This is a genomic window from Kocuria himachalensis (assembly GCF_054784195.1).
The window spans coordinates 150,616-205,070 of sequence record NZ_BAAGPL010000008.1; the positions used below are offsets into that span (position 1 = coordinate 150,616).

At 74.4% G+C, this 54,455-nt stretch carries 53 protein-coding genes and 2 pseudogenes (1 of these 55 running past the window's edge); 21 read left to right on the forward strand and 34 right to left on the reverse strand.

Annotated features, from left to right (window positions below; translation table 11 throughout):
• From ACYVM4_RS06290 to ACYVM4_RS06325, 8 genes and pseudogenes are all read right to left on the reverse strand, one after another.
• Positions 1 to 682: pseudogene (locus tag ACYVM4_RS06290) on the reverse strand (PfkB family carbohydrate kinase); the annotation flags it as partial.
• Positions 679 to 1,206, reverse strand: coding sequence for a D-sedoheptulose-7-phosphate isomerase (locus ACYVM4_RS06295; protein ID WP_460668037.1), 528 nt, complete (start codon positions 1,204 to 1,206; stop codon positions 679 to 681). The gene ACYVM4_RS06295 and the pseudogene ACYVM4_RS06290, both read right to left, overlap by 4 nt.
• 141 nt (positions 1,207 to 1,347) lie before the next feature.
• Positions 1,348 to 2,526: pseudogene (locus ACYVM4_RS06300) on the reverse strand (glycosyltransferase); the annotation flags it as partial.
• A complete protein-coding gene (locus tag ACYVM4_RS06305; protein ID WP_460667987.1) occupies positions 2,523 to 3,482 on the reverse strand; it encodes a glycosyltransferase in 960 nt (319 codons plus the stop codon). The gene ACYVM4_RS06305 and the pseudogene ACYVM4_RS06300, both read right to left, overlap by 4 nt.
• Complete coding sequence (locus ACYVM4_RS06310) at positions 3,470 to 4,573, reverse strand: glycosyltransferase family 9 protein (protein ID WP_460667988.1); 1,104 nt, start codon at positions 4,571 to 4,573, stop codon at positions 3,470 to 3,472. Before ACYVM4_RS06310 ends, ACYVM4_RS06305 begins: the two co-directional genes overlap by 13 nt.
• 2 nt (positions 4,574 to 4,575) lie before the next feature.
• Complete coding sequence (locus tag ACYVM4_RS06315; RefSeq protein WP_460667989.1) at positions 4,576 to 6,219, reverse strand: HAD-IIIA family hydrolase; 1,644 nt, start codon at positions 6,217 to 6,219, stop codon at positions 4,576 to 4,578.
• A complete protein-coding gene (locus ACYVM4_RS06320; RefSeq protein ID WP_460667990.1) occupies positions 6,216 to 7,853 on the reverse strand; it encodes a carbamoyltransferase family protein in 1,638 nt (545 codons plus the stop codon). Before ACYVM4_RS06320 ends, ACYVM4_RS06315 begins: the two co-directional genes overlap by 4 nt.
• 49 nt (positions 7,854 to 7,902) lie before the next feature.
• Positions 7,903 to 8,886, reverse strand: coding sequence for a polysaccharide pyruvyl transferase family protein (locus ACYVM4_RS06325; RefSeq protein WP_460667991.1), 984 nt, complete (start codon positions 8,884 to 8,886; stop codon positions 7,903 to 7,905).
• 177 nt (positions 8,887 to 9,063) lie between these two features.
• Between ACYVM4_RS06325 and ACYVM4_RS06330 the strand changes: the two genes are divergently transcribed.
• Complete coding sequence (locus ACYVM4_RS06330) at positions 9,064 to 9,423, forward strand: hypothetical protein (protein ID WP_460667992.1); 360 nt, start codon at positions 9,064 to 9,066, stop codon at positions 9,421 to 9,423.
• On the forward strand, positions 9,420 to 9,701 hold the full coding sequence (locus ACYVM4_RS06335; protein WP_460667993.1) for a hypothetical protein: 282 nt from the start codon (positions 9,420 to 9,422) through the stop codon (positions 9,699 to 9,701). The genes ACYVM4_RS06330 and ACYVM4_RS06335 overlap by 4 nt, the downstream gene beginning before the upstream one ends.
• On the opposite strand, the gene ACYVM4_RS06340 is transcribed toward ACYVM4_RS06335, so the two are convergent.
• A complete protein-coding gene (locus ACYVM4_RS06340; protein ID WP_460667994.1) occupies positions 9,631 to 10,491 on the reverse strand; it encodes a cytochrome c oxidase assembly protein in 861 nt (286 codons plus the stop codon). The genes ACYVM4_RS06335 and ACYVM4_RS06340 overlap by 71 nt on opposite strands.
• A complete protein-coding gene (locus ACYVM4_RS06345; RefSeq protein ID WP_460667995.1) occupies positions 10,488 to 10,946 on the reverse strand; it encodes a DUF2243 domain-containing protein in 459 nt (152 codons plus the stop codon). The genes ACYVM4_RS06340 and ACYVM4_RS06345 overlap by 4 nt, the downstream gene beginning before the upstream one ends.
• A gap of 149 nt (positions 10,947 to 11,095) precedes the next feature.
• Between ACYVM4_RS06345 and pepN the strand changes: the two genes are divergently transcribed.
• Entirely contained in the window at positions 11,096 to 13,720 is a 2,625-nt protein-coding gene (gene pepN, locus ACYVM4_RS06350; RefSeq protein ID WP_460667996.1) for an aminopeptidase N, read from the forward strand.
• A 124-nt stretch (positions 13,721 to 13,844) separates the two neighbouring features.
• Here pepN and ACYVM4_RS06355 read toward each other — a convergent pair whose 3' ends face one another.
• On the reverse strand, positions 13,845 to 14,048 hold the full coding sequence (locus tag ACYVM4_RS06355; protein WP_017834330.1) for a hypothetical protein: 204 nt from the start codon (positions 14,046 to 14,048) through the stop codon (positions 13,845 to 13,847).
• Between the two features lie 66 nt (positions 14,049 to 14,114).
• Entirely contained in the window at positions 14,115 to 15,539 is a 1,425-nt protein-coding gene (locus ACYVM4_RS06360) for a hypothetical protein (RefSeq protein WP_460667997.1), read from the reverse strand.
• A 192-nt stretch (positions 15,540 to 15,731) separates the two neighbouring features.
• Here ACYVM4_RS06360 and ACYVM4_RS06365 point away from each other — a divergent pair, with 192 nt between their 5' ends.
• The 3 genes from ACYVM4_RS06365 (at position 15,732) to ACYVM4_RS06375 (ending at position 19,444) form a co-directional block, all read left to right on the forward strand.
• Positions 15,732 to 16,883 carry a hypothetical protein gene (locus ACYVM4_RS06365; RefSeq protein WP_460667998.1) on the forward strand — a complete coding sequence of 384 codons (1,152 nt, stop codon included), beginning with the start codon at positions 15,732 to 15,734 and terminating at the stop codon, positions 16,881 to 16,883.
• Positions 16,880 to 18,562 (forward strand): ABC1 kinase family protein, encoded by a 1,683-nt coding sequence (locus ACYVM4_RS06370; RefSeq protein ID WP_368819795.1) that lies wholly within the window; start codon positions 16,880 to 16,882, stop codon positions 18,560 to 18,562. The genes ACYVM4_RS06365 and ACYVM4_RS06370 overlap by 4 nt, the downstream gene beginning before the upstream one ends.
• 174 nt (positions 18,563 to 18,736) lie before the next feature.
• Positions 18,737 to 19,444 carry an AfsR/SARP family transcriptional regulator gene (locus tag ACYVM4_RS06375; RefSeq protein WP_460667999.1) on the forward strand — a complete coding sequence of 236 codons (708 nt, stop codon included), beginning with the start codon at positions 18,737 to 18,739 and terminating at the stop codon, positions 19,442 to 19,444.
• A 106-nt stretch (positions 19,445 to 19,550) separates the two neighbouring features.
• Here ACYVM4_RS06375 and ACYVM4_RS06380 read toward each other — a convergent pair whose 3' ends face one another.
• Complete coding sequence (locus tag ACYVM4_RS06380; RefSeq protein ID WP_460668000.1) at positions 19,551 to 20,945, reverse strand: aldehyde dehydrogenase family protein; 1,395 nt, start codon at positions 20,943 to 20,945, stop codon at positions 19,551 to 19,553.
• A gap of 221 nt (positions 20,946 to 21,166) precedes the next feature.
• On the opposite strand from ACYVM4_RS06380, the gene ACYVM4_RS06385 reads away from it, so the two are divergent.
• The 3 genes from ACYVM4_RS06385 (at position 21,167) to ACYVM4_RS06395 (ending at position 23,768) form a co-directional block, all read left to right on the forward strand.
• Positions 21,167 to 21,868: an SDR family oxidoreductase gene (locus tag ACYVM4_RS06385; RefSeq protein ID WP_368819798.1), complete on the forward strand. Its 702-nt coding sequence runs from the start codon at positions 21,167 to 21,169 to the stop codon at positions 21,866 to 21,868.
• A gap of 182 nt (positions 21,869 to 22,050) precedes the next feature.
• Positions 22,051 to 22,725 carry a hypothetical protein gene (locus ACYVM4_RS06390; RefSeq protein WP_368819799.1) on the forward strand — a complete coding sequence of 225 codons (675 nt, stop codon included), beginning with the start codon at positions 22,051 to 22,053 and terminating at the stop codon, positions 22,723 to 22,725.
• Positions 22,726 to 22,829: 104 nt separating this feature from the next.
• Complete coding sequence (locus ACYVM4_RS06395) at positions 22,830 to 23,768, forward strand: oxygenase MpaB family protein (RefSeq protein WP_368819800.1); 939 nt, start codon at positions 22,830 to 22,832, stop codon at positions 23,766 to 23,768.
• A 13-nt stretch (positions 23,769 to 23,781) separates the two neighbouring features.
• Here the strand turns inward: ACYVM4_RS06395 and ACYVM4_RS06400 are convergent, their stop codons facing one another.
• From ACYVM4_RS06400 to ACYVM4_RS06450, 11 genes are all read right to left on the reverse strand, one after another.
• Positions 23,782 to 25,551, reverse strand: a complete 1,770-nt coding sequence (locus ACYVM4_RS06400; RefSeq protein WP_460668001.1) for a glycosyltransferase family 4 protein — start codon at positions 25,549 to 25,551, stop codon at positions 23,782 to 23,784.
• 101 nt (positions 25,552 to 25,652) lie between these two features.
• Positions 25,653 to 26,711: an LCP family protein gene (locus tag ACYVM4_RS06405; protein WP_460668002.1), complete on the reverse strand. Its 1,059-nt coding sequence runs from the start codon at positions 26,709 to 26,711 to the stop codon at positions 25,653 to 25,655.
• Between the two features lie 143 nt (positions 26,712 to 26,854).
• Positions 26,855 to 27,919 (reverse strand): lipoate--protein ligase family protein, encoded by a 1,065-nt coding sequence (locus ACYVM4_RS06410; RefSeq protein ID WP_368819804.1) that lies wholly within the window; start codon positions 27,917 to 27,919, stop codon positions 26,855 to 26,857.
• Between the two features lie 133 nt (positions 27,920 to 28,052).
• The gene (locus tag ACYVM4_RS06415) at positions 28,053 to 28,313 is read right to left on the reverse strand and encodes a type B 50S ribosomal protein L31 (RefSeq protein WP_368819805.1); all 261 of its coding nucleotides are present in this window, start codon (positions 28,311 to 28,313) and stop codon (positions 28,053 to 28,055) included.
• 227 nt (positions 28,314 to 28,540) lie between these two features.
• Positions 28,541 to 29,086 (reverse strand): AMIN-like domain-containing (lipo)protein, encoded by a 546-nt coding sequence (locus ACYVM4_RS06420; RefSeq protein ID WP_460668003.1) that lies wholly within the window; start codon positions 29,084 to 29,086, stop codon positions 28,541 to 28,543.
• 141 nt (positions 29,087 to 29,227) lie between these two features.
• Entirely contained in the window at positions 29,228 to 30,073 is an 846-nt protein-coding gene (locus ACYVM4_RS06425) for a TrmH family RNA methyltransferase (RefSeq protein ID WP_368819807.1), read from the reverse strand.
• Positions 30,074 to 30,174: 101 nt separating this feature from the next.
• Positions 30,175 to 31,044: a sulfite exporter TauE/SafE family protein gene (locus ACYVM4_RS06430; protein ID WP_460668004.1), complete on the reverse strand. Its 870-nt coding sequence runs from the start codon at positions 31,042 to 31,044 to the stop codon at positions 30,175 to 30,177.
• A gap of 9 nt (positions 31,045 to 31,053) precedes the next feature.
• On the reverse strand, positions 31,054 to 31,839 hold the full coding sequence (locus ACYVM4_RS06435; RefSeq protein ID WP_368819809.1) for an ABC transporter ATP-binding protein: 786 nt from the start codon (positions 31,837 to 31,839) through the stop codon (positions 31,054 to 31,056).
• A gap of 60 nt (positions 31,840 to 31,899) precedes the next feature.
• The gene (locus ACYVM4_RS06440) at positions 31,900 to 32,823 is read right to left on the reverse strand and encodes an enoyl-CoA hydratase/isomerase family protein (protein WP_460668005.1); all 924 of its coding nucleotides are present in this window, start codon (positions 32,821 to 32,823) and stop codon (positions 31,900 to 31,902) included.
• Complete coding sequence (locus ACYVM4_RS06445; RefSeq protein ID WP_368819911.1) at positions 32,820 to 34,091, reverse strand: CaiB/BaiF CoA transferase family protein; 1,272 nt, start codon at positions 34,089 to 34,091, stop codon at positions 32,820 to 32,822. The genes ACYVM4_RS06440 and ACYVM4_RS06445 overlap by 4 nt, the downstream gene beginning before the upstream one ends.
• Before the next feature lie 59 nt (positions 34,092 to 34,150).
• Positions 34,151 to 35,524: an SLC13 family permease gene (locus ACYVM4_RS06450; protein WP_368819811.1), complete on the reverse strand. Its 1,374-nt coding sequence runs from the start codon at positions 35,522 to 35,524 to the stop codon at positions 34,151 to 34,153.
• 224 nt (positions 35,525 to 35,748) lie between these two features.
• Between ACYVM4_RS06450 and ACYVM4_RS06455 the strand changes: the two genes are divergently transcribed.
• The 5 genes from ACYVM4_RS06455 (at position 35,749) to ACYVM4_RS06475 (ending at position 40,399) form a co-directional block, all read left to right on the forward strand.
• On the forward strand, positions 35,749 to 36,447 hold the full coding sequence (locus ACYVM4_RS06455; RefSeq protein WP_460668006.1) for a FadR/GntR family transcriptional regulator: 699 nt from the start codon (positions 35,749 to 35,751) through the stop codon (positions 36,445 to 36,447).
• A 58-nt stretch (positions 36,448 to 36,505) separates the two neighbouring features.
• Positions 36,506 to 37,435 carry a phosphoserine phosphatase SerB gene (serB, locus tag ACYVM4_RS06460; protein WP_368819813.1) on the forward strand — a complete coding sequence of 310 codons (930 nt, stop codon included), beginning with the start codon at positions 36,506 to 36,508 and terminating at the stop codon, positions 37,433 to 37,435.
• A gap of 125 nt (positions 37,436 to 37,560) precedes the next feature.
• Complete coding sequence (locus ACYVM4_RS06465; RefSeq protein ID WP_460668007.1) at positions 37,561 to 39,420, forward strand: sensor histidine kinase; 1,860 nt, start codon at positions 37,561 to 37,563, stop codon at positions 39,418 to 39,420.
• Positions 39,417 to 40,082 (forward strand): response regulator, encoded by a 666-nt coding sequence (locus ACYVM4_RS06470; protein ID WP_368819815.1) that lies wholly within the window; start codon positions 39,417 to 39,419, stop codon positions 40,080 to 40,082. Before ACYVM4_RS06465 ends, ACYVM4_RS06470 begins: the two co-directional genes overlap by 4 nt.
• A gap of 41 nt (positions 40,083 to 40,123) precedes the next feature.
• Positions 40,124 to 40,399: a helix-turn-helix domain-containing protein gene (locus ACYVM4_RS06475; RefSeq protein WP_368819816.1), complete on the forward strand. Its 276-nt coding sequence runs from the start codon at positions 40,124 to 40,126 to the stop codon at positions 40,397 to 40,399.
• A gap of 55 nt (positions 40,400 to 40,454) precedes the next feature.
• Here the strand turns inward: ACYVM4_RS06475 and ACYVM4_RS06480 are convergent, their stop codons facing one another.
• Positions 40,455 to 40,859 (reverse strand): hypothetical protein, encoded by a 405-nt coding sequence (locus ACYVM4_RS06480; RefSeq protein WP_368819817.1) that lies wholly within the window; start codon positions 40,857 to 40,859, stop codon positions 40,455 to 40,457.
• A gap of 38 nt (positions 40,860 to 40,897) precedes the next feature.
• On the opposite strand from ACYVM4_RS06480, the gene ACYVM4_RS06485 reads away from it, so the two are divergent.
• Positions 40,898 to 41,851, forward strand: a complete 954-nt coding sequence (locus ACYVM4_RS06485) for an amidohydrolase family protein (RefSeq protein WP_460668008.1) — start codon at positions 40,898 to 40,900, stop codon at positions 41,849 to 41,851.
• 39 nt (positions 41,852 to 41,890) lie between these two features.
• On the opposite strand, the gene ACYVM4_RS06490 is transcribed toward ACYVM4_RS06485, so the two are convergent.
• Both ACYVM4_RS06490 and ACYVM4_RS06495 read right to left on the reverse strand, forming a co-directional pair.
• Positions 41,891 to 43,315 carry an FAD-binding oxidoreductase gene (locus tag ACYVM4_RS06490; RefSeq protein WP_460668009.1) on the reverse strand — a complete coding sequence of 475 codons (1,425 nt, stop codon included), beginning with the start codon at positions 43,313 to 43,315 and terminating at the stop codon, positions 41,891 to 41,893.
• Between the two features lie 110 nt (positions 43,316 to 43,425).
• On the reverse strand, positions 43,426 to 43,980 hold the full coding sequence (locus ACYVM4_RS06495) for a dihydrofolate reductase family protein (RefSeq protein ID WP_368819820.1): 555 nt from the start codon (positions 43,978 to 43,980) through the stop codon (positions 43,426 to 43,428).
• Positions 43,981 to 44,086: 106 nt separating this feature from the next.
• Here ACYVM4_RS06495 and ACYVM4_RS06500 point away from each other — a divergent pair, with 106 nt between their 5' ends.
• Complete coding sequence (locus tag ACYVM4_RS06500) at positions 44,087 to 44,503, forward strand: VOC family protein (protein ID WP_368819821.1); 417 nt, start codon at positions 44,087 to 44,089, stop codon at positions 44,501 to 44,503.
• A 37-nt stretch (positions 44,504 to 44,540) separates the two neighbouring features.
• Positions 44,541 to 44,933 carry a VOC family protein gene (locus ACYVM4_RS06505; RefSeq protein WP_460668010.1) on the forward strand — a complete coding sequence of 131 codons (393 nt, stop codon included), beginning with the start codon at positions 44,541 to 44,543 and terminating at the stop codon, positions 44,931 to 44,933.
• Positions 44,934 to 44,987: 54 nt separating this feature from the next.
• Here the strand turns inward: ACYVM4_RS06505 and ACYVM4_RS06510 are convergent, their stop codons facing one another.
• The 4 genes from ACYVM4_RS06510 to ACYVM4_RS06525 all read right to left on the reverse strand — a co-directional run bounded on the left by ACYVM4_RS06510 (position 44,988) and on the right by ACYVM4_RS06525 (position 47,848).
• Positions 44,988 to 45,497, reverse strand: a complete 510-nt coding sequence (locus ACYVM4_RS06510; protein ID WP_368819824.1) for an SRPBCC family protein — start codon at positions 45,495 to 45,497, stop codon at positions 44,988 to 44,990.
• A gap of 106 nt (positions 45,498 to 45,603) precedes the next feature.
• The gene (locus tag ACYVM4_RS06515; RefSeq protein WP_460668011.1) at positions 45,604 to 46,170 is read right to left on the reverse strand and encodes a class I SAM-dependent methyltransferase; all 567 of its coding nucleotides are present in this window, start codon (positions 46,168 to 46,170) and stop codon (positions 45,604 to 45,606) included.
• A 145-nt stretch (positions 46,171 to 46,315) separates the two neighbouring features.
• Positions 46,316 to 47,074 carry an SDR family oxidoreductase gene (locus tag ACYVM4_RS06520; RefSeq protein ID WP_368819826.1) on the reverse strand — a complete coding sequence of 253 codons (759 nt, stop codon included), beginning with the start codon at positions 47,072 to 47,074 and terminating at the stop codon, positions 46,316 to 46,318.
• Between the two features lie 45 nt (positions 47,075 to 47,119).
• A complete protein-coding gene (locus ACYVM4_RS06525; RefSeq protein ID WP_368819827.1) occupies positions 47,120 to 47,848 on the reverse strand; it encodes a beta-ketoacyl-ACP reductase in 729 nt (242 codons plus the stop codon).
• 174 nt (positions 47,849 to 48,022) lie between these two features.
• Between ACYVM4_RS06525 and ACYVM4_RS06530 the strand changes: the two genes are divergently transcribed.
• The 3 genes from ACYVM4_RS06530 to ACYVM4_RS06540 are packed head-to-tail and all read left to right on the forward strand — an operon-like array spanning position 48,023 to position 49,819.
• Positions 48,023 to 48,517 (forward strand): DUF3099 domain-containing protein, encoded by a 495-nt coding sequence (locus ACYVM4_RS06530; protein ID WP_460668012.1) that lies wholly within the window; start codon positions 48,023 to 48,025, stop codon positions 48,515 to 48,517.
• A gap of 55 nt (positions 48,518 to 48,572) precedes the next feature.
• A complete protein-coding gene (locus ACYVM4_RS06535; protein WP_368819829.1) occupies positions 48,573 to 48,851 on the forward strand; it encodes a hypothetical protein in 279 nt (92 codons plus the stop codon).
• Positions 48,848 to 49,819, forward strand: coding sequence for an SURF1 family cytochrome oxidase biogenesis protein (locus ACYVM4_RS06540; RefSeq protein WP_460668013.1), 972 nt, complete (start codon positions 48,848 to 48,850; stop codon positions 49,817 to 49,819). Before ACYVM4_RS06535 ends, ACYVM4_RS06540 begins: the two co-directional genes overlap by 4 nt.
• A 36-nt stretch (positions 49,820 to 49,855) precedes the next feature.
• Here ACYVM4_RS06540 and mgtE read toward each other — a convergent pair whose 3' ends face one another.
• The 3 genes from mgtE to ACYVM4_RS06555 form a co-directional block, all read right to left on the reverse strand.
• Positions 49,856 to 51,193, reverse strand: a complete 1,338-nt coding sequence (gene mgtE, locus ACYVM4_RS06545; protein WP_460668014.1) for a magnesium transporter — start codon at positions 51,191 to 51,193, stop codon at positions 49,856 to 49,858.
• Positions 51,194 to 51,278: 85 nt separating this feature from the next.
• Complete coding sequence (gene abc-f / locus ACYVM4_RS06550) at positions 51,279 to 52,877, reverse strand: ribosomal protection-like ABC-F family protein (RefSeq protein ID WP_368819831.1); 1,599 nt, start codon at positions 52,875 to 52,877, stop codon at positions 51,279 to 51,281.
• 93 nt (positions 52,878 to 52,970) lie between these two features.
• Positions 52,971 to 53,681, reverse strand: a complete 711-nt coding sequence (locus ACYVM4_RS06555) for a histidine phosphatase family protein (protein WP_460668015.1) — start codon at positions 53,679 to 53,681, stop codon at positions 52,971 to 52,973.
• Positions 53,682 to 53,907: 226 nt separating this feature from the next.
• Here ACYVM4_RS06555 and ACYVM4_RS06560 point away from each other — a divergent pair, with 226 nt between their 5' ends.
• Positions 53,908 to 54,455 carry the 5' portion of a glucosyl-3-phosphoglycerate synthase gene (locus ACYVM4_RS06560; protein ID WP_460668016.1) on the forward strand. It continues 421 nt past the right edge of the window, so 548 of the gene's 969 nt are visible here — the first part of the coding sequence; its start codon is at positions 53,908 to 53,910; the stop codon falls past the right edge of the window.

Consider the following 54,455-nt stretch of genomic DNA (forward strand, 5'->3'; position numbering starts at 1 on the left):
CCGTGACGGCCACGCCGCGGGCGGCCCAGTGCCGGCGCAGCGCGCCCGCGAGGTCCCGGGCGGACCCGGGCGCGGCGGCCACGACGGCGGCCGCCGCCTCGGCGGCGTTCGGGGTGACGAGCGTGCACCCGGGCACCGGGGCGCCGCCGCGCGGGTGGGGGTCCCAGACGACCACGCCGGTGCGGGCGTGCTCCTCGAGCGCCGAGCGCACAGCGGGGTCGCGCGTGACGCCTCCCCCGTAGTCGGAGACCAGGACGGCGTCCGCCCCGGCCAGGACGGCGGCCACGCGCGCGGCGGTGACGCCGACCGGCGTACCGGGTCCGCCCTCGTCCACGCGCACGAGGGTCTGCCCCGAGCTGCGGATCCGGGTCTTGGTGCGCGTCCCGCCCTCGTGCCCCAGCCGTTCCAGGGCGACCTCGCCGAGCGCCCCGGCCAGCTCCCTGCCGGCGGCGTCGTCCGCGGCCGGGGCCAGGAGGGTCACGTCGACCGCCGCCGGGACGGCGCCGACGGACGGGGGCTCCGCGCACAGCAGCGCGGCGAGGCCGGCCCCGCCGGGGCTGGCGAACACGTCGTCGACGTCGACCACGGGGACCGGGGCGTCGGGGCTCAGGCGGGTGGAGGTGCCGGAGACGTCCCGGTCCAGCAGGGCGTCGCCCACCACGACGATGCGCGCGGCGCTCATGCGGCACCCGCCCGGACGGCCGTCCGGGTCGGCGTCCCGGTCCCGGCGGGCTCCGCGGGCCCGGCCGGTGCCAGCCGGGCGTCGACGGCGGCGCAGACGGCGTGCAGCAGCATGAGGTGGACCTCCTGGATCACCGAGGTGCTGGGCGCGGCGACGGTCAGGGACTCGTCCGCCCGCTCGGTCAGCGGATTGGGACCGGGGCCGGTGAGCGCCCAGACGTGCAGTCCGTGCTCCCGAGCCCGCTCGGCCGCGGCCAGGACGTTGGGGCTGCGCCCGCTGGTGGACAGCACGACGAGCACGTCGCCCGGACGCCCGTGCGCCTGGACCTGGCGGGCGAACACCTCCTCCACGCCGTAGTCGTTGACGATGGCGGTCAGGCTCGAGGTCTCCGCGGACAGGCACACGGCGGACAGCGGCCGCCGGTCGTCGACGAAACGGCCGACGAGCTCGGCGGTGAAGTGCTGGGCCTCCGCGGCGCTGCCCCCGTTGCCCACGGCGAGCACGCGCCCGCCGTCCGTGAGCATCCCGGCCAGGCGGGCGCCCCACCGGTCCACCACGTCGGCGTGCTGCGCGGCGTCGCGGGCGGCGACCGCCAGCTCGTCCAGGTGGGCGCCGAGCCAGCGCTCGGTGTGCCCGAGCAGCGGCGGGTGCTCCCGGCGGTGCCGGGCGACCACGCGGGCGTAGGCGCGCTCGGTCTCCTGGGCCACCTGCCGCCAGCCGAAGAGCCGCTCCACGCGCTCCCGCCCGGCGCGGCCCATGCGGGTCGCCAGCTCGGGGTCCTCCAGCAGGGTGCGCAGGGCGGCCGCGGTCCCGGCGACGTCCCGCGGGGGGACGTGCAGGCCGGTCACGCCGTCCTCGATGCTGTCGAGCAGGCCGCCGACGGCGGTGCCCACCACGGGGCGGGCGCACGCCATGGCCTCGAGCGGGACCATGCCGAACGGCTCGTACCAGGGGGTGCAGGCCACGACGTCCGCGGTGGCGAGCAGCGCGGCGGCGTCGTCGTGGTCCACGCGGCCGCGGAGTTCCACGCGCTCCGCCACGCCGAGCTCCCGGGCCAGCGCCCGCAGCCGCAGGGCCTCGGGGTCGCGGTCCAGGTCGGCGCGGTCGGGACCGCCGGCCACGACGAGCTCCGCGTCCGGCAGCTCCGCGAGGGCGCGCACGACGACGTCCACGCCCTTGCGCTCCACGAGCCGGCCGAGCGCCACGATCCGGGGCCGCCGGCCGCCGGTGGGCGGCGGCGCGGGGGCGAAGGCGTCGAGGTCCACGCCGCACGGGACCACGTCGATCCGGGAGAGGTCCCCGCCGAGGGCCAGGAGCTCGGCCCGCTCGTCGCGGCAGGTGGCCAGGACGAGGTCGGCCGCCGCGATGATCTCGTTCTCGGCCGCGAGCCGGCCGGCGGGGCTGGTGTCGGCCGCGCCCTGGTGCCGGCGCTTGACGGCCCCGAGCGCGTGGAAGGTCTGCACCACGGGGATCTGCAGGGCCTGTGCGGCGCGCCGGGCCGCGATCCCGGACATCCAGAAGTGGGCGTGCACGAGGTCGGGGACGCCGCGGCGGGCCCAGTCGCGGGCGAGCCAGCGGCCGAACTCGTCCATGTAGGGGGCGAGGTCGTCCTTGGGCAGGAGGCTCGGGGGCCCCGCGGGGACGTGGACCACCCGGGCGCCGGGGGCGAGCTCGACCTCGTCGGGCAGGCCGGCGGCGTCGCGTCGCGTGTACACGACGACGTCGTGGCCCAGCCGGGCGAGACCCTCCGCGAGGGCGGCCACGTAGACGTTCTGTCCCCCGGCGTCGACCCCGCCCAGCGCCGCCAGCGGGCTGGCGTGCTCGGAGACCATTGCGATTCTCATGCTGTCACCTTCTCCAGGATGCGGTCCCACTCCGCGAGGAAGCGGTCCGCGCCGTAGTGTCTCAGGGCGTGCTCGCGGGCGGCGGTGCCCGCGGCGGCCGCCGCGTCGGGGTCGTTCAGCCACTGCCGCGCCTGCGTGGCGAGGGCCTCCGGGTCGTTGGAGAGCAGCCCCGTACCGGGCGGCACCGCCCGGGGCGCCTCGGTGGTCGAGAGCCCGAGCACCGGCATCCCGATGGTCATGGCCTCCAGCAGCGCGAGTCCCAGGCTCGTCCACCGGTAGGGGTGGAAGTAGGCCCGGTGCGCGCCGAGCGCCGCGTGCAGCTTCTCCTGAGGATAGTTCTCGTGCAGCCGCCCGGCCATGTGGGGCGCGTGCTCCGCCAGCCGGTCCATCCCCATGCCGTAGACGTCCACGGGCAGCTCCTCGGCCAGCGCGGTCAGCAGGTCGGTGCCCGCGATCCGCCCGCGCCGGACGGGCTCGTTGACCACGGCGGCCAGGCTGGCCGTGCGGCCGGTGTAGAGCGGGCCGGGGTCCAGGACGCCGTGCTCCACGACCTCGGTGGGCGCGTCCCCGTTGTCCCACATCAGCCGGTTGAAGTGCGTCACGTGGACCACCGGGACGTCGGAGCGCTCGGCCAGGGGGTGGCGGGTGGCCACGGCGGGCCCCCGCGGGGTGTCGTGCTCCACGTAGACCGCCGGGACGTCGGTCCCCGCCCGGCGCCCGGTCCACCGCTCGAGCAGCTCCAGCTCGTGGGGACGCTGGAGGAGCACCACGTCGAACTCGGCGTCGGTCAGCTCCTCGGGCGTGCGCTCGACGGCGGCGGCCGGCCAGTCCCAGGTCTCGGCGCGGCCGCGGCCGTCCGGACCCCGGTCGGCGACGACGGGCAGCAGGTAGGTGTGGGGGCCGTGCACGAACGATGTCGTCCACGATCCGTGGACGTGCCAGGTCAGGATGCGCACCCGGGTCCTCCTTCCGGTTCGGGAACAGTGGTGGGAGCCCCCGGGCCGGCGTCCGTCAGCTCCTCGACGGCCGCGAGCACGGCGGCCGGGGACACGGAGGACAGGCACGGGTGGCCGGGCACGGGGCAGTCGCGGGCGCGGGAGCCGCGGCAGTCCGCGCCCTGGTCCCCGAGCAGCACGACGGGCACGCCGTAGGGCGCCCACCGCTCCGGCGGCACCACCGGGGAGAAGAGGGAGACCACCGGGGTGCCCACGGCCGCGGCGAGGTGCGCCGGGCCGGTGTTGCCCACGACGACGCACGCGGCGGCGTCCAGCACGGAGGCCAGACCCGGCAGGTCGGTGCGCCCGGCGAGGTCCAGCACCGTGCCGCGGGGCGCGGCGGACCGGGCGGCGGCGCAGGCGGCGGCGGTGAGCTCGCGCTCCCCCGGCCCGCCCGTGAGGACGACCGCGCGCCCGGCCGCGGCGAGTCCCGCCGCGAGGGCCCCGGCGTGCTCGGCGGTCAGCCCGCGGGACGGGACGGAGGCGCCGGGGTGCAGCACCACGAAGCCGTCCGGCAGCGCTGCCAGCTCCGCCGGCAGCTCCGGGAGCGGGCGGCGGACGGCCAGGCGCAGGTCGGCGGTCGCGGGCTCGGGGGCCCCGGCCGCGACGGCCAGCTCCATCCCCGCCTCGACCTCGTGGCCTCCGCCGGGCGGGTCCGCGCGGCGGTGCCGGACGTCCAGCAGCGATCCCGGGTAGTCCCCGCTCGTCGCGACCACGCGGTCGATCCCGGCGAGCCGGGCCAGCAGCGCCATGGGCAGGGGGCTCTGGTGGAAGGACGTGAAGACCACGGCGAGGTCGTAGCCGCGGGCGGCGAGGTCCTCCACCAGGGCCGTGGTCGCCTCCCGGTCCACCGGCGGGGGCCGGAAGCCCGACCACGGCGCGGAGTACTCGAGGACCTCGGCCACGTCCGGCAGCAGCCGGGCGGCGGCGGCACCGGACGGGGAGGCCAGCAGGTCCACCGGGTTCCCCAGCCGGGCCAGGGCCCGGACCGCGGGCCCGGTCAGCAGGACGTCCCCGTCCGAGTCGAGGCGGACGGCGAGGGTGCGGGCCATGCTCAGCTCCGGGTCCCGGCCGCGGCCGGGCGGGCGTCGGGTCGGTCGGGGGTCCCCTCGTCCACTGCCGGGGCGAGGGCGGCGGCGACGGCCTCGCGCAGGGTGCGGGCCACGGCCGGGGCGGCTGCCACCTCCTCCTCGCGGGTCACCGGGGTGGGGACCAGGACGCTGCGCGCGCCGGCCGCCTGGGCGGCCTCGACGTCGGCGCCGATGTCACCGATCAGCACGCACTCGGAGGCCTCCACGCCGAGCTCCGCGGCGGCCGCGAGCACCATGCCGGGCCGGGGCTTGCGGCACGCGCAGTCCTGCTCCGGGGCGTGCGGGCACAGCTGCCAGGTGTCGAAGGGGCCGAGCAGCTCGCTCACGCGGGCGTTGACGGCGTCGACCTGCTCGCGGGTCAGCAGGCCGCGGCCGATGCCGGACTGGTTGGACACCACGCCCACCCGCAGCCCGGCCGCGCGCACGGCGTCGACCGCCTCCCGGGCCCCGGGGACGAGCTCGACCGCGTCCGGGTCGCCGTTGTAGGGCACGTCGTGGACCAGGGTGCCGTCCCGGTCGAAGAGCACGGCGCGCACCGGGACGGGCCAGGGGCCGGTCCCCCGGTGCCGCCACCAGCCACGGGTCTTGTGCCGCACGGCGGCCACGGGGATCGTGACGCTGGTGCGGACCATGCGGCTGAGCTCGGGCAGGAACTCGGGGTCGCCCGGGCGGGGGCCCGGGACCGTGCGCAGCAGCACGAACCGGCCGGTCAGCCAGCCCCACGCCGCGGCGCCGGTGCCGGTCGCGGCCAGGGCGGAGCGCCGGGCGGGCCGGTGGCCCAGGGCGGTGGCGGTGAGCGCCGCGCCGGCGCCCGCGCCCGCGGCGCCCAGGGCGGCGACCGTCGCGGCGTGCCAGCGGAAGCCGCCGGGAGGGGCCTCGGCCGCACGGCGCCAGTCGGGTCCGTGCAGGCGGCGCATCAGGGCGTCGTCGGCGTTGCCGGCCTGCACGCGCAGGCTCACGAGGTCGTCGGCGGGACGCACGGGGTGGGTGATCCGGCGCTGCCCGCGCACCAGCTGCCACCCGGCCCGGCGCACGCGCAGCGCGAGGTCGGCGTCCTCCCGGTAGGCCCGGGGGAAGCGCTCGTCGAAGCCGGAGACGGCCTCGAGCGCGGCCGTGCGGTAGGCCATGTCCGCGGTCGCCCAGTCGGCGTCCTGCAGGGACGCGGTGTTGCGCTCCCAGTCGGTGGGCCGGCGGGAGTCCGGGAGCGGGACGTCGATCCGGCCCTGGGTCGCGCCGACCTCGGGCCCGCACGCGGCGAGGTCCTCGGCCAGGCGCTGCGCCCAGCCGGCCGGCAGCTCCACGTCGTCGTCCAGGAAGGCGATCCACTGCGCCCCCGAGCGGCGGGCGGCCCGCCAGCCCCGGTTGCGCGCGGCGGCCGGGCCCCGCCCGTAGCCGCGGACGGTGCGCACGGTCCAGGCCACGGTGCCGGGCACGCTCAGCCTCAGCGGCTCCACGTCCCCGCGCCGGTCGTCCACCACGACGACCTCGAGCGGTCCGGGGTGGTCCGCGTCGACGTCCTGGGCGGAGAGGGTGTCCAGCAGCCACTGGAGGGTGGGCCGCCCCACGGAGGGGACGACGACGGCGTAGGTCGCGGGGGCGGCCGTCACTTGGCCTCCTGGAAGAGGGAGGCGCGGCGGACCAGGTGCGGGCCGAGCACGAGCGCGGCCACCGGGGCGGAGCCGAAGAGCTCGAGGGCGTCACGCGGGTCGTCGACCATGGGCCGGCCGGCGGTGTTGAGCGAGGTGTTGACGACGACGGGCACGCCCGTGCGCTCGTCGAAGGCCCGCAGCAGCGCCGCGATCCCGGCGTTGTCCTCGTCGTTGACGGTCTGGATCCGGGCGGTGCCGTCCACGTGGGTGACCGTGGGGATCCGGTCGCGCCACTCGGGGGCGACGTCGTGCACGAAGAGCATGAAGGGGCTGGGCATCGGCCCGCCGGCGAAGATCTCCGCGGCCCGCTCCTCGAGGACCATGGGCGCCACGGGCCGGAACTGCTCCCTGCCCTTGACGTCGTTGAGCCGCTCGAGGTTGTCGGAGTGCATGGGGTTCGCCAGGAGGGAGCGGCGGCCCAGCGCCCGGGGGCCGAACTCGCTGCGGCCGTCGAACCAGGCGATCACGCCGTTGTCCGCGAGGATGTCGGCGACCTCGCCGGCGAGGTCCTCCGGGGTGGTGAAAGGCACCTGCGCGGTGCTCAGCCACTGCGCGAGCTCCTCGCCCGACCAGCTGCGCCCGAGGGCCGCGGTGGGCTGGGGCGCGCCGAGGTCCCCGGCCTCCTGGGCCAGGTGCAGGGCGGCGCCGAGCGCGGTCCCGGAGTCCCCGGAGGCGGGCTGGACCCAGACCTCTTCGAAGGGCGTCTCGCGCCAGATCCGGGAGTTGGCCACGCAGTTCAGGGCTGTGCCGCCGGCCATGGTGAGCACCGTGTCCCCGGTCTGCTCGTGCAGCCAGGTGGCGAGGTCCACGAGGACCTCCTCGACCACGGCCTGGACCGAGGCGGCGAGGTCGGCGTGGTCGCCGCCCCAGGTGCCGTCGTCGATCCGGCGGGGCGCGAAGCGGGTCCAGTCGGGCGCCTGCGCGCGGAAGCCGCCGTCGCCCGTGGCGCGGACGGTCTCGCGCAGCTCGGGCAGGAAGCGGGGCTCGCCGTAGGAGGCCAGGGCCATGACCTTGAACTCGTCGCTCGAGCGCAGGAAGCCCAGGTGATCGGTGAGGGACTCGTAGAGCAGGCCGAGGGACTCGGGCAGTGCCTGACGGTGCAGGATCTCCAGCTCCCCGTCCCGGTAGCGGCCGGCCAGGTGCGAGTGCGCCTCGCCGCGGCCGTCGACCACCAGGACGCTGCTCGTGCGGGTGGGGGCGGCGAGGCCGGCGGACGCGGCGTGGGCCACGTGGTGCTCCACGAAGCGGACCTTTCCGCGGTCCAGGCCCGGCAGGGCCTCGGCGAGGAACCCGGCGGCCCGCCGGGCGTAGTCCACGCGCACCGGGTCGTACGGGTCGTCCGGCATGTCGGCGGCGATGGCGGGATCGAAGGAGTAGCCGACGGCGTCCAGGTCCGCGGGCGTCAGTCCCGCCTCGGCGAGGCACCAGCGCATCGCCTGCTCGGGCAGCTCCCACGCCGAGAACGGCACGGGGCGCTTGCCGTGCTTGCGGCGGGAGAAGCGCTCCTCCTCCGCCGCGGCCACCACTCGGCCGTCCACGACGAGAGCCGCCGCGGGGTCGTGAAAAATCGCGTTGATGCCCAGGTAGTTCATGGATCGGAGTATGGCACAGAATGATCAGGCGGCTGATCTAGGGGCCGGGTCAGCCCTGGTGCGGCCCGGTCTCCGCCGCCTCGAGCAGCTCCGGGCCGAGCTCCCGGTCGAACTCGTCGTCGGCGTCGCGGCCCGGCTCGCCGGACAGGTCTCCGAGGAGTTCCCCGACGAGCTCGTCGAGCTGCTCGAAGCCGCTCGGGACCATCGCCGCCCTCTCCTCGGCCGCCGCACGCCCGGCCGGGGACAGGCACCAGCGCAGCTGCTCGTCGAGCCGGCCGGGGTCGAGCTCGTCCGCGCCGACCACGGCCGGCCAGTCCCAGGCCCGCGCCTGTGCCGTGACCTTCCCGCCGCCCGCGACGGGGTCGACGGCGAGCACGGGCACCCCGGCCCGCAGCCCCAGGACCAGACCGTGCATGCGCATGCTCACCACGGTGTCGAGGCGGGCGATGACCGACCCGGCCTGGGCCGCGGTGGCGGGCAGCCGCCAGTCCCGCGGGTCCAGGCGGGTGTCCAGCGGCAGCCGGGCGGCGTCGAGCCGGCCCAGCCACTCCTCCAACCCGGACCGGACGGCGTCGTGCCGGCGGCGGGCACCGTACTCGCGCTGCCCGCCGGTGAGGTAGACGCCCAGGACGGGCACGAGCTGGGGCACGGCCCGCGCGGCGAGGTCCCGGCGGGCGCCGGCACCGGGGCGGTCGCGCGCGATCACGCGGTGGAACCCGGCGGTCACCGGGTCCTCGGGGTCGAGGACGCTGACCCCGACCGCGATCCGGCGGCAGTGCGCGAACTGCTCGTGCAGCTCGGCGATCGACCGTCCCGTCGCGGGTCCGCACACGAACAACAGGTGGGTGTAGCGCGCGGGCTCGACGTCGTCCAGCCGCAGCCCGTCGGGCGGGCACATGACCGCGCTCCAGGCGACCTCGTGCGGGACGCCCGCCGTGCCGAGGGCGTCGGAGACAGCGTCCATGGCGAGGACGTCACCAGCCGTCGCCTCGCCGTGCAGGACGCTGGACCAACCGACCACGAGTGTGCGCATGGCGTCGACGCTACCGGCCGGACCGGGACCGGGAGTCACCCCGCGGGCGGACTGTGGGCACTGTCACGTCCGGTAACGAGTCGGCACAACGACTGGTGACCCAGGTCACGGGCGTCTAGGCTCGATGGCACGAGTCGAGCATCCGGCCGTGACGTCCCGTCGTGGAAGGACCCCTCCATGGACGATCCCCTGTCCGTCGTCGTGCAGATCGAGCTGGACACCCGGTGCGTGCACCTGGTGGTCACCGGCGATCTCACCGAGCGCAACCACCGGACCCTGACCCCGCTCGTCGGCCGCGCCCGCGCCCTCTTCCCGGGCGCGACCGTCACCGTGGACCTCACGGACGCCCAGCACGTGGACCCGGGCGGCCTCGACCTGCTGCGGTGGTCCCTCGACCACGGCCCCGCGCCGGAGCCCGGAGGCGACGTGCAGGTGCTCACCCGGCCGGAGCCGTTCGGCCTCCCCGGAGCGACCCGTTCGCACGCCCCGGCACCCGCGCGCTTCAACGGTGCCGAGCAGGGCGGGGTGGCGGCGTGAGCGGCGTCGACGTCGTCCCGTCCCCGTCGGGCCCGTCGGGCACCGGTGCGGAGGGGCACGGGGACTGCGACACGTGCCTGAGCCCGGACGACGACTTCCCCACGGAGCTCTCCGCGCTGTCCCTCGTGGAGCTGCAGGTCCTGCACAGCAGGGTCGTGTGCCAGCTCGAGCACGAGTACCTGGTGAACCCCGACGGCCCCCACCCCGTCACCCAGGACCGCCACGAGGAGCTCGTGGCGGCGCTGGAGGCCCGCCGGGACGCGGCCCCCGGGGCGTGACCCGGCTCCCTCGGACGACCGGCCGGGAGGCCCCGCCGCGGGGTCGGGCGTACCACTGGGCGAAGAGCACGACCATCAGCGCCACGTCCACGACGTCCCCGCCGTAGTACATGAGCTGCGCGCCCGTGCGGGCGTCCGACGCCCCGACCCCGTCCGGAGGGTGGCCGTACAGGTGCTTGGCGAGCGCCGAGTGGGCCGCCACGAAGCCGACCAGCACCGCCGCCCGCAGCGGGAACGAGCCCCGGTGCGGGTCCGGGTCCACCCCGACCACGGCGGCGGTGAAGACGCAGCCCGCCAGGAGGACGTGGAGGTGCACCGCCGCGTGCACCGGCACCGAGGCGTGCATGAGGCCGTACAGCCCGGTGGTGTAGAGCGCCCACAGGCCCCCCGCGTTGAACGTGCCGGCCACCACCGGATGGGTCACCGCCCGGACGGGCGGGGTGCGCAGGAGACGGGTCACGACCCGGGCGCGGGCCACGGGCAGCGCGCGCAGCGCCAGGGTCACGGGGGCGGCGAGCACCAGCAGGAACGGGGCGGCCATCCCCAGCAGCAGGTGCCCGGCCATGTGGGCGGTGAAGCCGGTGCGGGCGGCCTCCGCCAGGGGGCCGACCAGGGCCGTTCCGGCGCAGAGCAGCCCCGCGAACCACAGCACCGTGCGGTGCACCGGCCACGGGCCGCGGTGCCGTGCCGCCCACAGCCCCGCGGCCCAGCCGGCGGCGGCCAGGGCGAGCAGGACGAGCACGGTCCCGTCGAAGACGGCCCAGCCGGTGGCGCCGTGGTGGGAGGTCATCGCCCCGGGCGGACGGGGCGGGCCGGGCGGGTCCGGAGCAGCAGCACCAGTCCCGCCGCGAGCGCGAGCACGGCCGTGCCGATCCAGGTGGCGTCGTAGACCAGCAGGTCCACGTCGTAGCGGACCTGGTGGATCCTGAGCACCTTGTGCAGGACCACGCCGTCGAAGAGCTGGAACGCGCCGAGGCCCGCGAGCAGCCCCCCGGTCCAGCGGCCCCAGGCCAGGGCGCCCCGGCGTCGGACGTCGGCGAGCAGGAAGAGGGAGCCCACCGTGACGAACCAGCCGAAGGCGTGGAAGAGCCCGTCCGAGGCGAGGGCGACCCCGGTGGTGGACAGGTCGTAGAAGTGGTGCCAGTGCAGGAGCAGGTGGAAGACGGCGAGGTCCACCACGGAGGCGGCGATGCCCGCCCCCAGCAGCGCGCCGGCGAGCAGGGTCCGGCGGTCCTGGTCGGCCATGGGGTCCTCCTGGTGCGGGCGGGCGGGGTCGCGGTCCAGCCTACGGTGGCCCCGTCGGCTGTCCAGGGCCCGGCCGCCCAGGGCCCGCCGCCCGGTGCCGGGCTGTCCGGGCCCGGCGGGCGGACCGGCCCGGGTGGTTCAATGGCACGGTGCGCAACGACAACCTGACCCGCCGCGAGACCGCCGACCGTTCCGAGCTCGTCGCCGTGGAGAGCTACGACGTCCTGCTGGACCTGTCCACCGCACCCGACCCGGACGCGGACTCGTTCCGGTCCGTGACCACGGTGCGCTTCGGCGCCGAGGAGGGCGCCCAGACGTTCCTGGACTTCATCGGGCACTCCGTGGAGTCGGTGACGGTCAACGGCCGGGAGCTGGACCCGGACGACGTCGTCGAGGGCGCGCGGGTCCGCCTGCCCTCCCTCGAGGCGACCAACGAGGTGTCCGTGGCCGGGCGGGGGCTGTACTCCCGCTCGGGTGAGGGCATGCACCGGTTCGTGGACCCGGCCGACGGCCGGGTCTACCTGTACACCCAGTACGAGCCGGCGGACGCCCGCCGGGTCTTCGCGAACTTCGAGCAGCCGGACCTCAAGGCGTCGTTCCGTTTCACGGTCCTGGCCCCGGACGGCTGGCAGGTCTCCTCCAATGGGGTGCGCATGGCGGTGTCCCCCGCCCCGGAGGCGGAGCGGCCCGGCGCGGTGCGCCACGAGTTCGCCCCCACGGAGCGGATCTCCACGTACATCACCACGGTGCTGGCGGGCCCGTACCACCGGGTCGCGGGCGAGTGGCGGCACTCCTTCGAGGACGGCAGCCGCATGTCCGTGCCGCTGGCCCTGTACTGCCGCGCCTCGCTCGCGGAGCACCTGGACGCGGGCACCGGCGCCCGGGAGCTGTTCGACCTCACCCGGCAGGGCCTGACGTTCTTCACCGAGCTGTTCGGCTACCCGTACCCGTTCGGGAAGTACGAGCAGGCGTTCGTGCCCGAGTACAACCTGGGCGCCATGGAGAACCCCGGGCTGGTGACCTTCACCGAGGAGTACCTGTTCCCGGACGGGGCCACCCGCGCCCAGTACCAGGGGCGGGCCAACACCCTCATGCACGAGATGTCCCACATGTGGTTCGGGGACCTCGTCACCATGACGTGGTGGGACGACCTGTGGCTCAAGGAGTCCTTCGCCGAGTTCATGGGAGCGCACGCGTCCGTGCAGGCCACGGATTTCGAGGAGGCGTGGATCGCGTTCGCGGACCGCCGGAAGGCCTGGGCCTACCGGCAGGACCAGCTGCCCACCACGCACCCGGTGGTCGCCGACATCCAGGACCTCGAGGCCGCCCGGCAGAACTTCGACGGCATCACCTACGCCAAGGGCGCCGCGGTGCTCAAGCAGCTGGTGGCGTTCGTGGGCTACGACCCGTTCGTCGACGCGTGCCGCGCCTACTTCCGCCGCCACGCCTACGGGTCCACCACCCTGGAGGACTTCCTGGCCGTGCTCGAGGAGGCCTCCGGGCGGGACGTGCGCGGCTGGGCGGAGTCCTGGCTGGGCACCTCCGGCGTCACCTCGCTGGCCCTGGACCTCGCCCGGGACGACGACGGCACCGTGACCTTCGCGGCGCTGCTCCAGGACCCCGGGGCCGGAGTGCTGCGCCCGCACCGGCTGCTGCTCGGCGGCTACGAGCGAGGGCCCGGGGACGTCCTGGTGCGCACCGGCACGGTCAGCGTGGACCTGCCCGCCGAGTCCTCGGTGGAGATCCCCGAGCTCGTGGGCTCGACCGCGCCCCTGCTGGTGGTCAACGACGAGGACCTCACCTACGCCAAGACCCGCCTCGACCCGCTCTCGCTCACCACGGCCCTGAGCTCCCTGTCCTCCGTGGAGGACGACATGGCCCGCGCCCAGCTGTGGTCCGGACTGTGGAACGCCGCCCGGGACGCAGAGCTCGATCCCGGGGACTGGGTGGGCGCCGTCCTGGACCACGGCTTCGCCGAACCGCAGACCGGGATGTTCTCCACCGCCGTGGACCACGCCGTGGAGGCCGTCGAGCGGTTCACCCCGACCGCCCGGCGGGACCGGCTGCGGGGGCGGCTGCTCGACGCCGCCGTGCGGGAGCTGCGCCGGGCCGACCCCGGCAGCGACCGGCAGCTGGCCCTCGCCCGGCTCACCGCCCGCACGGCCCGCCGCGACGGGAGCCACGCCGGCTGGCTGCGCGACCTGCTCGGCGGACGGGACGCGCTGCCCGGGCTGCGGCTGGGCTCGGAGCTGCGCTGGGCGCTGTGGACGGCGCTCGCGGCCACGGGCCACGGCGAGGACCCCGCGCTGGACGCCGCCCTGGAGCAGGAGCGTGCCGCGGACCGGACCCGCACCGGGCAGGTCGGCTGGGCCCGGGCCCGCGCCGCCCGCCCGCTCCCCCGGGCCAAGGCCGAGGCGTGGGAGGCGATCACCGGTGACGAGCTGTCCAACGACCTGCTGACCGCCACGATCGAGGGCTTCCGGCTGGGCCCGGCGGAGCTGGTGGAGCCGTACCGGGAGCAGTACTTCGTCATGCTGGAGGAGGTGTGGGCGCGGCGGTCCATCGGGATGGCCACCCGCATCGTGCAGGGCCTCTACCCCGCCGGCGCCGACCTCGAGCCGGGCCACGACCCCGAGCACCACCCGGTGCTCGCCCGCACGGAGCTGTGGCTGAGCAACCACAGCGGGGCGCCGGCCGCCCTGCGCCGGATCCTGGTCGAGGAGCGGGACCACCTGCTGCGGGCCCTGCGGGCGCAGGCGGCGGCGCGCCCCTGATCCGCCACCCGCACGCCGTGCCCTCCGGAGCATGACGATGCCCCCGGTGCGCACCGGGGGCATGGTGACCGTCCGCGGCACCGGCCGACGGCGGGCGCCTGCCCGTGCTCCGGGCGGGGCGGCGTCAGGTGGCGGGGCGCCCCGAGCGGCGCAGCACGCGGTCGACGGCGCGCTGGGCGTCCTCGTTGGACTTGAAGACCCGCCGGTCGAGGCTCTGGCCGAGCGACATGGACGAGTTGCCCAGCTGCAGCAGGTTCACCTTGGAGTCGTTGCGGTGCTCGCGGCGCGGCTGGGGCGCCTGCGGACCGGTCCGGGCGTCATAGGCCATGGTGGATCCTTTCCGTGACACCCCCAGTGTAGGAGGCCGCCGCCCCACTGAACAGAGCGCCGCCGGTCATCGGCCGTGCCGCCGCGCCCGGGACGTGTACCAGCCCCGGTCCACGGACCGCCGCACCCACCAGGTGCGCGCCACGAGCACGAGGGACAGCACGTGCAGCAGCACGAGCACCGACCAGTACGCCGCGGTGGCCCCCGGGGTGAGGGGGACCGAGGCCGCACCGGCGAGCATCAGCACGACCAGGGCCTCCAGGTTCAGCGCGTAGCGCAGGGGCCGCATCACGCGCACGGAGATGTCGTGCTCCGGCTGCCGGTTGATCCAGGACAGCAGCACCGCCACCACGGACATCACGACCGACGCCGCCGCGGAGGGCACCTGCCAGCCCGGCCCCAGGACGTGCTCCCGCACGGTGGCCACGAGCCCCACGAGCAGCAGGACCGCCGTGATGAGGCTGACCGCCACGGAGGCGAACGCCGTGATCCCCTGCCGCGCCGGCAGGATCACCATCTCGCAGAAGGCGTCGTCGAACCGGGACGTGGGCCGCAGCGCGAGGTGGCCGCGCACGGCCCCGGGCCACCGCCGCACGGCGCGGTCCTCGGCGAGCACACGGTCCACCGCCCGGTGCGACCCTCCCGGCCCCCCGGGGCGGCCGCCCTCGTGCGAGAGGACCGTGAACTCGTGCAGCCGGACCTCCGCGGGCACCGTCAGCTCCAGGTGGAAGCTGCGGCAGGACGCGAGGTCGTGCAGACCCACCCGGCCCACCCAGGGCATCCAGCAGTGCCGCAGCCGGTCCCGGGCACGCGGCCTGCGGCCGGCGGCGTACTGCTCGTCCATCGAGTACTTGAGCACGAGCCGGCGCCCCGCGAACTCCGCGGGCAGGGCGAAGGTCAGCAGGAAGCCGCGGGCCAGCTGGTCGGCCACCGTGGTGAACAGCGCGAGGTCGGCGTCCCAGTGCTCGGCGTCCTCCGCCGGCAGCCTCCCCCGGTCGACGAGCTCCTGCACGACCGCGCGCAGGTGCTCGCAGTAGGCCCAGAACCCGTCGAGGGCGTCCTCCACGAGCAGCTCGGGGGCGTGCACGATGGCGGGGACGTGGTCGTCCGCCAGGACGGCCGCCTCGGCCGGCGGCAGCTGCTCCGGGATGAGCCCGCGCAGGAGCAGCTCGGCGAGCGCCCCGTTGTCCTCGGTGCTGAGGACCGGGACGGGGTCGCCCTGGCAGACGGCGTCGAAGTTGCGCAGGGGCTGCTTGGCCTGGATGGTCACGGGCACCAGCAGCCGGCCGGCGGCGTCGGTCGGCCACGGGGCGCGCGCCGCGAGGTCGACGTCGAGGGAGACCTTCCGGCGGGTGACGCCGTCGGGGCTCATCAGCACGGACTCCACGCGGCGGTGGATCCAGTCGGCGGGGCTGAGGAACAGCGTGCGCAGCACGTCGACGTCCACCGCCGGGCGGCCGGGCTCGGGCGGGGGGACCTGGCCCTGGGACATCCGCGCGCCTCCTCTCCGGGTCCCGGTCCGGCTCTCGTCCCGGGGCGGTCACCGGGGCCCGCCCGGTGTCCTGATCGGTCATCATTGCACCAGTCAGCGCGGACACCGTACGGGCCGGGCGATGGACCGGGCGTCCCGGGAATCGTGAGAAGCTATTGACGACTTGATGCCCCAGCTCCATCGAGGGAGACCATGACCGACTACGCGCTCAACGACCGCGGCTCTCTGGAGATCGTCACGGAGAACTTCTACGACACCGAGATCATGCGGGTGTTCGGCGGTCTGTCCTTCGGCAAGCTGCGCACCTGGACGGGCAACGCGGCGCTGGTCCCGGAGCCGGACAACCCCTTCGACCCCCACACCGTCTCGGTGCGGATCGGGCCCAACAAGATCGGGCACCTCACCCAGCAGGACGCGCAGCGGTACTGGCCCTACCTCGCGCGCGTCATCGCGTCGGGGTACACGCCGGTGGCGCCGCTGAAGCTGGAGGCCACGGTCCTGCGCCAGGACGGGCAGGCGGAGGTCGACGCCACGGCGCGGCTGTCGATCGCGGCCCCGGACCTGCTGTTCCCGCTCAACACGCCCCCGGCGCAGGCCGCGGTGCTGCCGCAGGGCCCGTCGATCAAGGTCCTGGACGAGCAGGAGTTCGCCGAGTACCTGCACAGCGTCATCCCCCCGTCCGGGGAGGGCCGCGTGATGCTGACCCTGGAGACCAACAAGGTCCGCAACCACCACGGGCAGACGCTGGACATCGTCGACGTGCTCTACGAGCGCCGCCAGGTGGGCCGGCTCTCCACCCAGATGTCCCAGCAGTTCATCCCGATCATCGACCACGCCTTCCAGCAGGAGAAGCTCACCGCCGTGTGGGGCACCATCCGCGGCTCGGCCTTCGAGGTCTCGATGACCCTGCAGGCCGCGCGCCCGGAGGACATCCCCGCGGAGTGGTTCGAGCAGCTGACCAACGACGTCCCCGAGCTCCTGCCGCCCGGCGGCAGCCACTCCGTCCCGGACGCCTACGTCCCGGCCGAGGCCGACCGCTCGCGCAACGCGAAGAAGTGGCGCAAGGGCCTGACCGTGTCCGCCGCGGGGGGCACCGAGCGCGCCCCGCACGAGGACGAGGTGACGGCCCAGCGCTCCTCCGCCGGCCCGGCCACCGGCGTGCTCGGCCGGGTCCACGTGGCCGTGTGGGCGCTGCTGGCCATGACCGTGCTGCTGGGCGGGGTGGGCGTGGTCTTCCTCGGCATCGAGCCGCTGGTGAGCGCGCTGTGCTTCATCGTGGCGGTCGCGACCGGGTTCATGTCCTTCTACCTGGCCCGGATGAGCACCGGAGTGGCCCGCCGATGATCACCCGCCGGGAACGCTTCCTCCAGATCCTCGAGGTCCTCTCGAAGCACGGCTTCGGCTTCGCCCTCGGCGGGATCAAGGAGGAGTGGCGCGCACCGCTGGCCCGGGTCCGGCTCATCGACCCCGACAAGCTCTACAGCCAGCCCGTCCACCTGCGGCAGGCCCTCGAGGAGCTCGGTCCCACGTTCGTGAAGCTCGGCCAGGTCGTCTCGACCCGGCCGGACCTCCTGCCGCCGCGGTACGTGCAGGAGCTGACCCGGCTGCAGGACAACTCGCCCGCGGTGCCGCCGGAACAGATCCGGGCGATGATCGAGTCGGAGCCCGACTCCGCGGCGGAGGACATCCTCGCCGAGATCGACCCCGTGCCCCTCGCCACGGGCTCGATCGGCCAGGCGCACGCGGCCGTCTACAAGGGGGTGGACGTCATCGTGAAGGTGCGCCGCCCCGGCGTCGTCGAGGAGGTCAACCGCGACCTCGAGATCCTCGCGGAGCTGGCCAAGCTGCTGTCCACCTACTGGCCGGCCGTGCAGCACTTCGACCTCGTGGGCCTCGCCGACGAGTTCGCCCAGTCCCTGCGGGACGAGCTGGACTACCTCACGGAGGCGCGCAACGCCCAGCGGATGGCCGAGAACTTCATGGGCGACCCCCGGGTGCACATCCCGGAGATCTTCTGGGAGGCCTCCACCTCCCGGATCCTCACGATGGAGCGGATCCGGGGCATCAAGATCAACGACTACCCCGCGCTCGAGGACGCCGGGCTCGACCGGCACCTGCTGGCCGTGGACTCGACCGAGGCGATCTGCCGGATGATCTTCGAGCACGGCTTCTTCCACGCGGATCCCCACCCCGGCAACCTCTTCGTGGAGACCGGCGGACGGATCGGCATCATCGACTTCGGGATGATGGGCACCCTCACCGACGAGTTCCGGGACCACCTGGTGACCCTGATGCTCGGCGTGGTGCAGGAGAACCCCCGGCGGGTCGCCGCGGGGCTGCTGGGGCTGACCTCGCAGGAGCTGGACGTCAACAAGAAGGAGCTCGAGCGGGACGTGGCGGTCCTGCTGCGCCGCTACTCGAACAAGCCCCTGCACGAGGTGCGGGTGGGCCACCTGATGGGCGACCTCATCGGGATGCTGCGCCGCTACCGGATGCACCTGCCGCGCGAGTCCGCCCTGTTCCTGCGGATGCTCGTCACGGCGGAGTCCGTGGGCACCGGACTGGACCCGGAGTTCGACCTCGTCTCGGTCCTCTCCCCGTACGCCCAGCGGTTCGTGCTGCACCGGCTCTCCCCCGAGATCCTCGCCAAGCGGGCGCGCGACATCCTGCAGGACGCGGTGCAGATGGGCATCGAGGCCCCCGAGTACCTCCGGCGGCTCATCGTGGTGCTGGAGCGCGGCGGCTTCGACGTGCACCTGCGCGCCGACGAGTTCGAGCCGCTGCTCAAGCGCGGCGAGAAGATCGGCCACCAGGTGGTGGCCGGCGCGGTGATCGCCGCGTCCATCAACGGCATGGCCCACATCCTCGCGTCCGACCCGGAGCGGTGGGGGAAGTTCCACACCCCCCTCATCGCCGGCGGCGCGACCACCGTGGGCACCCTCACCGGCTACCTCGTGCTCTCCACGAACGTGCCCAAGGTCCGGCGCCTGGCCAACACCATCCGGGTCCGCCGCCGCTTCTGAGCCCCCGCGCCACTGCCCGGCCGCCGACCGTCCCGGTCCCCTCCGGCACGGCCCGGGACGGTCGCAATCACCGCGGGGCACGACATGTCGTTGACTTCCCCCAGGCCGCGGCCCAGCATGGCGGTGAAGCGCAGGCACGGACGTTGTGCCTGGTCAGCCGGGGGGAGCAAGGTCATGGGCGACCGGGGAACGATCTCGCTGCGACTGCTGGGGAGCTGGGACGTCTCCGTGCAGGGGACCAGGGTGCACACCGGGACGCGGCAGCAGCGGCTCCTGGCGGCCCTGGCGATCCACGGCCCCCGGTCCCGGCACTACCTCGCCGGGCTGCTGTGGCCCGAATGCCCGGAGGACCACGCGCTCGGCAGCCTGCGCGCGGCCGTCTTCACCCTGTCCCGGCGCGTGCCGGGGGCCCTCGTGTGCCAGGGCGGCGCCCTCGCGCTCTCCGAGGCGGTGGACGTGGACCTGCACCGCCTGCTCGAGCTGGTCGTGCGCCCGGTGGCGTCCTGGTCCGCCGAGCGGGACGACGCCCGGGTGCTGGACCGCCCCGGCGTGGTGCTGCTGCCCGGCTGGTACGACGACTGGGTGGTCGACGAGCAGGCGCGGCTGCAGGAGCTCTACGTCAACGCGGTCGAGGAGCGGGCCGAGCTCTGCCTCCTCCGCGGCGACGTCCACCACGCCCTCGCGCTGGCCCGGACCGTCCGTGACGGCGCCCCCCTGCGCGAGAGCGCCGTGAGCCTGCTGATCCGCGCCCACCTGGCTCTCGGCAACGAGACCGAGGCGCGGCAAGTGCTCCAGGACCACCGCTCGGACCTGGCGCGGGACCTGGGCGAGCAGCCCTCGGACAGGGTCCGGGGGCTGCTCGAGCCCCTGCGCCGGCGGTGACGTCCCGGCCGCCGCGGTCCGGCGGCCCGGCAGCCGCCGCCACGACCCGGGGGCCGGCGGCGCCCGGCCGGCGCCCCCCGGCGTTCGGTCGGCGCTCACCCGACACTCACTCGGCGACGGGCGGCATCTCCAGGTGCACGACCTTCACCTGGGTCATCTCGTCGAGGAGCTCCGGCCCGTAGCCGAAGCCCGCGCCGGACGCCCGGCGCGGCTGCGCGGCGCCGCCCGGGGCGCCGCCGAAGACGTTGTTGACCTTCAGCGTGCCCACCGGCAGCTCGGCCACGGCGCGCTGGGCGTGGGCGATCCGCCCGGTGAGCACGGTCGCGGCCAGCCCGTAGCGGTCGGCGGCGGCCAGCCGGAGCCCCTCGCCGAAGCTGTCGACGACCTGGACCGGGGCCACGGGCCCGAACGTCTCCTCGGTCATCACGGTCATCCCGGGGGTGCACCCGCGCAGGACGGTGGCCGGGTAGAACGCACCGGGACCCTCCGGGACCTGCGCGCCCTCGAGGGCGACCGCCCCCTGGGCGACACCGTCGGCGACCTGGCGGTGGACCTCCTCGCGCAGCCGCTCGTCGACCAGCGGTGCGAGCGTGCCGTCGGTGTTGCGCCGGCGCGCCTCCTCGGCCAGCGCCGCGAGGAACGGCTCGGCGACGCCGCGGTGGACGTAGATCCGCTCGACCGCCACGCAGATCTGGCCCGAGTTGGCGAACGCGCCGAGGGCGGCCTGCCCGGCGGCCCAGACGGGGTCCACGTCGTCGTCGACCACGAGGGCGTCGTTGCCGCCGTTCTCCCGGAGCACGTGGGCGCCGGTGCCGACCGCGGCGCGGGCGATGGCCTCCCCGGTGGCGGTGGAGCCGACGTGGGCGACGACGTCGACGTCGGGCAGCGCGGTGAGCAGCTCCCCCACGGCGGCGCCGCCGGTGACCGTGCCGAGCACTCCGGCGGGCAGGGCCTCGGCGAGGATCTCCCCGAGGCGGGCCCCGACGTGCGGGCAGCGCTCGCTGGGCTTGTGCACCACGGTGTTGCCGGTGACGACCGCGGCGCCGAGCAGGCCGGCCGCCACGGCCACGGGGTCGTTCCAGGCCGTGAGGGCGACGACGACGCCGCGCGGCTCCGCGACGGTGTAGTCGGCCGCCAGCACGCTGCCGCGCAGGCTGTGGCCCCGGTGCACCGGACCGAGCTCCGCGTACTGGTGGAGGGTGCCGACCCCGGCCATGACCCCGCCCAGGGACTCCTCGACGGGCTTGCCGGTCTCGCGGGCGTTGAGCTCGGCGAGCTCCTGGGCGTGCTCTGCCAGGCGGTCGGCGGCGGCGCGCAGGGCCTTCCCCCGCTCCTCGGGGGCGGTCCGCGCCCAGTCCCGGGCGGCGCCGCGGGCGGTGGCGACCGCGGCACGGACCTCCTCCTCCGTGGCGGCGGCCACGGTGCCGACCGTGGACCCGTCCCGGGGATCCAGCACGGTCAGCTCGGTCGTCGGGGCGGTGGCGGGTGCTGCGGTGGTCATGGAACTCCTTCTCCGTTCGGGCGGGCGTCCTCCGGTCCTGCGCGGGCGGACACCCCGGGGGCAGTCCTGATGAGCATACTTACGAACCGCCCGGGACCGGATACGGTAGCAGTGACCAGGCCGCCGCACCCGCGCGGCCTGCCCCTGTTCCGACCAGGAGCAGCACGCCCGCCCGCGGCACCGGCCGCGGGCGCGGCCGTGTCCAGCAGAGAGGAAGTTGCATGAGTTTCCAGTCCACCAATCCCGGCCGGGTGCTGATCACCGGCGGTGCCTCCGGGCTCGGCGCCGCCGTGGCGGAGGCGGTCCGCGACAACGGCGGCACCCCCATCGTCCTGGACCGGGACATCAGCGCGCTCACCGGCGTCGCCGCCTACGAGGTCGACGTGGCGGACACCGCCGCGGTGACCGAGACGGTGCGCCGGGCCGTGGAGGCCGCCGGCGGCCTGGACGCGGTGGTCACCGCCGCCGGCATCGACCGCTGCGGACGGCTCGAGGACGTGGCGAGCACCGAGTGGGAGAAGGTCGTGCAGGTCAACCTGTTCGGCACCGTGTCCACGGTGCGCGCGGCGCTGCCCGCCCTGCGGGAGTCGCGGGGCCGGGTCATCACGGTGGCCTCCACCCTGGCCCTGAAGGGCGTCTCGGACGCGACGGCGTACTGCGCGTCCAAGTTCGGGGTGCTGGGCTTCAGCCAGGCCCTCGCCGCGGAGCTCAAGGGCGAGGTCGGCGTCACCCAGCTCATCCCCGGCGGCATGAAGACGCGCTTCTTCGACGACCGGGACGAGCAGTACAAGCCCCAGGACGACTCCCAGCTCAACGATCCGGAGAACGTCGCGAACGCCGTCCTGTTCGCCCTCGCCCAGCCCCGCGGCTGCGAGATCCGCGAACTGTTCATCGCCCACGCCGAGGAGGGCTCCTGGCCCTGATCGGCACTCGCTCCCGAGGAGCGGCCGGGCCGGACGGTGGAAGCACCGCCGGGCCCGGCCGTCGCCGCAGGTGAGAGCGTCGTTGTCCCCACAACGGGCCACGCGTCGAACAGCAGTGGACCATGAGTGCGCATCTAGACTGGGAGCCACTCCCCGACCCAGCAGGAAGGCCCGACGTCAGCGTGGACTCCCTCCTCGACACCACGGTGGCCCGCGTCCCGATCACGGTGCGCTGCCTCGACGACCACGGCCGGCCCGTGAGTCTCTCGGCGCGCACGCTCGGCCGGGGCTCCACCGACCTCCAGGACCTGCTGCGGCGGGCCTACGACGCCGTCCGGGGGGACTGCCCCGCCGAGACCGTCACCGTCTCCTTCCTGGAGGACTGCCGGGGCAGGCTGCTGCTGGAGTACCTGGTGGTCGACCGCACGCGCCCGCGCCGCTGGCGCAGGGGCCGCGACCGGTGCCGCACGGTGGACATCCAGGCGGCGCTGAGCGAGGCGACCATCGTCGTCACCCTCGCGGTCGAGGCGGTCGGGGCGGTCGCGGCCGCGTCCACGGCCCACTGGTCGGAGAGCGACAGCCCCGACTTCGTCAACGTGGTCCTCGACGGCGCACGCACCCTCCGGGTGCCCGGCGCCGTGCGCGACATGCTCCACGACGGGACCGCCCTGGATCTGCTGCGGGGGACGCTGGCCATGTTCCACGACGACCAGGTCGAGGAGCTGATCATCGGCAAGGACCCCGAGCTGCCGGGCCGCTACCAGGAGACGGTGGTGACCCGCTCGCCCGCCCTCGTGCGCTTCCTCGAGGGCGGGCCCCTGGCGTCGCTGACCGGGGCGGGGCCGGAGCCGTCCTGACCGGGCCGCACGGCCCGTCGTCGGTCCGCTCCGGTCCCGGGTGCCGTGGCGCCGCCCTCCCCGGGGGCCGCGCGGCGCCCCGGATGTCGGAGGCGTCGACCATCATGGACCCGACCGATGACCGGGGACGGGAGGGACGCGACGTGGGACTGATGGCACCGTTGCAGGACAGGCTGCGCACGACCTTCGCGGGGCAGGCGGACCGCGTGCCGGAGTGGGAGCTGGCGCTGGCCGACGGCGAGGACGCCGGGCACTTCCGGCCCGGTTCGGCGGTGTGGGCGGTGCACGGCTCCATGGCCACCATCCCGGCGGGCGTGCGCGCCCTGCTCACGCAGGCCCTGCACCCGGGGGCGCTGGCAGGCGTCGTCGAGCACTCCGACTACCGGAGCGACCCGCTGGGACGCCTGGCCGGGACCATCCGTTGGATCTTCACCGTCACCTACGGGGACACCACCGCGGCGCACCGGGCCTCGGCGCACGTCCGCCGGATCCACGACAGCGTGCGCGGCACCTACACCGGGGCCGACGGCGTGCGGCACCCGTACTGTGCGAACGACCCCGACCTCGCCGAGTGGGTCCACCTGGCGTTCACGGACGCCTTCCTGCGCTCCCACCAGCGCTGGGGCGGGCCGATCCCGGGCGGACCCGACGCATACGTGCGGGAGTGGGCCGTGGCCGGCCGGCTGATGGGTGTCGAGCGGCCGCCGCGCTCCGAGGCCGAGCTGGACGCGCGCCTCCGGAGCTTCGGGCCCCGCCTCGCCGGTGGCCCCCGGGTGGACGACGTCGTGGCGTTCCTGCGCCGCCCCCCGCTGGACCCTGTCCTGCTGCCGGGCTACCGCGCCCTGTTCGCCGCCGTCGTGGACTCGCTGCCCGAGGACCGGCTGGGCCTGCTCCGTCTCGAGCGTCCCCGGCTGGGCCCCGTGCCGCTGCCCGTGCGGGGCGCCGCCGGGCTCACCCTGGCGGTCGTCGGCAGGGCCCTCGGCGAGACCGGGCCGAGCGAGGCGGCCGCACGCCGCCGTCTCGCTCGTCTCGGTCTGCTCTGAGACCGCGCCCCGCTCAGGCCGAGGCCTCCTCGGACCCGGTGCGCCCGGTGAGGTGGTCGTAGGCCTCCGCGGCGGCCGAGGCCACGCCGTGCCAGGTCCGTTCCGGCAGGACCCGGCGCCGGGCCTCGCCGCCCAGGCACCGGCGCACGGCGGGGCACTCGAGCATCATCCGCAGGACCGTGGCGAGGGTCTCGGGCTCCTCCGGCGGGGTGAGCATCCCGGTGATGCCGTCGGCCACGGTCTCGGCGAGCACGGGCAGCCGGGAGGCGACCACGGGGGTGCCTGTGGCCAGGGCCTCCACGGACTCGGTCGGGGCCGCGGCCCGGGTGACCGGGAGGTCCTTGCGGGCGACCACGAACACGTCGAACGCCTGGTGGTACTGCACGACCTGCTCGTCCGGGACACGCCCCGCGAAGCGGACCCGGCCGCCCACGCCGAGCTCCGCGGCCAGTACCTCGAGCTCCCGTCTCGCCGGGCCCTCGCCCACGACCACCACGAGCAGTTCCGGCACGTCGGCGGCCACGAGCGCGGCGGCGCGCAGGAGGTCGTCGAGGCCCTCGTGCTCCACCAGGTCCGCGACCGCGCCCACCACCCGGGCCGTCTCCGGCAGCCGGAGGACCCGGCGCGCCTCCCGCACCGGGCGGGGATCCGCCAGGTAGGGGCCGTCCACGGCAGGGGGCGCCACACGGACCGGCACCGGGCCGGTCGGCAGGGTCCGCGTCAGCGCGCGCACCCGCTCGCGCATGGCCCGGCTCGTGGTCACCACGTCGGCCGCGGCGGCCAGGTCCTCGGCCTCGCGGGCGCAGCCGAGCCGGTGGCGCTCGCTCGTGGCGGCCTCGGCGGGCCGGGAGGCCGCCCACCGGTCGGCCGGCAGCTCGCGCACCTCGTAGACCCACGGGATGCCGAGGGCCTCCGCCGCCGCGCGGGTCACGAGGGCGTTGCCGGGCCGGCTCGAGGTGTGGAGCACCGCGGGCCGGGCGCGCAGCGCCAGTTCGAGCAGGGCCTGGGCCTCCTGCTGCAGGCGTGCCGTGGGGAGGAGCGCGCGGCGGGTCGGCAGGATCCGGTGGTAGGAGACGCCGTCGAGGACCTCGGCGGCCGCCCCGGGCGCCCCCGCGTCGGGGGGCACGGGGCCGGGGCGCGTCACGGCGGTCACGGTCCAGCCCTGGGCCACGGTCGCGGAGAGCAGGGAGTGGTGGCGGGGGGCGCGGCAACCCCGGGCGCGCGGCGGGGCCTCGGCGAGCACGTGCAGCACGGACGCGGGCTCCGGGCGGTAGCCCACCACCGGGGTGAGGGCGGGCCGCCAGCCCGAGAGCAGGCGCAGGTCGTCCTCGTAGTGGAGCAGCCGGCGCCGTTCCCCCGGCGTGGCGCGGCCGGCGGCCACGGCGCGCCGCAGCTCGACCACGGCCTCCGTGATCCGGCCGACGTGGCGGTGCCGGCGGGCCCTCGTGCCGGCGAGATCCTTCGTGCCGGGCGGCACCTGCGCCAGGAGCCGGTCCGCCTCGGCCACGCGGCCCGCGGACAGCGCGGCCTCGGCGAGCCGGCGTGCCGTGGTCGGCGCGGGGCGCCGGCGGCGGGCACGGCGGAGCCGGTTCTCGAGCTGCCGCTCCGCGCGCGCGTCCGGGCCCAGCGTGCGGGTCACGGCGGCCCCGGCCTCTGGCCAGGGACCGCTCAGCAGGGCACGTGCGGCGGGTCGCGCCGCGCGGGTGGGGAGGATCCGGGCCGCGGGCAACCAGAAGGCGTCGGGCTCGTCGTCCGGACTGAAGGGGCGGGGTGTGTGCGGCATGGCCTTCTCGCGGGGGGTCAAGAGGGGCCGTCCCGGTCGATCACGGGGCGTGCTGCGGGCGGGGGAAGACGCTCCTCGCCGGGTCGGGGGCCAGCGGGGAACTACTGATCGTCAGGGCTCAGCGTAGCAAGATATCGGCCCAGATCGTCCGCCGTGATGGCCGTGCCGATCCCCGCCATCGCCTCGAGGTCGGGCAGGACGACGGACTGCCCGTCCGGGGACACGCCGAGGCCGTGATCGGGGGCCGTGGACATCCGCAGGTCCCCGGCGGAGAGGCCGACCAGGTCGGGGGCCCGTCCGGCGATCCACGCCGAGTCGAGTCCTTCGCTCACCGTCAGGTAGGGCGTGAAGTCGCTGACCACGGTGTGCAGCCGGACGGGGTTGAGCAGCGTCTGCGGGCCGAGCAGCCGTTCGAGCACGGCCTGGACGTAGCTGCGCTGGTTCTCCACCCGCTGGAAGTCCCCGTCCTCGAAGGCCTTGCGCTCCCGGACGAACTCGAGCGCCCGTTCCCCGTCCATGTGCTCGGGGCCCTGCTCGAAGGTCATGCCCTCGTTGGACACGAAGTCCTGGGGAACGTCGATGGTGACCCCGCCCAGGGCGTCGGTGAGGGCCTGGAAACCGGCGAAGTCCACCTCGGCGACCTGGTCGACCCGGGTGCCGACGAGGTCCTCGACCGTCGCGACCATCAGCGGGACGCCGCCGATGTCGAGCGCCGCGTTGATCTTGGCCTCCCCGACCCCGGGGATCGGCACCCACGTGTCCCGCAGGACGGAGACGACGTAGGCCTCGCCGCCGTCCTCGGGGACGTGCACCAGCATGATGGTGTCCGCCCGCACGCCCTCGACGCCCACGTCCGCCCGCCCACCGGGCCGGCTGTCCGCCCCGAGCAGCAGCACGGTGGTGCCCCGGTCCTGGGCCGAGCCCGCGGCGGGCCGCCCGCTCTCGTCCGGGAACGCGTCCTCGGCGACCTGCCTGCGGGCGTCGAAGGTCCGTCCCAGGTTCCACACGAACACCCCGGCAGCGAGGGCGAGGACCAGCACGAGCCCCAGCAGCACGCGCCGGAACGGGTGCCGGCGGCGCGGTGCGGTGCTCGCGGGCTCGGCAGCACGGCCGGCTTCGCGGTCGGATCCGCGGTCGGCTTCGCGGTCGTGGACGGGCATGGGAGGCTCCCCGGTCGGTGGGTCGGGCGGACGCCGGCCGCGGCGCCTGTCCGTGCCGGTGCGCTCATGCTAGGCCGCCGTGGCTCGGAGACCGCTCGGAGGTCGCTGGGAGAGCCGGGGGCGGGGCAGCACCACGGGGCAGGTCAGGGCACCCGGGCGATCCACTCCGGGGTGGCGAACTTCGTGGTCACGAGCTCGCGGGCGGCGGCGAGCTCGGCGTCGCGCACGGCGCCCTCGGCGGCCCCGTAGCGTCCCGTGAAAACCTCCATGAGCTTGTCCACGACGTCGGCGCGAGCCATGCCGGTCTGGCGGCGCAGCGGGTCCACGCGCTTCTTGGCCGAGCGGTGCCCCTTGTCCGAGAGCTTCTCCTTGCCGATCCGCAGGACCTCGGTCATCTTCTGGGCGTCGATGTCGTAGCTCATGGTCACGTGGTGGACCATGCCGCCGCCCGCGAAGCGCTTCTGCGCGGCTCCGCCGATCTTGCCGTGCTCGGTGGCGATGTCGTTGAGGGGGACGTAGAACGCCTCCAGGCCCATCTCCTGGAACGCCTGCATGACCCACCGGTCGAGGAACGGATAGGACTCCGAGAAGCTGAGTCCGTCCACGAGCGTCTGCGGCAGGTACAGCGAGTAGGTGATGCAGTTGCCCGCCTCCATGAACATGGCCCCGCCCCCGGAGACGCGGCGCACCACGGAGACGCCGTGCCGCCGGGCGCCCTCCGCGTCCACCTCGTTGCGCAGGGACTGGAAGGACCCGATCACCACGGACGGCTCCTCCCAGTCCCACAGCCGCAACGCGGGCGGGCGCCGGCCCGCGCCCACCTCGCGGGCGAGGACCTCGTCGAGGGCCAGGTTCTCCAGGGTGGGCCGGACCACGGGCGGGATCACCTCCCACGCGTGGTCGTCCCACGTCGTGGCGTGGGCCAGGGCCCGGCGGACGGCGGTGGCGATCGCCTGCGGGGAGAAGCCGAACAGCACGACGTCGTGCGCGAGGGCCGCCTCGACGGCCCCGACGATCTCCTGCTGGGAGGCGTGCTCGCTGAGCCCCGTCAGCGCCGCGTTGATGTCCTCGAGGGCTTCGTCGGGCTCGAGGAAGAAGTCCCCGTTGACGGAGACGTCGGCCAGCCGCCCGTCGACCACGCCCAGGTCCGCGACCACAAGCTTTCCGCCCGACACCTTGAACTCCCCGTGCCGCCGCTCCTGTGCCATCCGTGTCCTTCCGTCGTCCGTGCCGGTGGTCCCGGGTCAGCCTACGCCGGGGTCCGTGGGGACGGCGCAGGCCCGGACCGATGCGGTCCGGGCCTGCGTGCGCTCGTGCGGGGCCCCGCGAGCTGGACGGACGTCAGCCGTTGGACTTGCCGAAGTTCTTGAAGCGGGCGTTGAAGCGCTCCACGCGACCGGCGGAGTCCATGATGCGCTGCTTGCCGGTGTAGAACGGGTGGGACTCCGAGGAGATCTCGACCTCGATGATCGGGTACTCGTTGCCGTCCTCCCACGTCTCGGTCTTCTTCGAGGTGGCGGTGGAACGGGTGAGGATCGTCTTGCCGGAGGCCAGGTCGCGGAAGAGGACCGGGTGGTAGTCCGGGTGGATGTCAGTCTTCATGGGGTTCAAACCCTTTCGTCGGTGCCTGGATTTTGCCAGCCACGGTTTCGCTCGGTGGGCGGTGCGCCGTCGTCGTCCGTCCGCGCGGTCCGAGAAGGGCGGGGGCATCGGGCACCAGCGGTCCAGCGTACCGGATCACCCGCGGGATTTCACCCGCGGTCCGGCGGCACGAGGGGCCCGGCGCGCGCCGGGCCCCTCGTGCAACGGTGGCCGCTGGTGGAACGGGCTCACCAGCGGTGTGCGACGTCGACCACGAGCCGCGTGCGGTTCCCCGGACCGTCGAGCACGAAGACCCGGTACGGGAGCCTGGCGCGGACGCCGAGGCCGATGGTGGTCTGACCCTCGAAGCTGCCCGCCCAGGCGACCTGGCGGAACGTGCGGTACCCGGTGACGTCGACCACTTCCTTCCGGTTCTTCGGGAGGTAGGTGGCCTTGCCGTCCTTGTAGGCGGGTGCGTGGACGATGATCCGCAGGTCGGCCGCGCCCCGCAGGGGCACCGCCTTGCCAGAGCCCTCCTCGGTGACGGCGGTGTACTTCACGTTGTAGCCCGGGACACGGCCTCCGCGGAGGTCGACGACCAGCCGGTCGAAGCACGCGTGCCGGCCGGCCCGCACGTTGGTGATCACGTCGCTCGTGTACACCCGGGAGTACTTCGGGGTGGATCCCCACCGGATGCCGCAGTACGGCTCCGCTGCGCCGGCGCTGCTGGGGACGATCAGCCCCAGCCCCATGGCCAGCACCAGTGCCGCCAGCCATGAGATCAATTTTTTCATGACGTTCCTTCTCGCTTCCCCCGTCTGCGCCCGGCCGTCGGCTGGTGCCGAGGTTTGAGGGACCGGGCCGTGCAGACCCTTAAAGCGTAGATTTCGCGATCGCCAACAGCACCGGTCGGGCGGCAATTGGAGGTCGAACCGTTACGGGGCGGAGAGTCCGGGCTCCTGCCGGCCGGGCCGGGTCTCCCAGAACGCCACGGCCGAGGCGGCGGCGACGTTGAGGGAGTCCACGCCGTGGGACATCGGGATCCGCACGGTGAGATCCGCGTGGTGGACGGCGGCGGCGCTCAGCCCGTCCCCCTCGGTGCCGAGGACGAGGGCGAGCCGCTCGTCCCGGCGCGCGGACAGCTCCTGGAGGGTGATCGAGTCGTCGCTCAGGGCGAGCGCCGCCGTGGTGAAGCCCGCGTCCTTGATCCGCTGCAGGTCGCCGGTCCAGTGCTGCAGCCGGGTCCACGGGACCTGGAACACGGTGCCCATGGAGACCCGGATGGAGCGCCGGTACAGGGGGTCGGCGCAGCGCGGGGTGACGAGCACGGCGTCGACGTCGAGCGCGGCGGCGGAGCGGAAGATCGCCCCCACGTTGGTGTGGTCCACGATGTCCTCGAGGATCGCCACCCGGTGCGACGACGCCAGGAGCCGCTCCAGGTCCACCGGTTCCGGGCGCTGCATGGCCGCGATCGCCCCGCGGTGCAGGTGGAAGCCCGTGATCTGCTCGAGCACCTCGTCCGGGCCGACGTACAGGGGGACGTCCGGGTGCTCCGCCAGGACGTCCGCGAGGTCCTCCAGCCATTTGTCCGCCATGAAGAAGGACCGGGGCGTGTGCCCGGCCGCGAGCGCCCGGCGGAGGACCTTGGAGGACTCGGCGATGTACATGCCGCGCTCAGGCTCGAGCTTGCGCCGCAGCCTGACGTCGGTCAGGCGGGCGTAGTCGGCCACACGGGGGTCGTCGGGGCTGTCGAGGCGGATCAGGTGGGGGAAGTCGGTCACGGGGTCTCTTCGGGGTCGGGGTCGTCGCGGGCGGGGGTCCGCCCGGAATGGTAGCCGGTGCCGTGCGGGGGTCCTGGACCCGCCCGGGGGCGCGGCCGGTCTCAGAGCAGCTGGGACACGAGGCTCACGAGCGCCACGACCCCAAGGGCCACGATCACGGTGCGCAGCAGGACCGGGGAGAGCCGGCGGCCGATCTTGGCCCCCGCCCAGGCGCCCACCGTGGAGCTGACGGCGATGAGCAGCACGACCCACCAGTCGATCCGGTCGAACGCGAAGAGGATGTAGGACACGGCGGCGACGATGTTCACCGCCGCCACCAGCACCACCTTCACGGCGTTGGCGGCCTGCAGGGAGGCCAGCAGGAACACGCCCAGGATGCCGAGCAGCAGCACGCCCTGGGCCGCCACGAAGTACCCGCCGTAGATCCCGGCCAGGAACACCAGGGCGTACAGGGACGCGGGCTGCGGGGCCCGGTCGGGGTCGAGGGTGCGCGGGGTCTCCCCGCGGGCCCGGGCCGCCGCGGCGGCGGCCGCGGCCTGTTCGTCCTTGCGCCGGCGCACCAGCGCCTGGAGCCGGGGTTGGAAGACCACGAACACGAGGGCGACGACGACCAGCCCCGGCGCGGCGTAGCCGAAGACCTCCTCGGGCAGGTGCAGGAGCAGCCACGCGCCGATCACCCCGCCCAGCGCGGAGCAGGGGATGAGCTTGAGCAAGGTCCGCTCCACGCCCGCGAGCTCGTGGCGGTAGTTCCAGGCACCGGTGAGGTTGCCCGCGATGAGGCCCATCGCGTTGGACATGGACGCCGTGACGGGCGGGACGCCCATGGTCACGAGCACGGGGAAGGTCACGAGGGTGCCCGAGCCCACGATGGTGTTGATCAGTCCGGCGGCGACACCGGCGAGCAGGATGAGGGCGGCCTGCCACCACTCGAACGGGAAGTCGGCGGCGAGGGCGGCGAGGGTCTCCGGCACCACAGCGGGTCAGGACCGGCCGAACGCGGCGAAGCGGTTGCCGACCTTCACCAGCTTCAGCGGGAGGCCGAAGGTCTCGGAGAGGTTCTTCTGCGTCATGACCGTGCGGACGGGGCCGGCGGCCACCACGCGGCCCTCGCGCAGCAGCAGCGCGTGGGTGAAGGCGTCGGGCACCTCTTCGAGGTGGTGGGTGACCATGACGATGGCCGGGGACCCCCCGTCCCGGGCCAGCTCGTCCAGCCGGGCCACCAGGTCCTCGCGCCCGCCCACGTCGAGGCCGGCGGCGGGTTCGTCGAGCAGCAGCAGCTCGGGGTCGGTCATCAGGGCGCGGGCGATCAGGACGCGCTTGCGCTCCCCCTCCGAGAGCGAGCCGAAGCGGCGCTCCGCCAGGTGCTCGATCCCCCACGCGGCCATGAGTTCGCGCGCCTGGGTCTCGTCGGCGTCGTCATAGCTCTCGGTCCACCGCCCGGTCACCCCGTACGCGGCGGTGACCACGCAGTTGCGCACGGACTCGGCGTCGGGGATCTGGGCGGCGAGCACGGCGGAGGTCAGTCCGATGCGGGGGCGCAGCTCAAACACGTCCACCGCGCCGAGGATCTCGTCCAGGATGTCGACCATGCCGCGGGAGGGGTGCAGGCGCGCGGCCGCGATGGACAGCAGCGTGGTCTTGCCGGCGCCGTTGGGGCCCAGGATGACCCAGCGCTCACCCTCGTTGACGACCCAGTCCACGGAATCCAGCAGCGTCTTCTGCCCGCGGACCACGCTGACGTCCACCATCTCCACCACAGCACTCATACCCGCCACTCTAGAACACGCGGTGCGCCGCACCGGCGCACCGGTGCGGCGCGGGCACCGTCAGGGACGGGAGGAGCGGCGCGGCCACCGGCCCCTGATGGCCGACGCGCGGTGCTCCTTCCCCCTCCCGGCCGCGCCGGACCGGGCCGCCCAGAAGTCCTCCCCGGCCCACCGGAAGCGGGGCGGCTCCTTGGCCAGGAACGCCCGCTGCCCGATGCGGGCGTCGGGCCCCTGGAGGACTTCGCGGAAGAGGGCCTCCGACACCTCGTCCGCGCCAAGGTCGGCGGCCTCGGGCCCGTCCCGGGAGGCGAGCCCGATGAGGTGCTTGTGCGCCTGCACGCTCAGCTGGGACCGCTGCGCCAGGCCCGTGACCGCCCGTTCCAGGGCGGTCTCGAAGTCCTCGTCCGCCACGACGCGGGTGAGCATGCCCCAGGCCTCGGCGTCGGCGGCGGTGACCGTGTCCCCGGTGAGCAGCAGGTAGGAGGCCGTCCCGGGGCCGACCAGGCGCACCAGGTTCTGGATGCCGGAGGCCGGGAACACGATGCCGATCCGGGCCGGGGTCAGCCCGATCCGCAGGGAGGCCGCGGCGATGCGCAGGTCGCAGGCGGCGGCCAGCATCCAGGCCCCGCCCATGCAGTAGCCCTCCAGGGCGGCCACGGTGGGCTTGTGCACCGCCGCCAGGGCGGCCTCCGCCTCGGCCAGCAGCCCACCGCGGGGCAGACCGGTGCCGGGCTCCCCCAGGCACTCGAAGACCTCGGCGATGTCCGCCCCGGCCGAGAACACCCCGCCCGCCCCGCGCAGGCCGATCACCCGCACGCCCGGGTCGGCGTCGAGCTCCCCCAGCAGGGCCGGCAGGGCGGCCCACATGGCCGGGGACAGGGCGTTGCGCCGCTCGGGGCGCTCCAGCACCACCCAGGCCACGGGGCCTCGACGGTGCACGCTGAGGGCGCCGGAGGGGGCCTCGGGCAGGGGCTCGGCGGTCATCGCAGGTGCTCCTCTCGCTGGGCGGCCGGACCGGAGCCGGGTCCGGTGGCTTCCAGCCAGTCGCGGACGGACCGCCCGTGCTGGTCCAGCACGGGCGGGGCGGCGTGGTCGCGCCGGGTGGTCTCGCCCGCGTCCCCGGGGGCGAAGAAGCGCACCGCGGGGCCGGGCAGCTCGACGGGCCCGAGGACCTCGTGGTCGACGCCGACGACCAGCCCCTGCGAGCGCACCTGCTCCCACGCGTAGACCTCGTCCAGGGACCGCACCTTCCCGGCCGGGATGCCGATCCCGGCCAGCCGGTCCAGCAGCTCCCCCGGGCCGTGCGCGGCGAAGGCCTCCTCGACGGCGGCGATCACCGCCGGGCGGTTGCGGACGCGGTCGGCGTTGGTCGCGAACTCCGGCCGGTCGGCGTCGATCCCGAAGGCACCGGCGAAGGTGCGCCACAGCTTCTCGCTGCCCACGCTGATCTGCACCTTCCCGCCGCGGCAGGCGAACAGCCCGTAGGGCGCGATGGAGGGGTGGTGGTTGCCCTGGGCCCGCGGCACCTCGTGGGCGACGGTGGCGCGCGTGCCCTGGAAGGCGTGCACCCCGACCACCGAGGACAGCAGGGACGTGCGCACGACCTTCCCGGACCCGGTGCGCGTCCGCTCGTAGAGGGCGGCCAGCACTCCGTAGGCGCCGTTCATCCCGGCCAGCAGGTCGGCGATGGGCACACCCACCCGCTGCGGGTCGTCCGGGCCGGAACCGGTGAGCGACATGAGCCCGGCCTCGCCCTGGACGATCTGGTCGTAGCCGCTGCGCCGGGACTCCGGCCCGTCGTGGCCGAAGCCGGTGATGGAGAGCACCACGAGGCGGGGGTTCAGGCGGTGCAGCTCCTCGACGGAGAAGCCGAGCCGGTCCAGCACCCCGGGCCGGAAGTTCTCCACCAGGACGTCGGCACGCTCCACGAGCGCCCGGAGCACCTGTCCGCCGTCCTCGGACTTGAGGTCCAGGGCCACGGACTCCTTGTTGCGGTTGCAGGACAGGAAGTACGTGGCCTGCGGGTTGTCCTCGGGGCCCACGAAGGGCGGGCCCCAGCCGCGGGTGTCGTCGCCCGTGCCGGGGTTCTCGATCTTGACGACCCGCGCGCCCAGGTCGGCCAGCATCATGGCCGCGTGCGGGCCGGCCAGGGCCCGGGACAGGTCCACGACGAGGGTGCCGGCCAGGGGGCCGCCGGGCCGCGGGTCCTCCTGGGGAGCGGTGCGGGCAGTGGTGCCGGGTGCGGGGCGGATGTCGGTCACGGTGGGATTCCTCCAGGTACGGGGTCGGTGAGGGGCAGCGGGGCGAGGGGTCACAGCCAGCCGGGGGCGACCATCACGGCCCAGGCCAGCAGCGGGCCGATCACCACCACGCCGGTCGCGTAGACGAGGATCTTCTTGTAGAAGACGTCGCGGTCCACCTCAGCGGGGGCGTTGGCGAGCACGAGGGCCCCGTTGGTGGAGAACGGGGAGACGTCGACGATCGTCGAGGCCACGGCCAGGGCGCAGATCAGCCCGGTGGCGCCGACCTCTCCGGCGAGCAGGAAGGGCACGGCCAGGGGGATGAGCGCGGCCAGGATGGCGGTGGAGGACGCGAACGCGGAGACGACGGCGCCGATGTAGCAGATCAGCAGCGCCGCCAGCAGCGGCATCCCCAGGCCGGCCACGCCGTTGGAGACGTACTCGATGGTGCCGGCTTCCTGCAGCACGCCGACGAAGGTGAGCATGCCGCCCAGCAGAAGCACGGTGGACCAGTCGATCTTGTTGACCGCGCCCTTCTGCGCCTTCGGGGAGACCAGGGCCAGGGCGACGGCGACGGTGATGGCCACGAAGCCGACGTCCACGCCGAAGCCGAGCGCCACGACGGCCAGGACGACCAGGCCGACAATGGTGGCGATCTGGGGGAACCGGCCCTCGCGCTGGGCCGGCGGCTCGGAGGAGCCGGCCGGGTCGCGGGGGCCGTACATGCCGGAGCCGAAGCCCTTGAAGTCGACGTCCTTGTCCCCGGTGTGGCCGGCGGCGACCTTGCTGCGGGACAGGCGGGCCTCGGCCGCCCGCTCCACGAAGTCCTCCGCCCGGGCGGAGAACAGCCCCCTGCCGCCCAGCACCAGGAACAGTCCGACGGCGATGAGGGTGTTGAAGACCAGGCTGGACAGGAACACGGCGAGGGGGCTGACGTCCAGGCCGGCTCCGGCGACGATGCCGTTGACGGTCACGCCGTAGACGGAGATCGGTGAGAACCCTCCGCCCTGGGCGCCGTGGATGACCATCATGCCCATCATCAGTGGATTGAGCTTGTACTTGGCCGCGAAGCTCAGCGCGATGGGGGCGATGATCGCCACCGCCGCCGGGGACAGGGCGCCCACGGCGGTGATCACGGCGGTGACGAAGAACATGATCCACGGGATCAGGGCCACCCTGTTGCCCACCATTCTCACCGCCGCCTGCACGAGCAGGTCCACGGTGCCGTTCTTCTGGGCGATGGCGAAGAGATAGGTCACGCCCACGATGGTGAGGAACAGCCCGCCCGGGAAGGCTTCGAGGATCTGGTCGGTGTCCATCCCGAGGACGAACACCCCCAGCACGAACGCGCCCACGAAGGCCAGCGCCCCCATGTTGACGGGCAGGACGGTGGCCACCACGAACATCGCGGCCAGGATGAGGATCGAGAGGACTTCAGGGCCCATGGGACTGCTTTCTGACGAGGGCGGGGAGTTCCCGCGGGTCGGACCGAGGCGGCGGAGTGTGATCCGGAGCACAGGTTTTGGCCTAGCCAATAGGACACCTGGCCCTTTGTCAACCACCCTGGGTACGATGGCCCTGGACTCCGCGCGACGAGGACGCCGCGCGGACGACGACCAACGACGACCCGGGCGGCCCGCCCGGCGCAGAGCGATCGGGGAGGCCGGCGGTGGCAGTGGCCCGGGGGCTGGACCGCGTGGAGCGGCCGCGGCTGTACGAGCAGGTGGTGGAGCGGCTGCTGGACCACGTCATCGAGCATCGGATGCGGCCCGGCGACCGGCTGCCGCCGGAGCGAGACCTCGCCGAGCGGCTCGGCGTGTCCCGCGCCACGGTGGCGCAGGCGCTCGTGGCTCTCGAGGTGCTGGGCGTGATCGACGTGCAGCACGGCAACGGCGCCGTCCTGCTCTACCGGCCCAGCAGCGCCGCCGTCCTGCGGGGCCTGCGGGAGCACGCCGACCGGCTGCCGGACATCGTCGACGCGCGCAGCGCCGTGGAGACCAAGCTCGCCGAGCTCGCGTCCACCCGCCGGACCCCCGAGGACCTGGCCGCCGTCGAGCACGCGCTCGAGGTCATGGCCGAGGACATCGCCCGGGGCGGGCGCGGGCTCGAGGGGGACGAGCTCTTCCACGCCGCCGTCACCGCGGCCGCCCACTCGGCCGTGCTGGCCCGCCTCATGGCGCAGATCTCCGACCTGGTGCGGGAGACCCGCATCGAGTCGCTCAGCCAGGAGGGGCGCCCGGAGCGCTCCCTCGAGTCCCACCGCGCCATCGCCGGCGCCATCCGCGAGCAGAAGCCGGAGGAGGCGGCGCGGGCGATGGTCGAGCACATCCGGCTGGTCTCCGACGTCGCGGCGCTCCGGCCCGAGTGACGAGCCGAGCGAGGGCCCGCGTCGGTCGTCGGCCGGACCTGCCGATAAGCTGGCGCACATGACCACCGACCTCGCCGTCATCGCGTTCGCCCAGAATCCGGACCCGGAGGCCCGTGAGCGCATCCTCTCCCTCGTGCAGGACGCCGGCGCCGAGGTCGAGCGCTTCTCCAGCGTGCGGGTGACCGGACCCGGTTCGGCCGGCCCGGACTCGGAGGTCCCCGGCTACAACGCCTTCACCGCGCTCGTGCACGGCTCCGACGCGACCGCCCTGCTCGCGGCCCTGCGGCCGGACCCCCTGGTGCAGATGCTGCCCGGCGTGGACGTCAACGTGGTGCCGTCCACCCTGTTCGACCCGGAGCGCAAGAAGCTGCTCATCATGGACGTCGACTCCACGCTCATCCAGCAGGAGGTCGTGGACATGCTCGCGGCCCACGCGGGACGCGAGGACGAGGTCGCCGCCGTGACCGAGGCGGCCATGCGCGGGGAGCTGGACTTCGCCCAGTCCCTGCACGCGCGGGTCGAGTCCCTCGCGGGGCTGCCCGCGTCCGTGCTCGACGAGGTCCGCGCCGCGGTGCGGCTCTCCCCCGGCGCGGACGTGCTCATCAAGGCCTTCCTGCGGGAGGGGCACGCCGTGGCCGCGGTCTCCGGGGGCTTCCTGGGCATCCTCACGCCGCTCGCCGAGCAGCTGCGGCTCACCCGGCACGCCGCCAACACCCTCGAGGTCGTCGACGGCAGGCTCACCGGCAAGGTGCTCGGCGAGGTCGTGGACAGCGCCGTCAAGGAACGGTGCCTGCGGACCTGGGCCGAGGAGCTGGGCGTCGCCTCCGAGGACGTCATCGCCGTGGGCGACGGCGCCAACGACATCGACATGCTGACCGCCGCCGGGCTCGGCGTGGCCTTCAACGCCAAGCCCGCCCCGCGTGCGGCCGCCGACGCCCAGGTCAACCTGCCGAACCTGGACGCGGTCCGCTTCTTCGCCGACCTCTGACCCCGTGCGCCCCCGCCGGGGTCGCCGCCCCGGACGGACGCCCCGATGGACGCCCCGCGTCGTAGAGTGGGGTGCACCACGCGCAGTGGTCGTGCAGGAGACCACCCCGGCCACGAGGAGAGACAGTGACGGCACCCGGTGCGCCCCGGCAGCGCCCCGGCTTCCTGGCCCGGATGATGCTGCTCCAGCTGGGCGTCGTCGCCGTGGTCGTCGCGGCCACCGGGGCCATCTTCGGCTGGCTCACCTACGAGGACCTGGGCCGTGACGCCGAGCAGCAGGCCCTGTCCATCGCCCGGTCCATGGCGGCCGACGAGGACGTCCGGAAGCACGTCGCCGCCCTCTCGGACGCGGGTCCGGGCGAGCTGACCGCGGCCGGCCTGTCGGCCGGCCCCCTCCAGGACACCGCGGAGGACGTGCGGCGCCGCACGGCTGCGCTCTTCGTGGTCATCTACGACGACGAGGGCATCCGGCTCTCCCACCCGAACCCGGCCCAGCTGGGGCAACGGGTCAGCACGGACCCGGCCGAGGCCCTGGCCGGGCTGGAGGTCACCAGCCAGGAGCGCGGCACGCTCGGGCACTCCGCCCGGGCGAAGGTACCGGTCTACGCCCCCGGCTCGGACACGGAGGTGGTCGGAGGGGTCAACGTGGGGTTCTCCCGGGAGGACGTCCTGGCCCGCCTGCGCAAGGCGATCACCCCTGTCGTCCTCACCACCCTCGGTGCGCTCGCCCTGGCCGCGGTGGCCTCCGCCGGCCTCGCCCGACGGCTCAAGCGCCTCACCCTGGGACTCGAGCCGGAGGAGATCGCCACGCTGGCGCAGGACCAGGAGGCGGTGCTGCGCGGGGTCGACGAAGGCGTCGTGGGCGTCTCCGTGCAGGAGCGGATCACCGTGTGCAACCGCGAGGCGGGGCGCCTGCTGGGGATCGAGGACCCGGAACGGCTGGTGGGCGAGCGCCTGGGAGACACCGGTCTGCCGGCCTCCTTCGCTGCGCTGCTGGCCGCGGCCACCCCGGAGTCCCCGGCGATCGAACAGGTCATCGGCCCACGCGTGCTGATCCTCTCCGCCCGGGCGGTGCGCCCCACCCGGGCGCCGCAACGACGCCTGCGAGGACCCCGGCGAGCGGCACCCGAGCCCGGCACGGACGCACCCGAGCTGGGCTGGGTGGTGCTGATCAGGGACCGCACCGAGCTGCAGTCCCTGACCCGGCAGCTCGACGCTGTCGGCGCCCTCAGCACCGCCCTGCGCGCCCAGCGCCACGAGTTCGCCAACCGCCTGCACACCATCTCGGGGCTGCTCGCCATCGGCGACGCCGAGGAGGCCCGCCGGTACGTGGCAGAGGTGACCGAGACCGGGCCCCTGAGCTACCCGGCCGAACGCGCCGAACTGCTGCGGGACCCCTACCTGCAGGCCTTCCTGGGGGCCAAGAGCGTCGAGGCCGCCGAGCGCGGCGTGAGCCTGCGCATCGGCGCGGACACCCTGGTCCGCGGCCGGATCACGGACCCCCAGGACGTCACCACTGTGATCGGAAGCCTCGTGGACAACGCCGTCCGCGCCGCCGTCCAGGGCGCGGCGGAGGAGCACTGGGTCGAGGTCGAGCTGCTCGACGACTGGACCGGCGGGGAGGGCACCCTGCACCTCGTCGTGGCCGACTCCGGCGACGGGCTCCCGGTGGAGGACCCCGAGCCGATCTTCGCCCAGGGCTGGTCCACCGCCGTCCCGTCCGGTGCCGCCCCGTCCGTCGCGTCCGGGACGAGCGGCGGAACGGCGTTCGACGCGCTGCCCGACGTCCACGGCCAGGGCTTCGGGCTGTCCCTCAGCCGTGAACTGGCCCGTCGGCGCGGTGGGGACGTCTGGGTGGCGGATCCCGGGCGCCCCGGCGGACCGGGAGCCGTCTTCTGCGCGCGCCTGCCCGGTACCGTGGTCCGCGACCCCGGGGCCGACGTCCGCGGGGAACGGTCCGCCGGCAGATCAGGAGGTGCAGGATGAGCGACGACCTGGTGGTCCTCGTGGTCGACGACGACTTCCACGTGGGACGGCTGCACGCGGGCTTCGTGAACGCCGTGCCGGGCTTCACGGCGCTGACCCCCGTGGGCACCGCCGAGCAGGCGATGCGCACCGTCCACGCCCACCAGCCCGACCTCGTGCTGCTGGACGTCTATCTGCCCGACGCGCTCGGCCTGGACCTGCTGCGGGCCCTGGACGTCGACGTCATCATGCTCACCGCGGCGGCCGACCCGGCCTCCGTGCGGACCGCCGTCCGCCGCGGCGCCCTCGCCTACCTCATCAAACCGTTCCCGAACGAGCGGCTGGCGCGCACCCTGCGGGCCTACGCCCGGTACCGCCGGCTGCTCACCGACCGGGACGGGCTGACGCAGGAGACCGTGGACCGCGCCCTGCACGCCCTGCACCCGGGCGAGACCGCCTCCCCCGGCGAGCGCACCCGGTCCGCGACGGAGGCCTCGGTCCTCGCGGCCCTGGAGGCCGGGACACCGCTCTCGGCCGCGGAGATCGCCCGCAAGGTCGGCATCTCCCGGGCCACGGCCCAGCGCTACCTCTCCGCGCTGGCGGAGGACGGGTCGGTCGATATCCAGCTCCGCTACGGGAGCACCGGCCGCCCGGAGCACCGCTACGGGCCCGCGGCCTCCTGATCCTCGGTTCATGCTCAGGGCCGGTCCCTAGACTGCTCGCCATGGCGAGCAGAGTGCGACCGGAACCACAGGACCACTGCCTCTCCTGGCCGGACGAGATCTGCGGCGACCCGGTGGCGGAGCGGGCGCGGCTGTTCGCGCTGAACCTGCGGGCGGCGGTAGGATCCCGGCCCCTGCGGGAGGTCGGGGCGCTCACCGGTGTCGACCACACCGCGCTGTCCCGGATCCTGGACGGACACGTCTGGCCGGACGGGTACACGATCGCCCGCCTGGAGGTCCGGCTGGGGACCAGCCTGTGGCCTCCGTTCGAGGAGTGACCCGCACGAGCGCGGTCGCCGCGCCCCCGGCCGGTACGGTCGGGGCAGGTCAGGGTCAGGTCAGGGCCAGCCAGAAGGTGTCGCGCTCCTGGTCGTGGCGCAGCAGGGTCTCCAGCGGCCCGTCGTAGGCGTCCAGCGCGCGGCTCACGAGCTCGCGCACGTCCCGCGCGGCGACGGTGACGGTGCCGCCGAGCTCGTCGTCGGCCGTCTCGCGCACCACCACGACCCGGCCCGGATCGCCCCAGACGTACTCGCCGTCGGCGTCGCGCAGGGCGTCGACGAAGAACTCCTCGTCGCCGTCGCGGGTGAGCACGTCCAGGCGTGCCGCGTCGGGGTGCCGGCGGGTCAGCTCGGCGGCCACCAGGCGCAGCAGCTTCCGGGCGTAGCTGCGCCGGGCACGGTCGAGCGCTTCCTCGGCGGCCTGCAGCTCGTGGGCGGGGGTCGGGGCGGTGGTGGTCATCGACGAAAAGCATATGTGTGTGCATGCGCTGGTGTCGGGTGCCGCCCCGTGTCGCGGTCGGGCCCTCCCCCGAGGGGTGCCGCGCGGAGCGGACCGCGGCGCCGGGCGGCCGGGCCACCGGCATCGACGACGGCACCCGGAACAGCGGCGCACGGTCCGGCGGCACGGGGAACAGCCGCATCGGGAACACCAGCGGCATCGGGCACAACAGCGGCATCGGGCACAATGACGCCATGATCGACGCCCATCTGCACGTGGTCGACCCCCGGTTCCCGCTGGTGCCGAACCAGGGGTACGTGCCGCCCAGCTTCACGGTCGGGGACTACCGGCGGCGGGTCCGCGGGCTGGGCGTGGTGGGCGGGGCGGTGGTGAGCGGCTCCTTCCAGGGCCACGACCAGAGCTACCTGCGTGCGGCGCTGGCGGAGCTCGGCCCGGGCTTCGTCGGCGTGACCCAGCTGCCGCCCGCGGTCGCGGACGAGCAGGTGCGCGAGCTGCACGCGGCGGGGGTGCGGGCGGTGCGCTTCAACCTCCGCCGCGGCGCGGACGCGGACCCCGCCGGCATCGAGCGGCTGGCCCGGCGGGTGCACGACCTCGCCGGGTGGCACGCCGAGTTCTACCTGGACGCCGCCGCGCTGGAGCACCTCGCCCCCGTGCTGCGGCGGCTGCCGCGGGCCGGCGTCGACCACCTCGGCATGAGCGCGGCGGGGCTGCCGCGGCTGCTCGAGCTCGTCGGGCTCGGCGTGAAGGTCAAGGCGACGGGCTTCGGCCGCGTCGACCTCGACGTGCCGGACGCGCTGCGCCGGATCCACGCCGTGGACCCGACCGCGCTGCTGTTCGGCACCGACCTGCCGAGCACCCGGGCGGAGCGCCCGTTCCGGGACGCCGACGTCGCTCTGGTCGTCGAGACCCTGGGCACCGACGCCGCGGCGGCCGTGCTGCACGACAGCGCCGCGGCCTGGTACGGGCTGCCGCGCCCGGCCCCCGCGCGCTGAGGGCTCGGCCCCCGCCCGGCTCCGGGACCTCGACGGGCGTCAGCGGGACGCCGTCGGGACGATGTTGTGGTTGCCGCGGAACATGTTCTCCGGATCGAAGCGGTTCTTCAGCTCGACCAGCCGCTCGTGCTTGGCGCGCCCGTAGGCCTGCCGCGCCGCCGCCACCGGGTCGCCGCCGGTCTCCGCCCCCAGGAAGTTGACGTACTGGCCCGGCTCGGCGAAGGGCTCCAGGGCGGCGTGCACCGCCCGGGCGTACGCCGTGAGCCGGGCGTCGTCGGCCGGGTCGCGCCAGAAGCCGAAGATGTTCAGCCAGAACCTCGCGGAGCGGCTCGGCCACGCCGTGGCGTCCTCGGGCACCCGGCCGAAGGCGCCCCGCAGACAGTGCAGGTTGATGCCGCTGCCCACCCAGGTGATCTCGGAGGCCGCGGCCACGAGCGCGGAGACGACCTCCTCGTCCAGGCGGCTGAACGCCACGTTCTTCCAGTAGCCGCGGGAGCCGGTCGGGAAGACCGGGTCCTTCGCGGTCTGCCACACGGTCCACGGCACCGGTCCCACGGTCTCGAGGTCGGGTGGCGCCGCCGCGCGCAGCCGGTCGACGAGCTCGAGCCCGGCCCCGTGCCGCGGCGAGGCCCAGGCGAGGCCGACGGTCATGAGCACCTCCGGCCCGAGCCCGTACTCCGGCGGGAGGACCACGAAGGACACGATGGTGTTCATCTCGTCCGGGAGTTCCCGCGTCCAGACCTCGAAGGCCGCCAGCGCGTGCTCCCACCGCGGGCGGCGGTAGACGAGGCCGCCCACGAGCACGGGCGATGCCAGCGGGTGGGCCCGGTACCGGAAGGAGGTGACCACGCCGAAGTTCCCGCCCCCGCCGTGCAGTCCCCGGAAGAGCTCGGGGTGCTCGGTCCCGTCGACGTGCAGGTGCTCTCCCGCGGCGGTCACGACCTCCGCGGAGACCAGGTTGTCGATGGTCAGGCCGTGGGTGCGGGTCAGCCAGCCGATGCCCCCGCCGAGGGTGAGCCTGGCGACGCCGGTGCCGCCGACCACCCCGAGCGGAACGGCGAGGCCGTGCGGGGCCGTCGCCCGGTCCACGTGGGCGAGGGTGGCCCCCGGCTGGGCGGTCACGAGGCGCGCCGCTGGGTCGACGACGACTCCGGTGAGACCGCCGAGGTCCAGGACGAGGCCGTCCGCGACCGTGCTGTGCCCGGCGATGTTGTGGCCGCCGCCGCTCACGGCCAGCGGCAGGCCGGTGCGCCGGGCGGTCGCCAGGACGAGGTCGACGTCGGCCACGGACCCGGCCCGGACGAGGGCTCGGGGACGGACGTCGACCATGCCGTTCCAGACCCGGCGTGCGTCGTCGTAGTCGGGGTCGTGCGGGCCGATGAGGGCGCCGGTGAGGAGCCCCGCGAGGTCCCGGAGGGCCCGATCGGTCGCGCGGTCAGCGGTGACCGGACGGTGGGTGCTCATGGCGAGGTCCTGCGACGAGGGTCGCTCGGGCCCCGGTGGAGCGGCGGAGCGGCCGCCGAGGGCGTGGCAGGAAATGTAGTCCTGGGCCACGGCCCGACAACGGCGGGCGGCTACTCCGGCCACACCTGCCGGTCCGGGCCCTGCAGGACGTAGCGCAGCTCCACGGCGCCGCCCTCGAAGTGCGTGGTCCGCTGGAGCCGCAGGTCGCGCGCCGCCGCGGTCGGGAGGACGGGATGCCCTCCGCCCAGGACGATCGGCATGTAGGTCAGCCACAGCTCGTCGAGCAGACCGGCGTCCGCGAACTGGGCCGCGAGCTGCCCGCCGCCCACCACCCACAGGTTCCGCCCGCCCGCGGACGCCACCAGGGCGTCGGCGTGCAGGGTGACGGAACCGCTGACGAACTGCAGGTTCGCCCCCTCCGGCCGCGGCAGCTCGCGGTGGGTGAACACCCACACCGGCAGGTCGCCGTACGCCCAGCCCCCCTGGTCGAGGACGAACTCGTAGGTGCTCGCCCCCATCGCGAGCGCCCCGACGTCGGCCAGGAAGGCGTCGTAGTGCTCCTGGTAGGCCTCGAAGCCGTACTGCAGCAACCAGTCGAGGTGGTTCTCCCGGTCGGCGATGTACCCGTCGGCGCTGGCCGCCACGTAGTACTGCGTTCTGCTCATGCGCACCAGGTTACGCACCCCGCCGGCGGCTTCCCAGGGCTGCTTCCCCCGCGCCGCCGACGGCGTCATGATGGGGGCATCGACCGATCGACGCGGAGGCCCCACCATGCCCATGCTGCTCAATCCCTACTTCTCGTTCCGGGACACGGCCGAGGAGGCGATGACGTTCTACCGTTCCGTGTTCGGCGGGGAGCTGTCGATCAGCCGCTTCAGCGAGTACGGGGCCAGCGACGACCCCGCGGAGCAGGACAAGGTCATGCACGCGATGCTCACCACCGGCACCGGCATGGTCCTGATGGCGTCCGACACCCCGAACAGCATGGACCTGACCGTCGGGGACAACATCTCCGTCTCCGTGAGCGGCGACGACGAGACCGTGATGCGCGGCTGGTGGGAGGCACTGGGTGCGGGCGGGGCCGTCACGATGCCGCTCGAGGAGGCGCCCTGGGGCGGCCTGTTCGGGATGTGCACCGACCGGTTCGGCATCCACTGGATGTTCAGCGTCGGCGACGCCGGCTCCTGATGCGCCCCGCGCCACCTGACCCGAGAAGGAGCGTCCCATGAGAATCACCCACACCAGCGTCTTCGTCGACGACCAGCAGCAGGCCCTGCTGTTCTACACCGGCAAGCTCGGCTTCATGGTCAAGCACGACGTCCCCGCCGGCGGCGCCCGCTGGCTCACCGTGGTCTCGCCCCAGGCGCCCGAGGGCGTCGAGCTGGTGCTCGAGCCCTCCGAGCACCCCGCCGTGGGACCGTTCAAGGCCGCACTCGTCGCCGACGGCATCCCGTTCACGAGCTTCGGGGTCAAGGACGTGCGCGCGGAGTACGAACGGCTCCGCGAGCGCGGGGTGCACTTCGTCCAGGAGCCCACGGATTCGGGCCCGTACACCACCGCGGTGCTCGACGACACCTGCGGCAACCTCATCCAGATCGCGAGCCCGAACCCGGCGTGAGTCCCACCGGGCCGGGGCCGATCCCGGGACCCGGGTGAGGCCCGCCCGGGCGGGTCAGTCCCGGGCCCGGAGCTGCTCGGCGAGGGGCCGGTAGTGCCCGGACATCGCGGGGTGGTAGTCCCGGGCGAAGTCGACGGCGTCCGGCTCCCCACCGGTCTCGGCGGCGACGAGCCGGTCCAGGTAGTACTCCCAGCCGGGCCCGACCGACTCCACCTCGTCGGGGTCCGGGTACCGGTGGGTGAGCTGCAGGAGGGTCGTGCCGTCCTCGTCCAGGAGGTCGAGGTCCACGCGCCAGGCGTCGGCCGCCGTGCCCAGGGTGAGCGCCAGGTGCCGCGGCGGGTCGCACCGGCGGATCAGCAGGGGCTCGGGCTGGTCCCAGTCCTCGGCGGTCATCAGGACCTCGACGCGCCCGGAGGCCGGGTCCCCGCTCCACGTCCCGTACCACCGGGCGAGCCGGCCGGCGTCCGTGACCGCGGACCAGACCTCCTCGACCGGGGCGCGGAACGTGCGCGTGAGGACGAGGTGACCGCCGGGGTCGAGGCGTCCGGTGGGCTGTGGGGTCATGGTGGCTCCTCGCTCGGCTCCGCACCGCGCGGAGGTGCTCCTGGTCGAGGCGCGGACGGCCTCGCGCCGTGGAGTCCATGATGTGCCCCGCCGCGGGCGGACGGCGTCACATTGCGGCCGGTTTCGCGCCGCCGGCAGCGGCTCCGCCCCGTGGGGCTCCGGCACGCGCCCGCACCCCGCCGTCCCGGTCCTCCTCGAGCACCGCGGCGTCGGCGAACCCGTGGGCGGCCACGGCTCGGCGCACCCGCTCCAGGAGGGCGGCCCGGCGGTCCGGGCGCGGACCGGGTCCGTACGCGACGAGCAGCGTGCCCCCCGGGACCAGCACCTGCCGCAGCACGGACAGCTCGGGCTCCGCGGAGGTCGTCCAGAAGACGTTGACGTCCACGCCGAACGCGACGTCGAAGGACCCGGCGGGAGCGTCGAGGTCGGCGAGCGCGACGCGCCGGACCGTCAGCACCCCGGCGTCCACGGCCGTGCGGTTGCGGTCCGCGGCACGCGCCACGGCCGTGGCCGAGCGGTCGATCGCCAGCACCGACCCGCCGGAGAGCCGGCCGAGGACGAGCTGCGCCGCCGCGCCGCCACCGCAGCCGAACTCGAGCACCCGGGACGCCGGGCGGAGGCCGAGCTGCTCCACCGCCCACCGGTGGCGCTCGGCGACGGTCCGTGCGCCCATGGCCCGGTCCTTCCCGTGGTGGTCCCCTCCATCGTCCGTCTCCCGCGGGCCCGCCGCCACCCCCGGCAGGAACGGCGGCACGGACGAGAGTGGGGCGGTCACCCGGAAGGTGACCGCCCCGCTCTCGTCGTCGGGAGCCGTGGGCCTACCTGCGCCCGGCCTTCGCCAGGAAGTCGTCGGCGCCGCCGACGAGCTCGACGTGCCCGGTGGGGACGTCCGCTGTGACCATCCGGGCGATCTCCTCGGCGAACTCCTGCACGGAGTAGAGCTTGCCGGCGGCCTCGCGGCGCTCCTCGAGCGCCCCCGGGCGGGCCCGGTTCAGCAGGGTCGCGGTCACGGTGCCCTCGATCATGTCGCCGGAGACCACCACGAACGTGATGCCCTTCTCGGTCAGCTCCGGGATGCGTGCGGTGAGGGCGTCCTCACCGGCGCGCTTGGACTTCGCGACCTCCACGTACTCCGGCATGGTCTCGACGTCGTTGATGAAGTGCGCCTGGTGGCTGGTCACGAAGACCACGCGCCCGCCCTCGGGCAGGTGCTCGAGCGCCGCGGTGAGGGTGTCGTTCTGCGCGTCCCGGTTGAGCTTGAGCGCGTAGTCCTCGCCGAGGTCCGTCTCCATGCCGCCGGAGGCATTGAGCACGAGCACGTCCACCCCGCCGAAGGCCTCCACGGCGCGGGCGAACAGGCCGCGGACGTCCTCGGGCTCGGTCATGTCGGCCTGGACGGCGATGGCCTGGCCGCCGGCCGCCTCGATCTCCTTGACGACCTTGTTGGCGCGGGGCGCCTTCTGCCGGTAGTTGACGACGACGTTGGCGCCCTCCCCGGCCAGCAGCTTGGCGGTGTCGGCGCCGACGCCGCGCGAGGACCCGGTGACGACCGCGGTCTTGCCTGCAAGTGAACTCATGGTGCTCCTTCGGTGGAACGTGCGGGGATCGTGGGGCGGCAGGGCTCAGTGGCCCATGCCGAGGCCGCCGTCCACGGGGATGACGGCGCCGGAGATGTACTTCGCCTCGTCGGAGGCGATCCAGCGCACGACGGCGGCGACCTCCTCCGGCTCGGCGAACCGGCCGGCCGGGATGGAGGCGAGGTAGTTCTTCTGGGTGTCCTCGGGCAGCGCCGCGGTCATCTCCGTGTTGATGAACCCGGGGGCCACGACGTTGGCGGTCACGTTGCGCCCGCCCAGCTCACGGGTGATGGAACGGGCGATGCCGACCAGGCCGGCCTTGGACGCGGCGTAGTTGACCTGCCCGGGCGAGCCGTAGAGCCCGACCACGGAGGAGATCAGGACCACGCGCCCGCGCTTGAGGCGCATGAACCCCTTGGCGGCGCGCTGCACCACGCGGAAAGCGCCGGTGAGGTTGGTGTCCACGACGTCCTGGAAGTCCTGCTCCTTCATCCGCAGCAGCAGGGTGTCCCGGGTGATCCCGGCGTTGGCCACGACCACCTCGACCGGACCGAACTCGGCCTCGACAGCCTTGTACGCGGCGTCGATCGAGGCGGAGTCGGTGACGTCGGCCTGCACCGCGAAGAAGCCCTCGGGCGCCTCGCCGGAGCGATAGGTGACGGCCACGTTGTCCCCGGCGTCCTGGAACGCCTGCGCGATGGACCGCCCGATCCCGCGGTTGCCACCGGTCACGAGGACGGTGCGGGGGGCCGGGCTGCGCTGCTCGTCTGCCATGGGAAGGAGGCCTTTCGGTCGTGGGTCGCGGGCCGCGACAGGAAGTGGGTGCGGGCCCGCGGAGAAATCCCCCCAATGGTACCGGTCGGGGCGGGCGACCGGCCGGTAGCCCGCGGAGACCGCCTTCTCGATGTCAGACCCCGGTGAGACAATTGACCGTCTGTTGGGAGGACCATGACCAAGCGCTATCTCACGACCGGCGAGACCGCCGGACAGGACGACGTCCACTCCATCACCGCCACCGCGGAGCCGCACACCCAGGACATGGGCCACCGGATGAAGGTCTACAGCATCCAGATGGGCCTGCGCATCGTGTGCCTCGTCGTGTTCGTCGCGGTCGACAACATCTGGGTCCGGAGCGTCGCGATCCTGGGCGTGGCCGTCCTGCCGTGGATGGCGGTGCTGCTGGCCAACAGCAACGACCGCTCCACCCGGACGAGCCACTACTACGAGCCGCCCGCCGCGCCGGCGCTGGCCGCCGCGCCCGAGCCGGCGCCGAAGGCCGCACCACCGGCGATCGGTTTCGTGCTCGAGGGCGAGTTCGTCACCGGCCACGGGGAGGACGGCACCGCTCCGCCGGGCGCCGGAAGCACGGCCGCTCCCAGCGGGGACCCGGCTTCCTCCGCTACTGTCGAGGACGACACCACCCGGCGCCGCGGAGCGGCCTGAGCCCGCCGCGGGCCGTCCCGGGACCCGACCGCAGACCCTGAGGAGCACGACCGCCGTGGAGTTCGACCTGCTCGGATCGCTGTCCCCGCGAGGCGCCGACACTCCCCCGGCCGGGCCCGACACCCCGCAGTGCTCCCGCAAGGGCTGCCGTGCGGACGCCGCGTGGCAGATCCGCTGGAACAACCCGCGCATCCACGCGCCGGAGCGGCGCAAGACGTGGCTCGCGTGTCCGGAGCACCGCGGCGACCTCGAGCAGTTCCTCGGCGCGCGCGGCTTCTGGAAGGAGACCGTCCCGCTGGCCGACGCCGGTCCGGCGCAGGAGGACCGGGGATGAGCGCCTACCGTTTCCTGCTCAGCGGCAAGTGGCTCGGCTTCTTCCTCCTGGCCTGCGCCGCCGCCGTGGTCTCGGTGCACCTGGGCGGCTGGCAGATGGACCGCAACGACCACCTCGTCGGCGAGAACGCCAAGATCACGCAGAACTACCGCGCCGAGCCCCTGACCGGTGCGCAGGCCGCCGAGCAGTTCGCCGCCCACGACGAACGCCTCACCTGGCACTCCGTGGAGCTGACCGGCCGCTACCTGCCGGAGGACCAGGTGCTGGTACGCAACCGGCCGCAGGACGGGCGCGTCGGCTACGAGGTCCTCGTCCTGTTCCGCACGCAGGGCGGGGACATCGTGGTCCTCGACCGCGGCTGGATCCCCACCGGGGAGGCCGCCGACGGGATGCCGGACGAGGTGCCCGCCCCGCCCCCCGGCCAGGTGACGGTCACCGCGCGGCTCCAGCCCGGGGAGCCGGCCGTCGACCGCGGCGCCCCCGAGGGGCAGATCGCCTCGATCGACCTCGAGGAGCTGCGCGAGCGCTGGGACCGGCCGATCGGGACGGAGGCCTACGGCGAGGTCTTCGCCGAGGACCCGGCGCCCGCGGTCGCTCCCGCGCCGTCCCCGGAGCCGGAGACCGACTCGGGGCCGCACCTGTCCTACTCGCTGCAGTGGTACGCGTTCGCGGCCCTGTTCTTCGTGGCCTACGGCTACGCGGCCCGCCAGCAGGCGCGCAACGACGCGTGGGACCGCCAGTTCGCCGAGGAGATGGAGCGGCGGCTCGCCAGGTTCTACGACGAGGACGGCAACTACATCGGCGAGGGCGACGAGGAGCTCGTCGTCCGCCAGCTGGAGATGGCCGACGACATGCCCGCCCACCTCAAGTCGCTCATGCGGACCCGGCCGCAGCGACGGCGCTCCCGCCCCACGTGGGAGGACGAGGAGGACGCGATGCTGGACGCCCTGGAGCGCCAGGGCCGGTAGCCCGCCGGCGCTCCTCCAGGGCTGCGGGCCCCGGGCTCAGAGTCCGAGCACCGCAGAGGCGATGAGGAAGTACACGACCAGGCCGGAGGCGTCCACGAACGTGGTGATGAAGGGGTTGGAGAACACGGCGGGGTCGACCTTGAGGGCTCGTGCCGCCAGGGGCATGACGCCGCCCACCGTGGCGGCGAGCACGCACACCGTGAGCAGGGTCAGACCGATCACCGCACCCACCTCCCAGCCGTAGAGGGGGCCCACACCGAGGAGCCCGGCAGCACCCAGTGCGGCGCCCAGCAGCGCACCGACCCGCACCTCGCGGAAGGCGACGCGCCCCACGTCCGGGACCTGCACGTCCCCGAGGGCCAGGGCCCGGGTGACCGTGGTCGCCGCCTGGTTGCCCGTGTTGCCTCCCGTGCCGATCAGGAGCGGGATGAAGACGCTCAGCACCACCATCTGCTCCAGCGTGGCCTCGAACACCTCGAGCACCCGGACGGTGAGCGTCGCGCCGACGGCCAGGACCAGCAGCCACACGACCCGCGAGCGGACGATGGACCGCACGGGCGTCGACAGGTACGGCCGCCGCAGCGGTTCCGCGCCGCCCGAACGGGCCATGTCCTCGGACTCGGCCTCCTCGAGGACGTCCAGGGCGTCGTCGAAGGTGAGGATGCCCACCAGCCGGTCCGTCCCGTCGACCACGGGCAGGGCGAGGAGCTTCTCGTCCGCGCACCGGCGGGCCGCCTCCTCCACCGGTGCGTGCGCCTCCACGGTCACCGCCTCGCGGAGGATGTCCGCGACGGGCGCGGACCCGTCCGTGGCGAGGAGGCGACGGAGCCCCACGACCCCGCACAGGCGCTCCTGCCCGTCCAGGACCGGCAGGGCGTAGACGGTCTCGGCGTCGTCGGTGCGCTCCAGCACCGCCGCCCGGGCCTGGTCCACCGTCATCCGGCCGTCGAGGGCAACGAACTCGGGGCTCATCCTGCGCCCCACACAACCGGTGGGGTAGCCCATGACCAGCCCGGTCGCGTCCCGCTCCTGCGGGGAGAGGTCCACCAGCAGCGCGCGGGCCACGGTCGCCGGCAGCTCGTCGAGGAGCCTGACCCGGTCGTCCGGGTCGAGCTCCGCCACGATCCCGTGGACCTCCTCGGCCCGCAGGGCGGTCAGCAGCTCCCCCTGCAGCGGCGTGTCGAGCCGGACGAAGGCTTGGAAGGCGGTCTCGCGCGGCAGCAGCCGGTACACCACGGCACGCTCGGACGGTGGGAGGCGCTCGAGCAGGTCCACCTGTTCGGGCAGGGCCCACTGCAGGACCCGGTCACGGACCTCCTCGAGGTCGTGCTGGCGCAGTCCCGCGCGGATCCGCTCACGGAGCGAGGTGTCCACGTCATTCCTTCCCGGCCGAGTCGTGTCCGGCCACTGTGGCGCCGGGTCCCTGCCGGCTCCGGCCGCGCCCGCCGGGCGCCCGCCGTCAGGCGAGGGAGATGAGGTCCTGGTACTCCTGGCTCCACAGGTCCTCGGTGCCGTCGGGCAGGATCACCACGCGCTCGGGGTCCAGGGCCTCGACCGCGCCCTCGTCGTGGGAGACGAGCACGACCGCGCCCTCGTAGGTGCGCAGCGCGTTGAGGATCTCCCGGCGGGAGGCCGGGTCCAGGTTGTTGGTCGGCTCGTCGAGCAGCAGCACGTTGGCGGAGGAGGCCACGAGGGTCGCCAGCGCCAGGCGGGTCTTCTCGCCGCCGGAGAGGACCCCGGCCGGCTTGGACACGTCGTCGCCCTGGAACAGGAACGAGCCCAGGACGTTGCGGACCTCCGTGTCGGCGAGGTCGGGGGCGGCGGAGCGCATGTTCTCCAGCACCGTCCGGTCCGGGTCCAGGGTGTCGTGCTCCTGGGCGAAGTAGCCGAGCTTGAGGCCGTGCCCCGGGACCACCTCACCGGTGTCCGGCTGGGCCTCGCCCGCCAGCATCCGCAGCAGCGTGGTCTTGCCGGCGCCGTTGAAGCCGAGGATGACCACCCGTGAGCCCCGGTCGATCGCCAGGTCCACGTCGTTGAAGATCTCCAGCGAGCCGTAGGACTTGGACAGGTCCCGGGCCGTCAGCGGGGTCTTGCCGCAGTCGGCGGGCTTCGGGAAGCGGATGTTCGCGACCTTGTCCGCCTGCCGCTCGCCCTCGAGGCCGTTCATGAGCCGCTCGGCGCGCTTGATCATCTGCTGGGCGGCCACGGCCTTGCTGGCCTTGGCGCGCATCTTGTTGGCCTGGTCCATCAGCGCGGTCGCCTTCTTCTCCGCGTTGGCGTACTCGCGCTTCCGGCGGTGGGCGTCCTGCTCGCGCTGCAGCAGGTAGTTCTTCCAGCCCATGTTGTACAGGTCGATGACGCAGCGGTTGGCGTCCAGGTACAGGACCTTGTTGACCACCATCTCCATCAGCTCGACGTCGTGGCTGATCACCAGCAGCCCGCCCTGGAAGTTCTTCAGGAAGTCCCGCAGCCACACCACGGAGTCGGCGTCCAGGTGGTTCGTGGGCTCGTCGAGGAGCATGATGTCGGCGTCCGAGAACAGGATGCGGGCCAGCTCCACGCGGCGGCGCTGACCGCCGGAGAGGGTGCGCAGCGGCTGGTCGAGGATGCGCTCGGGCAGGTCCAGGTTGGAGGTGATCGTCGCGGCCTCGGACTCCGCGGCGTAGCCGCCGCCGGCGAGGAACTCCGACTCGAGCCGGTCGTAGCCGCGCATGGCCTTGTTGCGCACGGCGTCCTCCTCGGAGGCCATGTCCTGCTCGGCCTGGCGCAGGCGGGCGACGACGCCCGCGAGGTTGCGGGCCGAGAGGATGCGGTCCCGGGCCAGCTGCTCCATGTCCTCGACCTTCGGGTCCTGCGGGAGGTAGCCGATGGCCCCCGTGCGCGTGACCGTCCCGCCCGCGGGCAGGGTCTCCCCCGCGAGGACCTTGGTCATCGTCGTCTTGCCGGCGCCGTTGCGCCCGACCAGGCCGATCTTGTCCCCCCTGTCCACCCGGAAGTTGACCTCGTCCATGAGCAGCCGCGCACCGGCACGCAGTTCGAGGTTCTGGACAGTGATCACGGAGGAGACCTTTCGGAGGGAGTGCGGGGAGGCGTGCGCCCGAACGGGCAACCGCACCATTCTACCGGTTCGCCTCCGACGACGGCACCCCGATCAGGGAGGCGCGGGCGCGTCCTTGCTCACGTGGTGCGGGGGCATCTCGTCGGCGAGCGCCGAGGAGGCGCCCGGCAGGGTGCGGGCGTTGTAGTCGACGATCTGCCAGCCGCGCTGCGGGTGCTCCTCCAGGACCGTCCACGCGCAGTTGGCCATCCCGGCGAACATCTCGCGCATCCGGGGCGGGGCGTCGAAGAAGGCGAGCAGACCGCTGCGCAGCGCCGCGCCGTGGCCGACGAGCACGCCCGTGCGCCCCTCCCCGAGGGCCGCCGCCGCGTCGCCCAGCACCGCGGTCATCCGCTCGTCGACCTCCGAGGGCAGCTCGGCGCCCGGCACCCGGTAGTTCTCCTCGGCGAAGAAGCGCTCGTAGACCTCCGGGTGGCTGCGGCGGAACTCGGCGAAGGTGGTCCCCTGGCGGATGCCCACGTCGTACTCGCGCAGCCGGGCGTCGAGGCGCACCTCGAGCCCGGTCAGCACGGCCAGTTCCCGGGCCGTGGAGCGTGCCCGGTCCAGGTCGCTGGACCAGACGAAGGCCGGCTCGAAGGAGGCCAGTGCGGGGGCGGCCCGCCGGGCCTGGCGCCGGCCCACGGGGTCGAGGGGGATGTCGGCCTGGCCCTGGGCCCGGTCCTGGACGTTCCAGGACGTCCGGCCGTGGCGCCACAGCACCAGGCGGCGCCTGTCCGGTCCCGGGGTCGTCCTCGGCGGGTTCATCGGCACCTCTCGTCACGGGCTCCGGGACGGGGCCCGGCTCGTTCCCATGATGGCGCAGGCCCGCGCCCGAGGCCGGGAACCGCGGGCGCGCCGTGCGGGGCGAGCGGCGCGACACAATGGCCCACGTCCACTCCCTACGTCTTCCACCGCGGGGAATCGCTCTGTAGTGTCCGGCTCGGATCAGCAAGTGATTTACGACTGCCCACCACCGGCGGAAGCGAGTGCGATGCGACAGGACGTCCGGGAGTGGTTCGCCACCCGCACCTACAACGGCCGACAGTGGACATCCGAGCAGCTGGTGGAGCGGAAGGGCACCACCACGGTCAGCGTGGTCCTGCCCGCCCGCGACGAGGCGAGCACCGTGGGGACCATCGTCTCCGCGCTCCGGCAGGAGCTGATGGACGGCGTCCCGCTGATCGACGAGCTCGTCGTCATCGACTCGGACTCGACCGACGGCACGGCGGCGGTCGCCGCGGCCGCCGGGGCCCGGGTCCACCGCCAGGACGAGATCCTGCCCGCCCACGGCAACATCCCCGGCAAGGGCGAGGCCCTGTGGAAGTCGCTGGCCGTGACCTCCGGCGACGTGCTGGCGTTCATCGACGCGGACCTGCGCGAGTTCGACGCCGGGTTCGCCGTGGGCCTGCTCGGGCCGCTGCTGACCGAGCCGGGTGTGCAGTTCGTCAAGAGCTGCTACGACCGTCCCCTGCACGACGGCGTCACCGTCCTGCCCGCGGGCGGCGGGCGGGTCACCGAGCTCGTGGCGCGCCCCCTGCT

Excerpts from the sequence above, each read along its gene's own strand:
- ACYVM4_RS06295 (WP_460668037.1), bottom strand. The coding sequence starts at position 1,206 with ATGCTCACGGACGGCGGGCGCGTGCTCGCCGTGGGCAACGGGGGCAGC.
- ACYVM4_RS06310 (WP_460667988.1), bottom strand. The coding sequence starts at position 4,573 with ATGGCCCGCACCCTCGCCGTCCGCCTCGACTCGGACGGGGACGTCCTG.
- ACYVM4_RS06320 (WP_460667990.1), bottom strand. The coding sequence starts at position 7,853 with ATGAACTACCTGGGCATCAACGCGATTTTTCACGACCCCGCGGCGGCT.
- ACYVM4_RS06325 (WP_460667991.1), bottom strand. The coding sequence starts at position 8,886 with ATGCGCACACTCGTGGTCGGTTGGTCCAGCGTCCTGCACGGCGAGGCG.
- ACYVM4_RS06330 (WP_460667992.1), top strand. The coding sequence starts at position 9,064 with ATGGACGATCCCCTGTCCGTCGTCGTGCAGATCGAGCTGGACACCCGG.
- ACYVM4_RS06340 (WP_460667994.1), bottom strand. The coding sequence starts at position 10,491 with ATGACCTCCCACCACGGCGCCACCGGCTGGGCCGTCTTCGACGGGACC.
- ACYVM4_RS06345 (WP_460667995.1), bottom strand. The coding sequence starts at position 10,946 with ATGGCCGACCAGGACCGCCGGACCCTGCTCGCCGGCGCGCTGCTGGGG.
- ACYVM4_RS06355 (WP_017834330.1), bottom strand. The coding sequence starts at position 14,048 with ATGGCCTATGACGCCCGGACCGGTCCGCAGGCGCCCCAGCCGCGCCGC.
- ACYVM4_RS06360 (WP_460667997.1), bottom strand. The coding sequence starts at position 15,539 with ATGTCCCAGGGCCAGGTCCCCCCGCCCGAGCCCGGCCGCCCGGCGGTG.
- ACYVM4_RS06365 (WP_460667998.1), top strand. The coding sequence starts at position 15,732 with ATGACCGACTACGCGCTCAACGACCGCGGCTCTCTGGAGATCGTCACG.
- ACYVM4_RS06370 (WP_368819795.1), top strand. The coding sequence starts at position 16,880 with ATGATCACCCGCCGGGAACGCTTCCTCCAGATCCTCGAGGTCCTCTCG.
- ACYVM4_RS06375 (WP_460667999.1), top strand. The coding sequence starts at position 18,737 with ATGGGCGACCGGGGAACGATCTCGCTGCGACTGCTGGGGAGCTGGGAC.
- ACYVM4_RS06380 (WP_460668000.1), bottom strand. The coding sequence starts at position 20,945 with ATGACCACCGCAGCACCCGCCACCGCCCCGACGACCGAGCTGACCGTG.
- ACYVM4_RS06385 (WP_368819798.1), top strand. The coding sequence starts at position 21,167 with ATGAGTTTCCAGTCCACCAATCCCGGCCGGGTGCTGATCACCGGCGGT.
- ACYVM4_RS06395 (WP_368819800.1), top strand. The coding sequence starts at position 22,830 with ATGGACCCGACCGATGACCGGGGACGGGAGGGACGCGACGTGGGACTG.
- ACYVM4_RS06400 (WP_460668001.1), bottom strand. The coding sequence starts at position 25,551 with ATGCCGCACACACCCCGCCCCTTCAGTCCGGACGACGAGCCCGACGCC.
- ACYVM4_RS06405 (WP_460668002.1), bottom strand. The coding sequence starts at position 26,711 with ATGCCCGTCCACGACCGCGAAGCCGACCGCGGATCCGACCGCGAAGCC.
- ACYVM4_RS06410 (WP_368819804.1), bottom strand. The coding sequence starts at position 27,919 with ATGGCACAGGAGCGGCGGCACGGGGAGTTCAAGGTGTCGGGCGGAAAG.
- ACYVM4_RS06415 (WP_368819805.1), bottom strand. The coding sequence starts at position 28,313 with ATGAAGACTGACATCCACCCGGACTACCACCCGGTCCTCTTCCGCGAC.
- ACYVM4_RS06420 (WP_460668003.1), bottom strand. The coding sequence starts at position 29,086 with ATGAAAAAATTGATCTCATGGCTGGCGGCACTGGTGCTGGCCATGGGG.
- ACYVM4_RS06435 (WP_368819809.1), bottom strand. The coding sequence starts at position 31,839 with ATGAGTGCTGTGGTGGAGATGGTGGACGTCAGCGTGGTCCGCGGGCAG.
- ACYVM4_RS06440 (WP_460668005.1), bottom strand. The coding sequence starts at position 32,823 with ATGACCGCCGAGCCCCTGCCCGAGGCCCCCTCCGGCGCCCTCAGCGTG.
- ACYVM4_RS06450 (WP_368819811.1), bottom strand. The coding sequence starts at position 35,524 with ATGGGCCCTGAAGTCCTCTCGATCCTCATCCTGGCCGCGATGTTCGTG.
- serB (WP_368819813.1), top strand. The coding sequence starts at position 36,506 with ATGACCACCGACCTCGCCGTCATCGCGTTCGCCCAGAATCCGGACCCG.
- ACYVM4_RS06470 (WP_368819815.1), top strand. The coding sequence starts at position 39,417 with ATGAGCGACGACCTGGTGGTCCTCGTGGTCGACGACGACTTCCACGTG.
- ACYVM4_RS06475 (WP_368819816.1), top strand. The coding sequence starts at position 40,124 with ATGGCGAGCAGAGTGCGACCGGAACCACAGGACCACTGCCTCTCCTGG.
- ACYVM4_RS06480 (WP_368819817.1), bottom strand. The coding sequence starts at position 40,859 with ATGACCACCACCGCCCCGACCCCCGCCCACGAGCTGCAGGCCGCCGAG.
- ACYVM4_RS06490 (WP_460668009.1), bottom strand. The coding sequence starts at position 43,315 with ATGAGCACCCACCGTCCGGTCACCGCTGACCGCGCGACCGATCGGGCC.
- ACYVM4_RS06495 (WP_368819820.1), bottom strand. The coding sequence starts at position 43,980 with ATGAGCAGAACGCAGTACTACGTGGCGGCCAGCGCCGACGGGTACATC.
- ACYVM4_RS06500 (WP_368819821.1), top strand. The coding sequence starts at position 44,087 with ATGCCCATGCTGCTCAATCCCTACTTCTCGTTCCGGGACACGGCCGAG.
- ACYVM4_RS06505 (WP_460668010.1), top strand. The coding sequence starts at position 44,541 with ATGAGAATCACCCACACCAGCGTCTTCGTCGACGACCAGCAGCAGGCC.
- ACYVM4_RS06510 (WP_368819824.1), bottom strand. The coding sequence starts at position 45,497 with ATGACCCCACAGCCCACCGGACGCCTCGACCCCGGCGGTCACCTCGTC.
- ACYVM4_RS06515 (WP_460668011.1), bottom strand. The coding sequence starts at position 46,170 with ATGGGCGCACGGACCGTCGCCGAGCGCCACCGGTGGGCGGTGGAGCAG.
- ACYVM4_RS06520 (WP_368819826.1), bottom strand. The coding sequence starts at position 47,074 with ATGAGTTCACTTGCAGGCAAGACCGCGGTCGTCACCGGGTCCTCGCGC.
- ACYVM4_RS06525 (WP_368819827.1), bottom strand. The coding sequence starts at position 47,848 with ATGGCAGACGAGCAGCGCAGCCCGGCCCCCCGCACCGTCCTCGTGACC.
- ACYVM4_RS06530 (WP_460668012.1), top strand. The coding sequence starts at position 48,023 with ATGACCAAGCGCTATCTCACGACCGGCGAGACCGCCGGACAGGACGAC.
- ACYVM4_RS06540 (WP_460668013.1), top strand. The coding sequence starts at position 48,848 with ATGAGCGCCTACCGTTTCCTGCTCAGCGGCAAGTGGCTCGGCTTCTTC.
- ACYVM4_RS06555 (WP_460668015.1), bottom strand. The coding sequence starts at position 53,681 with ATGAACCCGCCGAGGACGACCCCGGGACCGGACAGGCGCCGCCTGGTG.